Source organism: Planotetraspora thailandica, from assembly GCF_016863335.1.
GTDB lineage: Bacteria > Actinomycetota > Actinomycetes > Streptosporangiales > Streptosporangiaceae > Planotetraspora > Planotetraspora thailandica.
This window is the reverse complement of sequence record NZ_BOOR01000012.1, coordinates 169825-225757: the sequence shown is the minus strand read 5'-3', so window position 1 is coordinate 225757 and position 55933 is coordinate 169825. Positions and strand designations below refer to the sequence as shown.

The window sequence follows — 55933 nt, the reverse complement described above, 5'->3', positions numbered from 1 at the left end:
GCTCGGCCATGCGTTCTTCCTGGCCGTGGGCGCCTACGCCTACGTGTACCTGTCGTCCGACGTGGGGTTGCCCACTCCCCTGGCGGCCGTGCTGGCGGTGGCGGCGTCCGGGGTGGCGGGCGGCCTGTTCAGCCCGATCGCGGGCCGGCTCAAGGGCGCCTATCTCGGCATCGCGACCTTGGCGCTGATCTTCGGCGGCCAGCACGTGCTGTTCAACGCCGAGACGGTGACCGGAGGCTACAACGGCCGGGCGGTGCCGCCGATGGAGCTGTTCGGCTTCGTGTTCGCCGACTCCCCCGAGGTCGTGGTGTTCGACGTGCCGTTCGGCTCGCTTGAGCGGCTGTGGTTCCTCGGGCTCGTGGTGCTGGGCTGCGCGGCGCTGTTCGCGCGGGGCGTGCTGCGCGGCCGTCCCGGCCTGGCCATGAACGCCATCAGGGACCACGAGATCGCGGCGGGCGTCATGGGCGTGCCGGTGGCGCGCTACCGGGCGGGCGTGTTCGTGGTGTCGTCCATGTACGGCGGGCTGGCCGGGGTGCTGGTCGCCCTGGTCTTCCAGCGGGTGGTGCCGGACTACTTCGGCATCCTGCTGTCGCTCGACTATCTCGCGATGATCGTGATCGGGGGTCTGGGTTCGGTCGCGGGAGCGGTGATCGGGGCGGCGTTCGTGTCCCTGCTCCCCCAGCTGCTGACGCGGTACGGCGACGCCCTTCCGCTGGTGGCGGCGCCCGGCTCCGGCGGGGTGTCTCCCGCGGAGGCCGCGCGAATCCTGTACGGCGCCGCCGTCGTGACGGTGGTGCTGTTCCTGCCCGGGGGTCTGCTCGGGCTCGCCTCGCGGCTTCGCCGCGCAATCCCTCGAATCAAGGAGCTGAGATGGGCAAATTCGGCGCCCGAGCCGGCGTCGCGACGTTAGCCGTGCTGGCCTTGGCGGCGGCCGCCTGCGCCAGCGGCAAGGCCGTGGGCGGATCGCCGACGGCGGGGGGCGACGGGGTGAAGACGGGCCCCGGCGTCTCCGCGACGACGATCACCGTGGGTGTGCTGACCGACCTGACCGGGCCGTACGCCTCGCTCGGCAAGAGCCTGACCCAGGCGCAGCAGCTGTACTTCGAGCAGGCGAACGCCGCGGGCGGCGCGTGCGGCCGCAAATACGAGGTGGTGGTGCGCGACCACGGCTACGACACCCAGAAGGCCGTCGCCGCGTACACGGAGATCGGGCCGAAGTCGGCGGCGATCCCGCAGTTCATCGGCTCGCCGATGGTGACGGCGCTCAAGCAGCGCATCGACGGCGACAAGATGCTGACGATCCCGATGGCGTGGGCGACGTCGCTGCTGGGCAGCCGGGCCATCCAGGTGACCGGCACGACGTACGACGTCGACATGATCAACGGGGTCGACTTCCTGGTGAAGGAGAAGGGCATCAAGGCAGGCGACAAGGTCGGGCACCTCTACTTCGAGGGCGACTACGGCGAGAGCTCGCTCAACGGCTCCAAGTACGCCGCGGGCAAGCTCGGCCTGGAGATCGTCGAACAGAAGATCAAGGCCACAGACCAGGACATGAGTGCGCAGGTGGCGGCGTTCAAGGCGGCGGGCGTGAAGGCGGTGCTCGTCTCCGTCGGGCCGAGGCAGGCGGCCTCGCTCGTCGGCGTCGCGCTGGCGGGCGGCATGGACGTGCCGTTCGTCGGCAGCAACTCCGCCTACGCGCCGCAGCTGCTCGACACGCCCGCGGCGCCCGCGCTGCTGAAGGACTTCTACGTCATGACGGCCGGAGCCCCGGTCAGCGCGCCCATGCCGGCCATGCAGAAGCTGGTCGCCGACTACCAGGCGAAGTATCTCGGGCAGACGCTCGACAACGCCGTCCCCACCGGGTACAGCGCCGCCATGATCGTCGACGAGGCGATCAAGAAGGCCTGTACGGCCAAGGACCTCAGCCATGAGGGAATCCTGGCCGCGCACCGCTCGCAGGCCGCCTTCGAGGGCGGTTTCGGCACCCCGATGGACTTCACGTTCTTCGACAAGCCGTCGTCGCGGGCCTCCTACATCCTCAAGCCCGACAAGGCGGCGGTCGGCGGTTCGGTGATCTTCAAGGAGGCGGCGGTGTCCGACCTCGCCCGGGACTACCCCGTCCCTGTCGGCTGACCCGCAGGTTCCGTACGGCTCGCTCCGGGAGCGAGCCGTACGGAAGCAGGATCGCAATATCAAGCATTGCCTCGACGCCTGGCTGACCACCGCCATGCTCGTCGAGACCACCGAGCGGCTGAAGTTCCTGGTCGCGTTCCGGCCTGGCCTGGTCACCCCCACCCTGGCCGCGCAGATGGCCGCCACCTTCCAGCGGCACTCGCGCGGCCGCCTGCTGCTCAACGTGGTCACCGGCGGGGAAAGCTACGAACAGCGGGCGTACGGCGACTTCCTCGACAAGGACTCCCGGTACGCCAGGACGGACGAGTTCCTGCACATCGTCCGGGCCCTGTGGCGCGGCGAGACCGTCGACTTCGCGGGCGAGCACCTCCGGGTCGAGGGTGCCCACCTCAACCAGCTGCCCGATCCGGTGCCCGACATCTACTTCGGCGGCTCCTCCGCCGCGGCCGGCCCGGTCGCGGCGCGCCACGTCGACGCGTATCTCACCTGGGGAGAGCCGCCCGCGGCGGTAGCCCAGAAGATCGCCTGGGTGTCGGGACTGGCACAGGCCGAGGGCCGTACGCTGCGGCAGGGGATCCGGCTGCACGTGATCAGCCGCGACACCGGCGAGCAGGCGTGGGCCCAGGCGCAGCGTCTGCTCGACGGCATCGACCCCGCCGCCGTGGAGAAGATCCAGGCGGGGCTGCACCGCAGCGAGTCCGAGGGGCAAAAGCGCATGCTGGCCCTGCACGGCGGCCGCCGCGACGCGCTGGAGATCTACCCGAACCTGTGGGCCGGCGTCGGCCTCGTCCGCGGAGGCGCGGGGACGGCGCTGGTGGGCAGTCACACCGAGGTGGCCGACCGCATCGAGGAGTACCACCGCCTCGGCATCACCGAGTTCGTCCTGTCCGGCCATCCGCACGTCGAGGAGGCGTACTGGTTCGGCGAAGGCGTGCTGCCCATCCTGCGCGAGCGCGGGCTCTGGACCCACCCGGACGCCGCCCGGAACCCGGCCGGACCGGCGGCCGTCCCGTTCGCCTCGGCGTCGTCGAGCTGACCGGCCCGATGAGCACGCAGAAACAGGACGCTCCCGCGTCCGAGACGAGCACCGAGGAGCTGTACGGGCACGCCGCCCGGATCCTGCCCGAACTGGCCGAAGGCGCCGCCGACCGGGAGCGGCTGCGTCAGTTGCCGGAGGCGGAGATCCGGCGGATGCCCAGGCACGCCTGTTCACCTTCCGCGTCCCCCGCCAGTACGGCGGGGCCGGGTCGTCGGTACAGGAGGTGTTCCGCTTCATCGTCGACCTGGCCGCGGCTGACTCGAACATCGCGCAGGCGGTTCGCCCCGCCTTCGGACGGGTGGAGGGCCTGCTCGCGGGGCCGGATGACGAGCGGCGCACCTGGTTCCCCCGGTTCGTCGCGGGCGACGTCTTCGGCAACGCGGGCTAGGAGATCGGCGGCGCCAACGGAGCGGTCCAGGCGCGGATCACCGCGCACGGCGACCAATTCAAGGTCACCGGCAGCAAGTTCTACAGCACCGGCGCGCTGTACGCCGACTGGATCGGCACCGTCGCCCTCGACGACGACGGTGAGAAGGTGTTCTTCACCGTGCCGCGGGACCGGGAGGGCCTGCAGCTCGTCGACGACTTCGACGCCGTCGGCCAGCGGCTGACCGCCAGCGGCACCACGAGGCTCGACGACGTCACCGTTCATCCCGGCGAGATCAGCCGGCGCGGCCCGGGCGGCGGGCGTTCCCCGGTGACCCCGTTCCTGCAGCTGTACCTCGCCGCCGTCGAGGCGGGCATCGCCAGGAACGCCCTCGCCGACGCGGTCGCCTTCGCGCGCGAGCGGGCCCGGCCGATCGAGCACAGCGACGCGCGCCGGTCCGTGGACGACCCCTATGTCCGGCACGCGGTGGGTGAGATCGCCTCCCGGGCCTACGCCGCGGAGTCCGCTGTCCTGCGTGCGGCCGCCGCGATCGACCGGGCCTGGGAGGCCGGGTTGCCCGGCGACCTGCTGACCGCCGCCTCGGTGGAGGTCGCCCAGGCGCAGTTCTTCGCAACCGAGGCCGCCCTCAGGTCCGCAGAGCTGGTCTTCGACGTCGGCGGGGGCTCGGCGACGCTGCGGTCGCACAACCTCGACAGGCACTGGCGCAACGCCCGGACCGTCGCCAACCACAACCCGCGCTCCTGGAAGGCCGGTGTCGTCGGCGCCTACCACCTCGACGGCACACCGCCCCCGGTCAACGGCCTGTTCTGAGCTAGGCGACGCTGTCGATCCAGGCGCGGTGCAGCCGGGCGAAGCGGCCGGCGTCCGCGACCAGCCGGTCGGGCGGGCCGTCCTCGACGATCCTGCCGCTCTCGACGACGAGGACCCGGTCGGCGATCTCCACCGTCGACAGCCGATGGGCGATGATCAGAGCGGTCCGGTCGGCGAGGATCGTGCGCAGGGCCCGCTGCACCATGCGCTCGCTGGGCACGTCGAGGCTGGAGGTCGCCTCGTCCAGGATCAGCACGGCGGGGTCGGCGAGGAACGCCCGGGCGAAGGCGACGAGCTGGCGCTGCCCGGCCGACATGCGGCCGCCCCGCTTGCCGACCTGTGTGCGGTATCCGTCGGGCATCGCCGCGATGAAGTCGTGGGCGCCGATCGCCCGCGCGGCCTCCTCGACCGCCTCCTCCGGTGCGTCCGGCCGTCCGAACCTGATGTTGTCGGCGACCGTGCCGGAGAACAGGAAGTTCTCCTGGGTGACCATGACGACGTGGCGGCGCAGGGTGTCCTCGTCGAGGTCGCGCAGGTCGACGCCGTCGAGCAGTACCCGGCCGGCTATGGGGTCGTAGAACCGTGAGATCAGCTTGGCCAGCGTGGTCTTGCCCGCGCCGGTGGGGCCGACGACGGCCAGGGTCTGGCCCGCGGGGACGTCGAGGTTCGTCCGGGCCAGCACCGGCAGGCCCTCCTTGTAGGCGAACTCGACGGCGTCGAACCGCAGCGCCCCTCTGACGCGGTCCGGTTGCCGCGGGCGGGCAGGCTCGGGCACGCCGGGCGCCTCCTCCAGCACGCCCGACAGTTTCTCCAGGGCGGCCCCCGCCGACTGGAGCGTGTTGTAGAACTGGCTGATCTCCTGCATCGGTTCGTAGAACTGGCGCAGGTAGAGCAGGAACGCGGCCAGCACGCCGACCGTGACCGTGCCTTGCAGGGCGAGCCATCCGCCGTACAGCAGCACCAGGCCCACGGTGACGTTCCCGATGAGCTTGATGCCGGGCATGAAGACGGCCACGAGATGCGCGCCGCGGGTGTTGGCGTCGCGGTAGTCGGCGTTGAGCCTTTCGAAGATCTCCTGGTTGCGCGGCTCCCTGCGGAAGGCCTGCACCGCGCGCATCCCCGTCATCGACTCCACGAAGTGCACGATGACCAGCGCGACCGTCTCGCGGGTGCGGCGGTAGGCGGCGCTGGACTCGCGGCGGAACCAGCGGGTGAACAGCAACAGCACCGGGATCGGCACGAGGGCCACCAGGCCGAGGTGCACGTCGAGGACGAGCAGCATGCCCGCGGTGCCGACGAGGGTGAGCACGGCGGTGACGAGCCCGTCGAAGCCCGAGTCGAGCAGCTCGTCGATGGCCTCGACGTCGGAGGTGAGCCGTGCGATGACCCGGCCCGAGGTGTAGCCCTCGTGGAACGACAGCGACAACTTCTGGAAGTGCCGGAAGACGCGCCGGCGCAGCTCCAGCAGGATGTCCTGCCCGATCCTGCCGGACAGCTGGAGGAACGCCTGCCGGGTCAGGGCCTGGAGCAGGGCCGCGCCCACGATCGCCGCGACGATCGCCAGGAGGGTGCCCGGCCCCTGCCCGTCCGCCATGGGGACGATGCCGTCGTCGATGCCGGTCTTCACCAGGTACGGCAGGGCCAGCCCGGCGGAGCTCGACACGACGATGACGCCGGTCAGCAGGCCGATCGCCGCCCGGTGCGGGCGCAGCAGATCGCCGAGCAGGCGGCGCGAGCGGGTGCGCAGCAGGAGGCTGACCGCCTCGGGGATGTGGTCATTGTCCTCGGCGGCGACGCCGCGCCAGGTGCCGCTCGTGTCGCTCACAGCACCGCCTCCTCCGGGTCGAGGTCCGCGTCCTGGGCGAGCAGGGCGCGGTATTCGGGCACGGTGGCCAGCAGCTCGTGGTGCCGCCCGACGTGGGCGATGGTGCCCTCGCGCAGCAGCGCCACCCGGTCGGCGAGCAGCACGGTGGAGGCCCGGTGGGCGACGACGAGACCGGTCGCGTCGGCCAGGATGCGGCGCAGGGCCTCCTCGACCAGTGCCTCGGTCTCGACGTCGAGGGCCGAGAGGGTGTCGTCGAGCACGAGCACCCGGGGTCTGCCGAGGACGGCGCGGGCGAGCGCGAGGCGTTGCCGCTGGCCTCCGGACAACGACATCCCTTGCTCCCCGATCCGGGTGTCGAGCCCCCACGGCAGGTCGTAGGCGAACGCGGCCTGGGCGATCTCCAGCGCCTCGCGCACCTCGTCGTCGGTGGCGTCGTGGCGGCCCAGCGTCACGTTCTCGCGCACGCTCATCGAGAACAGCGTCGCCTCCTCGAACGCGGTCGCCACCACCGAGCGCAGGGCGGGCAGCGTCAGGTCGCGCACGTCGTGGCCGTCGATGGTGACGCGGCCTCCGGTGACGTCGAGCAGACGCGGCACGAGGGCGGTCAGTGTGGTCTTGCCCGACCCGGTCGCGCCGACGACGGCGACGGTCTCCCCCGGCCGTACGTCGAGCCAGACATCGCGCAGCACCGGGCGGTCGGCGCCGGGGTGGCGGAACTCGACGCCTTCGAACCGCAGGTGGCCACGCGGCGCACTGATGACGCGGGTGCCGCCGGTGATCTCGGGGACGGTGTCGAGAACCTCGGTGACCCGGTCGGCCGCCGTCATGGCCTCCTGGCCCATCGCGAGGATGTAGCCGAGGGAGGCCACCGGCCACACGAGCTGGAGCACCAGGGTGGTGAACGCCACCAGTGTGCCGAGCGTGAGCGATCCGCCGGCCACCGCGAGCGCGCCCACCAGCACGACCAGGGCGAGGGTGACGTTCGGCACCACCTCGAGGAAGGTGAAGAAGCGTGAGGCCAGCCGTACCTTGGCGAGCGAGGTGCGGTGGATGCGGCGGGCGGTCACGTCGAACCCGTCGTAGAGGTGCCCGCCGCGGCCGAACGCCTTGATCGTGCGGATGCCCACCGCCGCCTCCTCGACGAAGGTGGCGAGGTCTCCCTGCTGGTCCTGGACCTGCCGGGAGATGACGATGTAGCGCTTCTCGAACCGGATCGACACGATCACGATCGGCACCGCGGACACGGCGACGAGCAACCCGAGCGGCCAGTACATCCGCAGCAGCACGATGGTGACGGCGACGAGCTGGACGATGTTCATCACCAGGAACAGCGCGCCGAATCCGAGGAAGCGCCGGATCGTCGACAGGTCGGTCGTGGCCCGCGACAGCAGCTGGCCCGACTGCCACTCGCCGTGGAAGCTCATCGGCAGTCGTTGCAGGTGGCGGTAGAGGTCGTCGCGAATCGCGGTCTCCAGGCCGATGACCGGGCTCGCCTGCGACCACCTGCGGACGAAGATGAGGACCGCCTCGGCGACGCCGAGGCCGAGGGCGAGCAGGCCGAGCGGGAGCAGCGCCCCCCGGTCGCCGTGGGTGACCGGCCCGTCGATGATCTGCTTGCCCACCAGGGGTACGGCGGTGCCGGCGGCGATGCCGAGCGCGGCCGCCACCCACGAGACGGCGAGGACGCGCCGGTAGGGGCTGAGGTAGGACTTCAGCCGCCACAACGCGTGCCACGAGACCTGCCGCGCGTGTTCTGGATCGTCTTGTGAGAGCGCTGGATCGTCATCTGAAGGCATGGTCGGGCGCAGCACTCCTCACCGGCACGGGGAACAGGGGCGGACGAGTCGCACCTGCCATGCTCGGCCAGCGGATTGACGCGATCAACCGATTTACCACGGCCGCCGGGGGCTCCACGCGATACGGCCACCACCCGAGCGGGTGGTGGCCGTATCGCGGATCAGGCAGGATCAGCGGGTGTTGGAGACCGCGGAGCCGATCGTGTGGACGCGCAGCGCGTTCGTGGACCCGGGGCTTCCGGGCGGCGAGCCGGCGACGATGACGATCTTGTCGCCCTTCTCGCACCGGCCGAGGGACAGCAGCGACGCCTCGACCTGGCGGACCATGTCGTCGGTGTGGTGGACGAACGGCACCTCGAAGGTCTCGACGCCCCAGGTCAGGGCCAGCTGGCCGCGCACCTGCGGATTGGAGGTGAAGGCCAGCAGCGGGATCGGCGAGCGGTAGCGCGCCAGGCGGCGCGCGGTCTCGCCTGACATCGTGAAGGCGACCAGCGCCTTGGCGCCGACGATCGCGCCCACCTCGGCCGCGGCACGCGCGATGGCGCCGCCGGTGGTCTCCGGCAGACGGTCCAGGTGGTGGGTGGCGTGCAGCGTGGTGCCCTCGGCCGCCGTGGCGATGCGGGCCATCGTGGCGACCGCCTCGATCGGGTAGGTGCCGACCGAGGTCTCGCCGGAGAGCATGACCGCGTCGGCGCCGTCCATGACCGCGTAGGCGACGTCGGAGGTCTCGGCGCGCGTGGGTCGCGGTGCGCTCATCATCGAGTCGAGCATCTGGGTGGCCACGATGACCGGGTGGGCCTTCTCGCGGCACAGCTCGATGGTGCGGCGCTGGACGATCGGCACCTGCTCCAGCGGGAGCTCCACGCCCAGGTCGCCGCGGGCGACCATGATGCCGTCGAACGCGTCGACGATCTCTTCCAGCTTCTCGACGGCCTGCGGCTTCTCGATCTTGGCGAGGAGCGGGAGGTGCACGCCCTCCTCATCCATGATCTCGCGGACCACGGCGGCGTCCTCGGGGGCGCGCACGAACGACAGCGCGATCATGTCGAAGCCGGTGCGGAGCGCCCAGCGCAGGTCGGCCTCGTCCTTCTCGGTCAGCGTCGGTGCGCTGACGGCGACGCCCGGCAGGTTGAGCCCCTTGTTGTCGGAGATCATGCCGCCGATGACCACCCGCGTGACGACGCGGGGACCCTCGACCGCGGTCACCTCGAGGTGGAGGCGGCCGTCGTCCACGAGGATCGTGTCGCCCGGCTTGACGTCGCCGGGGAGGCCCGCGTAGGTGGTGGAGACGATGTCCCTGTCACCCGGGACATCCTCGGTGGTGACGGTGAACACGTCACCGAAGCCGAGCCGTACGGGGCCTGCGGCGAACCGGCCGACGCGGATCTTGGGACCCTGCAGGTCAGCGAGTACGCCCACGGCCTGGCCCAGCTCGTCGGCGGCGGCCCTGACCCGGTCGAACACCTCTTTGTGCAGCTCGTGGCTGCCGTGGGAGAGGTTGAAACGGGCCACGTTCATGCCGGCGGCGATGAGCTCGCGTAGCCGCTCAGGCGATGAGGTGGCGGGGCCAAGTGTACAGACGATCTTTGCTCGACGACTCACATACCCCACCCTAATTGGTACAGACCACTTGATAGCCACGACGCACAGAGCTGTCGCCAAATGTTCAGAGACTTCACGCGGCCACGATGTGTCCTGGCACAACAGGCAGAGTGCCATGTCAGCGCCGGTGCGCGCGGCCGATCGCGCAGTTCAGCCTACCGAATCCCCCTTCACCCCCCCGCTCTCCCCACCCCCCCTCCCAAATTTCCCGTGATCATGCAGAAGTTCGAGATCATGCCCGCCCACCTGCGGTCACGCATTTCGTGATCATGCAGAAGTTCGGAGAATGCGGCTGCCACCAGAGCGAACGCCTATCGTGATCATGCACAAGCCCATGCATGATCACGATGGAGGCGACCGCAGGCCGGCGCGCCGATTCACGAACTTCTGCATGATCACGACTCGCGTTTGGCCAGGCCACAACGCATGATCTCGAACTTCTGCATGATCACGGCCAGTGCCAGAGCAGGTCAGGGCGTGTTTCTCGGAGCTTCTGCATGATCACGGCGAGGGTCGGTGCAGGTCGGGGCGTGTTTCTCCGAACTTCTGCATGATCACGCCCAAACCTGCTGGTCCAAGCCCCAGAGCCCCTCCCGAACCCCTGTCGCCTGGGGGCTCAGGGGTCAGGAGGGCAGGGTGGCGGCTTGGGCGGCGTTGGCGATGCCGTGCCCGAAGAACCCGTTCTTGGCCTTGGTTCCGTCGCACACCTGCACGTCGTTCTTGCCGTACTTGAAGACGCGCGGCGACGGGCACGACGTCTGCACCGCAGACGCGTACAGGAGCTTCTCCACCCGGGCGGGATCCATCTGGAGACCGCCCCTGCCTGGCGTGCCGAACCTGCTGATGATGATCGCGGCGACCCCGGTGACGTGGGGCGCGGCCATCGAGGTGCCCTCGAGGTACTGGTAGTACGAACAGGTCCCGCCTGTGCAGTCGCGCACGACCGACCCGCTGACGGGGTTGCCGCTCGCGTCGATCAGGCCGCCGGCCTGCAGGACCTTCGCCGGCGCCGCGGCGAGGATCTCCCTGCTCTCTCCCTGAAGGGCGGTGCCGCTGTCGAAGACGTCGCCGCCGGGCGCCGCGATGTCGGTCTGCTCGGTCCCGTAGTCGGAGTAGACGGCCTTCCTCCCGCTGGGGCCCACAGCCGAGACGGAGATGACGTTGGGCAGTTCGGCGGGCACGTTGAGGCAGGTGTTGTCGACCGTGCGCTCCTTCTCCGCGCCGAGCGGGTAGTCGGGGCTGGCCGTGTCCTTGCCGGGCTTGCCAAGGTCGGTGCCGCTGTTGCCGATCGCGGTGATCATCGTGACGCCGCGCGCGTGCGCGTAGTCGACCGCCCGGCGCATGCCGACGAGGATGCCGCGCTGGGCGAGCTGGTCGGCCCGGGAGTCCTGCGGGTTGGCGGCGCAGTTGTACGTCCACGGGTCGACGTAGAAACTCATGTTGACCACGTCGACGCCCACGTCGGCGGCGTAGGCCAGGGCGTCCATCGTGGGCTTGAGAAAGAAGTAGCCGGAGTCGGTACCGGCGCGCAGGTTGACCAGCGACACGTCGGGCGCGACGCCCGCGACGCCGATGCCGTTCAGCGGCGACCCGATCGTGCTGGCCACGTGGGTGCCGTGCCCGTCGTCGTCCACGTCGGCGGGGTCCTTGCATCCCGCCGCCTCGCAGGGGCCGTCCAGCTTCTTGCCGTTGGGGTCGGTCGGCTGGTCGGTGACGAAGTTGCGGCTCAGCTCCCGGTTGAAGTTGGGCGCGATGTCGGGGTGGTTGCCGTCGACGCCGGTGTCGATGATGCCCACCAGCACCTGGTGGCTGCCGCGCGCCTTTGCGTACGACCCGGTGGGCGTGGCGCCCATCATCTTCATGTCCCACTGGCGGCCGGACAGCGGGTCTCCCGCCGCCTCCTTGGCGTGCCCGGCCTCGCGCGGCGGCGCGTTCACGGGCACGTCGGCGACGGAGCCGATCGGCAGGTCGGGGGTGACGCCCACGATGGCGGGGTCGGTGGCCAGCCGTTCCGGCGAGGCCGCATGCACCAGGAGATATCCCAGCCGGTCGTCCTGTGACCTCACCGTGCCCCCTGCGGCGGTGACGGCGGTGGTCGCGGCGGCTTTGGCGCCGTCGGCGTAGAAGACCAGATAGTCGCCGGATTTAACGTCCGGCATCGAGACGCCGGCCGTTGCGGCACCGGCGAAACCCACCAGTGCGATCGAAAGAAGTGCCCTCGCGACACGCCCCCGCTTGTTCAACGATCCTCCTCCATCGGGCTCCGCACCCCAGCAGGCGGCCGGAAACAACGCCATCCAGCCATATGCAGTGATACTTCCCGTTTTGTACGGCTATCGCCCCCGACCCGGCGTGTCCCCGCGGACTCCCCCGTCCGTCAAGTGACCACGCGCGGATTCGCCGCACCCGTCCCCGGCAGGCGAAACGCGATCATGCACGAGGGACACCATCAAACCAGACCCGCGGGCCCGGCTCCGCGGACACGCCGCCAAGCCGGACCCGGAAACTCACAACTCAGACCCACACCCTTTCAGACCAGAGGACGTGCGGTCGGCGGGATCGCGACGGGCAACGCGGTCACGCCGCTCAGATAGCGGTCGACCGCGGCGGCGGCCGAGCGCCCCTCCGCGATGGCCCACACGATCAGCGACTGCCCCCGGCCCATGTCGCCGGCGGCGAACACGCCGTCCACCGCCGTCTCGTACGACCTGCCCCTGGCGACGTTGCCGCGGGCGTCGAAGAACGAGGCGGGGTCGCCGGCGAGCTCGGCCAGGTCGCCCAGCAGCCCGCCCTTCTCCGGCCCGACGAAGCCCATGGCGAGCGTGACCAGCCCGGCGGGGATCTCCCGCTCGGTGCCGGGGATCGGAGTGAAGCCCGTCGCCGGCCCCTCGACGTCGACCACGCGCAGCGCGGTGATGTTGCCCTCGGCGTCGCCCACGAACTCCTGCGTGGAGACGGCGTAAACGCGGTCGCCTGCGCCGGCCTCCAGTTCCTCGTGGGCGCTTTCCATCTTGAACAACATCGGGTAGGTCGGCCACGGCTGGGTGCCCGGCCGGCTCTCCGGCGGCCTCGGCATGATCTCCAGCTGGGTGACCGACGCGGCGCCCTGGCGGATCGCCGTGCCGATGCAGTCGGCGCCGGTGTCGCCGCCGCCGATCACGACGACGTGCTTGCCCTCCGCCGAGTGCGGAGACTCCGCGATGTCGCCCTGCTGCACCCGGTTGGCATGCGGGAGATACTCCATCGCCTGGAGCACCCCGCCCAGGTCGCGGCCCGGCATCGGCAGGTCGCGCCACGCGGTGGCGCCCCCGGCGAGCACGATCGCGTCGAACTCCGCCCTGAGCTCGGCGACGGTGACGTCCACGCCCACGTTCACCGAGGTGCGGAACCGGGTGCCCTCGGCCTCCATCTGCTCGACGCGGCGGTCGATGTGCCGCTTTTCCATCTTGAACTCGGGGATGCCGTAGCGGAGCAGCCCGCCGATGCGGTCGGCGCGCTCGAACACGGTCACGTCGTGTCCCGCCCGGGTGAGCTGCTGGGCGGCGGCCAGGCCCGCGGGGCCTGAGCCGACGACGGCGACGCGGCGGCCCGTCCTCTCCGACGGCGGCTGGGGGGTGACCCAGCCCTCGGCGAACGCCCGATCGATGATCTCCACCTCGACGCGCTTGATCGCGACGGGGTCGGAGTTGATGCCGAGCACGCACGCCGCCTCACACGGGGCGGGGCACAACCGCCCGGTGAACTCCGGGAAGTTGTTGGTGGCGTGCAGGCGTTCGATCGCTTCGCGCCAGTCGTCCCTGAACACCAGGTCGTTCCATTCGGGGATGAGGTTCCCCAGCGGGCAGCCGTTGTGGCAGAACGGGATGCCGCAGTCCATGCAGCGGGCCGCCTGCTGCGCCACCGCCGGGCGGGGGAAGTCCTCGTAGACCTCCCGCCAGTCGCGGATGCGCACGTCGACGGGACGGCGCGCCGGCAGCTCACGCCCGTGCTTCAAGAAACCCTTCGGGTCGGCCATCTCGTGTGCCCCTTATCCGTGCGCGGCGGCCATGACGGCCTCGTCGATGTCCCGGCCCTCGGCCTCGGCGGCGGCCCGCGCGCGCAGGACCCGCTTGTAGTCCGACGGCATGACCTTGCCGAACCTGCCCAGAGCGGCCTCCCAGTCGGCCAGCAGGTTCTTGGCGACGGTGGAGCCCGTCTCGGCGAAGTGCTTTTCGACGATCTCCCTCAGGAATTCGGCGTCGGCGTCCGCCAGCGGCTCGACCTCGACCATCTCGCGGTTGATCCGCTCGGGCCTGATGTCGAGCAGGTAGGCGATGCCGCCCGACATGCCGGCCGCGAAGTTGCGCCCGGTAGGGCCGAGCACGACGGCCCGGCCGCCGGTCATGTACTCGCAGCCGTGGTCGCCGACGCCCTCGACCACCGCCGTGGCACCGGAGTTGCGCACGCAGAACCGCTCGCCGACGACGCCCCTGACGAACACCTCACCGGAGGTCGCGCCGTACAGGCCGACGTTGCCGGAGATGACCTGCGTCTCGGCCGCGAACGGGGAGTCGGAGTGAGGCCGGACGACCAGGCGGCCGCCGGACAGGCCCTTGCCCAGGTAGTCGTTGGCGTCGCCGGTCAGCCGCAGCGTGATGCCGCGGGGCACGAACGCGCCGAACGAGTTGCCCGCCGACCCGGTGAACGACACGTCGATCGTGTTGTCGGGCAGGCCCGCCCCGCCGTACCGCCTGGTCACCTCGTGGCCGAGCATGGTCCCGACCGTACGGTTGACGTTGCGGATGGGCAGGTCGAGCGTCACCCTGTCGCCGAGCTCCAGCGCGCCCTCGGCGAGCTGGATGAGGGTGTTGTCCAGGGCCTTGTCGAGGCCGTGGTCCTGCTCGACGACCCTGTGCAGCGGGGTGCCCGCGGGCAGGTCCGGCTGGTGGAGGATCGGCGACAGGTCGAGCCCGGCGGCCTTCCAGTGGTCGACGGCCCGGGTGGTGTCGAGCATCTCGGCGTGGCCGACGGCCTCCTCGATGGAGCGGAAGCCGAGCTCGGCGAGGTACTCGCGCACCTCCTGGGCGATGAACTCGAAGAAGTTGACCACGAACTCGGGCTTGCCGGTGAAGCGCTTGCGCAGCTCGGGGTTCTGCGTGGCAACGCCGACCGGGCAGGTGTCGAGGTGGCAGACGCGCATCATGACGCAGCCGGAGACGACCAGCGGCGCGGTGGCGAAGCCGAACTCCTCGGCGCCGAGGAGGGCGGCGATGACGACGTCCCTGCCAGTCTTCAGCTGGCCGTCGGCCTGGACGACGATGCGGTCGCGCAGCCCGTTGAGCAGCAGCGTCTGCTGGGTCTCGGCCAGGCCGAGCTCCCAGGGCGCGCCGGCGTGCTTGAGCGAGGTGAGCGGCGAGGCGCCGGTGCCGCCGTCGTGGCCGGAGATCAGCACGACGTCGGCGTGGGCCTTGCTGACGCCCGCGGCCACGGTCCCGACCCCGACCTCCGCGACCAGCTTCACGTGGACGCGGGCACGCGGGTTGGAGTTCTTCAGGTCGTGGATGAGCTGGGCCAGGTCCTCGATCGAGTAGATGTCGTGGTGCGGCGGCGGCGAGATGAGGCCGACGCCGGGCGTGGAGTGCCGGGTCTTGGCGATCCACGGGTAGACCTTGTGGCCGGGCAGCTGGCCGCCTTCACCGGGCTTGGCGCCCTGGGCCATCTTGATCTGCAGGTCGTCGGCGTTGACGAGGTACTCGCTGGTCACGCCGAAGCGGCCGGAGGCCACCTGCTTGATCGCCGACCGCCGTTCCGGGTCGTGCAGCCGCTCGGGGTCCTCGCCGCCTTCACCGGTGTTCGACTTGGCGCCGAGCCGGTTCATGGCGATGGCGAGGGTCTCGTGCGCCTCCATCGAGATGGAGCCGTACGACATCGCCCCGGTGGAGAACCGCTTGACGATCGACTCGACCGGCTCGACCTCCTCGATCGGGACGGGCGTGCCCGGGCGCAGCTTGAACAGGCCCCGCAGGGTCATGAGCTGCTCGGCCTGCCCGTCGACGAGCGAGGTGTACTCCTTGAAGATGCCGTACTGCCGGGTCCGGGTGGAGTGCTGCAGCTTGAAGACCGTCGTCGGGTTGAACAGGTGCGGCTCGCCCTCGCGCCGCCACTGGTACTCGCCGCCGACCTCCAGCCTGCGGTGGGCGTTCTCGGCGCGCGGGTAGGCGTGGGCGTGCCGCCCCAGGGCCTCGCGGGCGAGCACGTCGAAGCCGACGCCGCCGAGCCGCGAGGTCGTCCCGGTGAAGCACTGGTCGATGACCTCGGCGCCCAGCCCGAGCGCCTCGAAGATCTGCGCGCCGGTGTAGGAGGCGACCGTGGACACGCCCATCTTGGACATGACCTTCAGCACGCCCTTGCCGTACGCCTTGATGAGGTTGCGCACGGCCTTGCGCGGCTCGAGGTCGAGATAGCCGGTGGCTGCCTCTCCGGCGATCTCATGCCGACTTCTGAGACCGCTGCACAGGTCCTCGGCGGTCTCCAGCGCGAGGTAGGGGTTGATGGCGCTGGCGCCATAACCGATGAGCAGGGCCATGTGGTGGCACTCGCGGGCCTCGCCGGTCTCGAGCACGAGCCCGACCCGGGTGCGGGTCTTCTCCCGGATGAGGTGGTGGTGCACCGCGCCGGTGAGCAGCAGCGACGGGATCGGCGCCTTGTCACGGGAGGAGCCCCGGTCGGACAGCACGATGATCCTCGCGCCGTCCCTGATCGCCTGGGACACCTCCTGGCGGATCTCCTCCAGCCTGCGGGTGAGGGCCTCTCCGCCGCCGGCGACGTCGAACAAGCCGGACACGACGTGCGGCTGGAAGCCGGGCAGCGCGCCCTCGTCGTTGATGTGGACGATCTTGGCCAGCTCGTCGTTGTCGATCACCGGGTACGGCAGGACCAGCCGCCGGCACGAGGCCGGGCCGGGGTCGAGCAGGTTGCCCTCCGGGCCGATGGTCGACTGCAGCGAGGTGACGAGCTCCTCGCGGATGGCGTCGAGCGGCGGGTTGGTGACCTGGGCGAACAGCTGGCTGAAGTAGTCGAACAGCAGCCGCGGCCGGTCGCTGAGCACGGCCACGGGGGTGTCGGTGCCCATCGAGCCGATCGGCTCGGCGGCCGTCCTGGCCATGGGGGCCAGAATGATCCGCAGCTCCTCCTCGGTGTACCCGAAGGTCTGCTGCCGCCGCACCAGCGCCTCGTGCGTGGGGTGCTCGTGCTCGCGCTCGGGCAGCTCCTCGAAGCGCACCAGCCCCGCGTGCAGCCAGTCCCCGTACGGCTCGGCCGCGGCGAGCTCGGCCTTGATCTCGTCATCTTCGATGATCTTGCCGCGGGCGGTGTCGATGAGGAACATGCGGCCAGGCTGGAGGCGGCCCTTGCGGACGACCTTCTCCGGGGCGATGTCGGCGAGCACGCCGGCCTCGGAGGCGAGCACGACCAGCCCGTCGTCGGTGACCCAGAACCGCCCGGGGCGCAGGCCGTTGCGGTCGAGCACGGCCCCGACCAGGGTGCCGTCGGAGAACGTGATCGACGCGGGGCCGTCCCACGCCTCCATCAGGGTCGAGTGGAACTCGTAGAAGGCCCGCCGCGCCGGGTCCATCTCGGTGTGGTTCTCCCACGCCTCGGGGATCATCATCAGCACGGCGTGCGGCAGTGACCGGCCGCCCAGGTGGAGCAGCTCCAGCGTCTCGTCGAAGGACGCGGTGTCGGAGCCGTCCGGGTCGCAGATCGGGAACAGGCGCTCCAGATCGCCGGGGATCAGGCCGGTGGCCAGCATGGCCTCGCGGGCGCGCATCCAGTTCCTGTTGCCCTTGACCGTGTTGATCTCGCCGTTGTGGGCGATGTAGCGGTACGGGTGGGCCAGCGGCCAGGAGGGGAACGTGTTGGTGGAGAAACGCGAGTGCACCAGCGCGATCGCGGTGGCGTAGCGCTCATCGGACAGGTCGGCGAAGAACGGCTCGACCTGCAGCGAGGTCAGCATGCCCTTGTAGACGATGGTCCGGCTCGACAGCGAGGCGAAGTAGACGTCGGCCTCGTGCTCGGCGCGCTTGCGGAAGGCGAAGACCAGCCGGTCGAGGTCGATGCCTGTCTCCCCGCCGGGTGAGGAGACGAACAGCTGCCGGAAGGCCGGCATCACCGCACGCGCGCTCGCGCCGGGAAGACCCTTGTCGACGGGCACGTCGCGCCAGCCGAGCACGGTCATGCCCTCTTCTGCGGCGATCTCCTCGATGAGGCCGATCGCGATGTTCCTGGCCTCCTCGTCGAACGGGAGGAAGGCCATGCCCGCGGCGTAGGCGCCCTCCTGCGGAAGCGGGAAACCGACGACCGCCTTGAAGAACGCGTCGGGAATCTGAGTGAGGATGCCCGCTCCGTCACCGGTGTCGGGCTCGCTCCCGCTCGCCCCGCGGTGGTCGAGGTTGCGCAGCGCCGTGAGCGCCTTGGCGACGATGTCGTAGCTCCTGCGGCCGGCGACGTCGGCCACCATGGCGACGCCGCAGGCGTCGTGCTCGTTCGCGGGGTCATAAAGGCCCTGGGGCTCCGGAAAGCCTCTGGGCGAGCCAAGGCGGGCAGCAGGCATCTAGTCACTCCCGTCGTCATCATCTGCTCGAAACAGAGGGACGACGTTGGCCCTGCTGCAATTATGGTACGTAGAGATTACCGCACCCTGCCGGAATAGTGCCCCTCGGTCCGCTTCGCGAATCTTCACTGGTTAACACGATGGATACAGTTGCCGCATGGCGGCTCATGAGGCGATCGATCGGCTGTTGGCGGAGGCGGGCGTGGACAGCCGGCGCCTCCGGAGGGTGCTGGCACTTCTCGGTGACGGCGACTGGTGGACCCTCGCCGATCTCGTCCGCGCGACCGCGACGTCGCGGCGATCCGTCGAGGCGCTGCTGCGTGAGCTCGTCCTTGAGCGCGCCGGCGAGCGTTTCCGGATCCCGGTCGATCTGGCCGAACGCTATAACAACGCCTTAGGCTCCGATATTTCGGATCTAGCCGATCCGGTCGGCGCGCTCGTCGCCGGGCACGCCGAGACCCTCGCCCGGCTGGAGGAGCTGATCGCCAAGGCGCCCCGCGGACGCCACACGCTCGATCACGTCGCCGCGACGGCCGACACGGTCCTGCGCCGGGCCCTGCTGCTGGGCGCCCGCTTCTGGCTGCCCGGGGCCCGCCTGCTCTGCGTCGGCGACCACGACCTGACCTCCCTGGCCGTACGGATGCTCCACCCCGAGGTCGAGGTGACGGTCGTCGACCTCGACGAGCGGATCCTCGCCTACATCGACGAGCAGGACCTCGGCGTGCGCACCCGCTGGGCCGACCTGCGCCTGGGCCTGCCCGCGTCGGCGCGCGGCCAGGCCGACCTGGCGATCACCGACCCGCCGTACACGCCCGCGGGCGTCGGCCTCTTCCTGGCGAGGGCGGCGGAGGGCCTGCGCGACCGGGAGCGGGGCCGGATCCTACTGGCCTACGGCGCCTCCGAACGCACCCCCGCCCTCGCCCTCAAGGTGCAGGGCGCCGTCTTCGACCTCAATCTCCTCATCGAGGCGATGTTCCCCGACTTCAACCGGTACGACGGGGCCGAGGCGATCGGCAGCGCGGCCGACCTCTACGTGCTGCGGCCGACCACCAAGACGTGGCCCGCCGTCGCCTCCCGAGTCGACAGGCTCGCCACCGCGATCTACACACAGGGCCCCCAGGCGGTCGAGGCCGACGCGGGCCTGCCCGGGCCCCAGGCCGCCGAGGCCGCCACGGCGGGCCTGTCCCCCGCCCTGCTCGCCGGGGACTGGCCGCACGACCTGCTGCCCAAGGTGCCGCGGACCAGGCTGACCACGCTGCTGGCCAAGCCGTACGCGGCCGCTCCCGAGCGGGTGGCCGTCGCCGTGCCGGCAGGGCTGGAGGCCGCCCTCCCCCGGCTGCTGCTCGCCACCCGCGCCCGGCACGTGCGGGTGCTGCTCGCCGCCGAACCCGGCGACCTGCCCGCGCTGATCTCACCGCTTGCGGACGTCTACGAGATCTCCCGCGGGACCGGTGCGGCCGGCGTGGTCCTCGACGCCGTACGGCTTCCGCCTCCGGACGCCCCGGCGGCGCGGATCGTGCGGCGCATCCTCGACAGCGCCCACGGCAAGGTCGCCAACGCCTGGCGCGAGGGGCTCACCGAGACGGCCGGGCTGACCAAGAGGGAGGCCAGGACGGCCGTGGAGCGCGCCGCGCCGTGGGCGGGCGACCTCACCGCCCTGGAGCTACCCCTCCACCGCCTCGCCGCGTTGCCCTCGGCCGTCGCCCGCAGCCTGGACGCGGCCGCCGTACAGGACCGGTAGCCCGGCGCAGGACCGGGAGGGGGCCGCACGGCCGCCGTCCCTCCTGCCACGGGGCCCGATCAGCCCGTCGGGGCCTGCTCCGCACCGCCTCCTGACGCCCCGCCGGGCGCCTGTTCCAGCGGGGGTTGCCCGCCGGAACCGGGGTCTGCCGGAGGCGCCTCGCGCTGCGGGGCCGTGTCGTCGCCCTGATCATCGCCCGCAGGGGCGTTGGGCACTCCCGCGACCGCGACGACGCGGCGATACAACGCCTTCTCCGTGTCCCGTACGGCAAGGCCGAGCATGACGAAGTCGTCCTTGGGGCCGGGCTCGGCTCCGTCGGCGCGGCCGATCCACGACAGGCCCACGAAGTGGCCCATCGCCTGGCCGCTGGCCTCGGTGTATCCCTGGAATCCCGCCTTGGCGGGATCGAGCGGGCGCACCCACGCGTTCTGGCTCACGCCCTTCAGGTCGTCGACGAGGTTGTCGGCCGCCTTGACGTCGGAGAGGTTGAACAACGTGTACTGGGCGACGTAGGTGCCGTCGGCGGTCGTGTAGAGCCCCCGCACCGCCTCCTGGCAGTCCGCGGCGGCGAGCCGGCGGGCGAGGTCGCTCCCCCAGACGACGTCGGCGCACGACTTGTCGAGGCGGGTCCCGACCCGCTTGAGGGCGATCTTGCCTTCGCTGAGCGTCTTGGTGCCGAAGACCTCCTTGGCGGTCAGCGGCGCCTTGTCGGCCGAACGGTCGGCGATCGGGCCGAACTGCTTCGGCGACGACCAAGCCTCGTACGCCGCCGGCCTCGCCTGCCCGAAGGGGTCGGAGGAGGGCTCCTCCGGCACGGTCGAGCCCCCCGCTATCGAGTTGGCCAGCAGGACGAGCCCGACCGCCGTGGCGAGGCCTGCGGTGACCGAACCTGTCCACACCAGCACCCGCCGCTGGCTGTCCGACATCCTCGGCTCGGACAAGGGAGCCCACTCGTCGCGCTTCCCCCGGCCGCGGCGCGACCTGCCGCCTTCGCCGGATTCCCTGGCCTTCCGGGGTTCCGGGGCTCGCGGTGGCGCCTCCGCCTGCGGCGGTTCCTGCCAGGATTGGCCGGTCGGGTATCCCGGCGGCTGCCCGGTCGCGTCCTGCTGCCGCGCCGCCCTCCGGGAGCCGCGTCCCTCGCGGGGCCGGAACTCGCCTCCCGGCGCCCCGTCCACGGGGGGATGACTGTCGTCACGCGACTCCCAGTGGTCGCGGGGTTCCCAGCCGACCTGGAACCCCCTCCCGTCGGCGAGGTCCCGCTCGTCCGCAGCGGCGTACCCGCGCGCGTCCTCGGGGAGATCCGCGCGCATCCGAGGCTCCGCGCGGCGCTCGCCGCGAGGGTCGGAGGCGTCCCGTGGGCCGGGCGGGCGGCGCCTGCGCGTCGTCATAGTGCGCCCGATCCGATGAGCGTGCCGAGCCCCCAGGTCAGGCAGGCCGCCACGCCGCCGACGACAAGCTGGCGCAGCCCGCTGAACCACCAGGTCCGAGCCGTGACCCGTGACACCACCGCGCCGGCGGCGAACAACGCGGCCATCGACGCGGCGGCCGGGATCCACAGGGACTGCAGCCCGATCAGGTACGGAAAAAGCGGAATGAGGGCGCCCACTCCGAACGACAGGAACGACGAGACCGCCGCGAGCACCGGGGAGGGAAGATCCTGCGGGTCCACGCCCAGCTCGGCCCGCGTGTGCACGGCGAGCGCCTGCTCCGGGTTGCGGGAGATCTGCCGGGCGACCTCACGCGCGGTGTCGGCCTCGACGCCGCGCTGCACGTAAAGCTGTGTGAGCTCGTCCTCTTCCGACTGGGGGTTGCGTTCGAGCTCGCGCCGCTCGATGTCGATCTCAGCCTCGGCGAGCTCCCGCTGGCTGGCGACCGAGACGTACTCGCCGCCCGCCATGGAGAACGCCCCGGCGGCCAGCCCGGCCACACCCGCCAGCGATATGATCTTGGTGTTCGCCGTTCCTCCCGCGACACCCGCGATCAAGGCGAAATTCGACACCAGGCCGTCCATCGCACCGAACACCGTGGGCCGCAGCCACCCCCCGGTGACGTCCCGGTGCTGGTGATGGATCTCGGCCCGCGCCCCCGAGCCGCCTTCGGTCATCGTTGGCCGGCCTCCTGATCAGGCACGGCCTCCGTCCGGCCCCCATCGCCTTGGTCGCCGTCCGCGCCGTTCGCGACGGGAGCGGCGGCCGCAGGCGTGAGATCCGCCTCGTCGGCCTGGTCACGCTGATGCGCCGGGTCCGCCTCGTCCGTCTCCGGCGAGTCGTCCTGAGCCGCGCCCGCTAAGGCGGAGATCGATGCGTTCCCGCCCTGGGACTTGCCATCGCCTGAGCCGTCGTCCGCGACCGATCCCGTGCCGTCCGTACCGGCGCCCTCGGACCCGTCGAGGGCCTCACCGGTCTCACCGCCGGCCGGCTCGGGCAGCGCCCCCAGGGACTCCTCGCCGGTCTTCTTCCTGGCCAGGAAGAAATACGCCAGCGCGCAAACGAAGATGACGATCGCGGTCCACTGGTTGAGCCGCATACCGAGGATGTGGTGGGCCGGGTCGACGCGCAGCCCCTCGATCCAGAACCGGCCGAGGGTGTATCCCGCGACGTACAGCGCGAACAGCCGCCCGTACCGTAGGGCGAACCTCCGCCCGATCAGCACCAGCACGCCCGCCAGCGCGAGATCCCACAAGGACTCGTAAAGGAAGGTGGGGTGGTAGGTCGAGATCCCCTCCACCGTGCCCGGGCGGCCCGGCTCGATCTCCAGGCCCCACGGCAGCGTGGTGGGGCCGCCGAACAACTCCTGGTTGAAGTAGTTGCCCCAGCGGCCGATGGCCTGCGCCACCGCGACGGCGGGCGCCAGCGTGTCGGCCACGGCGGTGAAGGAGATCCCGTTGCGGCGGCACGCGATCCACACGCCGACACCGCCGAGGGCGATCGCGCCCCAGATGCCGAGCCCGCCCTTCCAGATGAAAAGCACGTCGATCGGCCGGTCGGGAAAGTACAGCTGCCAGTCGGTGATGACGTGGTAGAGACGGCCGCCGACCAGGCCGAACGGCACGGCCCACACGGCGAGGTCGGTGATGGTCCCGGCCGCGCCGCCGCGGGCGCGCCAGCGGCGCTCGCCGATCCACACGGCGACGATGACGCCGAGCACGATGCACAACGCGTAGGCCCGGATCGGGATCGGACCGAGATCCCAGACCCCTTGTGACGGGCTCGGAATTGAGGCGAGGGGTGGCATGTCACGTGACGTTACCGTAAGTCCGCCCGCGCTCGGTGCACAGTGTGGAGGACAGATGACGAAGCTCATCCGGCGGCATTGAGAACGGCCTCCCGCAGGGCGCTCGGCACGAAAGCGACGGTTCCCAGGCTCTGGCCGTTCAACATGACCGTCGGCGTCCCTGCCAGCTTGCGCGAGGCCATGACCTGGTTGGAGTACTGCTGATGGGTGGCGACGTTCCGCAGGCCGCGCACGCAGCCCTCGAAATCGGGAGATGTGACGCCGACCTCATGGCCCCACCGCACCAGCTCGTCGGCGGTGAAACCCACCGAGGTCTCGATCGGCTGCCGCTCGTACAGCTTGTCGTGATACGGCAGCCACTGCGCGCCGTCGGTCACGCAGCGGGCGGCGGAGCCCGCGCGCAGCGAATTCGACATCGTCGGGTCCGTCTTGAAGATCGTGAGCAGGTGGAAAACGACCTTGGCCTTCCCCTCGGCCGCGAGGTTCTTCAGCGTCGACCCGCTGGTCAGCTCCAGCTGCTTGCAGGCCGGGCACTGGTAGTCCTCGTACACGTCGACGACCGGAGCCGTGACGCCCGGCCGCGCCATGACGACGGAGCCGTCCGGCTGGATCGTGATCGGCGCCAGCGCCCCCGTGACCGTCTCCGACGCGCTCTGCCCCACCGACCACCAGGCGATGCCGCCTCCGACCACGGCGATCACCCCGATGGTGATCAGCATGGTCATGCGCCTGCGCTGTCGCTGCCTGCGAAGCGCCTCACGCTGCGCGCCGGCGCGCGCCCTGGCGGAAACAACCCTTGCCCTCTTGCTCATGCAAGCCCCCCGTGGCTGCTCTGCCGGCGCCCCCGCGCCGGTTTCAGCGAGGCCGCGGGGAGCCCCGCGGCCTCGTCAGTCTGTCTCGCCGTCCTCGTCTCCGACGAATGAGGCGTCGGCGTCCCGCGACCCGGTCAGTCCGAGCGCCGAGTCCATCGCCAACCTGCCGGGGGGCTTGTAGATGATCCACGCGGCGCACAGGAGATAACCGGCGTCGCGCAGCAACTCCCAGATGTATCCGGGGTCCTGATCCGCTCCGACCGTGCCGCCGCCGCCGAAACAACCGCAGTCGATCCGCAGGCCGCGCGCCCACGCGGAGGAGATCCCGATGATGAACGCCACCATCAGCAGCCCGCCCACGACGGCGGAGGGCCGTGCGAGCAGACCGAGGACCAGCAGCACCCCGACGATCATCTCCACGATCGGCAGGCCGTGACCCACGAACGTGGCCGCGGTGTCCGGAAGCAACTGATAGGCCTTGACCGCCTGCACCGACACGGCCGGCGCGCCGATCTTGATGGCGCCGGCGACGAACAGGGAGACACCGAGCACGAGCCGCGCGACGGTCGTCACCCATGACAGCGCCGTTCCCACGGACTCTAACCTGTCCGACACCGGCCTTCCGGATGCCAACTGAACCATCGTCTCCTCGCTCCCCGCTCGGGAACCCACGGTGAACAATATCGACACCAAGCACAGCATGTGGCGGATAAGAGCGCGGTAAGCAGGGGTTTTACCCGCCGCACGGGGAGATTGGCCGGTTATGACCGGGGTACGGACCTCAGCGCCGAACGCCTCGCGCGAGTTCGTAGGTGAGTTCGCGCACCGACGCGAGCCCGGACTTCTCGTCGGGCGCGTCGAGCAGCCGGCGGATGAAGGCGGAGCCCACGATGACGCCGTCGGCGTAGGCGGCCACCTCGGCGGCCTGGCTGCCGTTGCCGACTCCGAGGCCGACGCAGACGGGCAGGGAGGTGTGCGCGCGGGTCTTCTTGACCAAGCCCTCCGCCGCCGAGCCCACCGTTTCCCTCGCCCCCGTGACGCCCATCAGCGAGGCGGCGTAGACGAACCCGGTGCAGCAGGAGACGACCCGCTCGATCCGCTCGTCGGGCGAGCTGGGCGCGACCAGGAAGACGGTGTCGATGCCCGCCTCCCTGCTCGCGGTCAGCCACGGGTCCGACTCCTCCGGCGTGAGGTCGGGCGTGATGGTCCCGGCGCCGCCCGCCGAAGCCAGGTCGCGCGCGAAACGCTCCGCCCCATAGCGGTCCACCGGGTTCCAGTACGTCATGACGAGTGTGGCGGCGCCCGTGCGGGCGACTCCCTCGACGGTGCGCATCACGTCGGCGATGCGGGTGCCGTTGGTCAGCGACCGGTGGACCGCGTCCTGGATGGTGGGCCCGTCCATGAGCGGATCGGAGTACGGCAGGCCGATCTCGATCACATCGCAGCCGGCTTCGACCATGGCGGTGGCGGCGGCCACGGCACCGTCCTTGGTGGGGAACCCGGCCGGCAGATAGCCGACCAGTGCCGCCCTGTTCTCGGATCGCGCCTTCTCGAAGACCGTCTGGAGAGTCGTCATCGGTTGCCTTTAACGGGATGTCAGAGGTTGAAGTACTTCATCGCGGTGCCCATGTCCTTGTCACCGCGGCCGGACAGGTTCACCAGGATGGTGGCCTCCGGGCCGAGCTCCCTGCCGAGCTTGAGCGCGCCCGCCAGGGCGTGCGACGACTCCAGGGCCGGGATGATGCCCTCGGTGCGAGCGAGCAGGGCGAAGGCCTCCATCGCCTCTGCGTCGGTGATCCCGTGGTAGACCGCCCGGCCGGAGTCCTTGAGCCACGCGTGCTCGGGGCCGACTCCGGGATAGTCGAGGCCGGCCGAGATCGAGTGCGACTCGATGGTCTGGCCCTCCTCGTCCTGCAGCACGTATGTGCGCGATCCGTGGAGGACTCCGACGCTCCCCTTGGTCAGGGTCAGCGCGTGCTCGCCGCTCTCGGCGCCGCGCCCCCCGGCCTCGTACCCGTGGAGCTGGACGTTCTCGTCTCCGATGAAGGCGTGGAAGATGCCGATCGCGTTGGACCCGCCGCCCACGGCCGCCGCGACCGCGTCGGGCAGCCGGCCGGTGAGCTCCAGGACCTGGCGGCGCGCCTCCACGCCGATGATGCTGGCGAAGTCGCGCACGATCTCCGGGAAGGGGTGCGGGCCCGCGACCGTCCCGAACAGGTAGTGGGTGTGGTCGACGTTGGTGACCCAGTCGCGGAAGGCCTCGTTGATGGCGTCCTTGAGGGTCTGGCTGCCGTTGGTGACCGGCACGACGGTCGCCCCGAGAAGCTTCATCCTGGCCACGTTGAGCGCCTGGCGCTCGCAGTCGACGGCGCCCATGTAGATGACGCATTCCAGGCCCATGAGCGCCGCGGCGGTCGCGGTGGCCACGCCGTGCTGGCCCGCGCCCGTCTCGGCGATCACCCGGGTCTTGCCGAGCCGCTTGGTGAGCAGGGCCTGGCCGAGCACGTTGTTGATCTTGTGAGCGCCCGTGTGCGTGAGGTCCTCGCGCTTGAGCAGGATGCGCGCGCCCCCTGCCTGCTCCGCGAACCGCGCCACCTCGGTGATCGTCGTCGGCCGCCCGGCGTAGGTGCGCAGCAGGTGGTCGAACTCGCGGATGAAGCCGAGGTCCGTCCTGGCCTTGTCGTACTCCGCCGCGACCTCATCGAGTGCCGGGATCAGCGCCTCGGGCACGTAGCGGCCACCGAAGACGCCGAACTTGCCGTGCACGTCGGGTTCGCCGCCGCGCGTGCCCGCCAGGTCGGCCGGGGTGATCAGGGTGCCTTCCGCCTCGGAGGCGGGCTGCCCGCCTTGAGCGCTCTGTGTCACGACTACCTCTCGGATCCGGTGTCGAGTCGGGATGCCGGGTGGGCGCCCGCGGTCACCAGGTCGTTGACCGCCGCCCTGGGGTCCCTTCCGGTGACGAGGCTCTCCCCGACCAGCACGGCGTCGGCCCCCGCGCGGGCGTAGGCGAGCAGGTCGTGCGGACCGCGCACGCCGGACTCCGCGATCTTGATGATGCCGTCGGGCACCTTGGGCGAAAGCCTGGCGAACACTTCGCGGTCGACCTCGAGGGTCTTCAGGTTCCGGGCGTTCACCCCGATGATCTTAGCCCCGGCGTCGACGGCCCTGACGAGCTCTTCCTCGGTGTGCACCTCGACCAGCGGGGTCAGGCCGATCGACTCGGCCCGCTCGATCAGCGAGACCAGCGCGCTCTGGCCGAGCGCGGCCACGATCAGCAGCGCGAGGTCCGCGCCGTAGGCCCGGGCCTCCCAGAGCTGGTAGGAGGTGACGATGAAGTCCTTGCGCAGGATCGGGATGTCGACGGCGGCGCGCACGGCGGCCAGGTCGTCCAGCGTCCCGCCGAACCTGCGCCGCTCGGTGAGCACGCTTATGACGTGTGCCCCGCCCGCCTCGTAGTCGGCGGCCAGCGCCGCCGGATCGGCGATCGCGGCCAGCGCGCCCTTCGAGGGGCTCGATCGCTTCACCTCGGCGATCACCGAGACCTTGTCGCCCCCGAGCGCTGCGTACGCGTCCCGCGGTCCCGGCGCCCGCATGGCCCGCTGCTTGAGCTCCTCGATGGAAACGGTCTTCTGCCGCTCCTCGAGATCCTCCCGCACGCCGAGGATGATCTCCTCGAGAACACTCACGCGTCCTCCCCGCCCTCGGCTCGGAGCCCGCGCGAATTACCAGTCCGCTCGATCACGCGTCAGGGTCCCTCCGGTCGGCTGCTCTTGTCTGTCTTGCCCTGCGATGCTATCGGCCCAACTTGCGCCGCCTCGCCACTGGGTCTCGTCAGGGGGCGAGGAAATGTCCGAAAGGCAGGTTTCGCGCCACCCCGAACACGACGGCGATGACAAGAAGTCCGTAAAGGACGCCGGGGCGCACCTTACCCATGGGCGTGGGCCGTCCCTGCCAGGCGCGTAAGACCCACCGGCCCCACCAGAACACCGCGAAGGGGATCGCGACCAGGACGAGCGGGTTCATGCCGGCCGCGCCGTACAGGTCTCCGTGGGCGAGGTCGTGCACGGCGCGCAGGCCGCCGCATCCCGGGCAGTACAGCCCCGTCAGCAGATAGAGCGGGCAGACCGGGTAGTGGCCCGGCTGATTGGGGTCGACCAGGGCGACCAGGACGGCTCCCGCGGCGAGCGGCGCGGCCACGCCGAGCGGCGCGAGCATCGACCGCGCACGACCCCGCGCGCGTAGCCCCGTCATTTCCACGCCGCCGCTCCCACGCCGATCACTGTAACCCGGCTCCGGCGTGGGCCGGCGGACCGGCGATCTTGACGGTGACCGCGCGCCGCCGAACGTCACACGCCGGCCGGCGGGGGGCCGAAGGACGAGAGGGCCTGGAGCACGAACACGGTGATGATCCAGATGAACAGGGCGAAGTAGGAGAGGGTCAGCCCGGTGAGGGCCATCCCCCGGCCGCCGGCGTCGGTCCGCCTGATGTGACGCAGGGCCAGGTGCCCGGTGATCGCGCCGAACAAGGCGGGAAGGCCGCACATGATCAGCCCGGCGACGCCCAGGACCAGCGTCGCGACGGCCAGTCCGCTCCTGGGCGGCCGGCCGTACGGGTCGGGCGCGGAGGGCGGGAAGCCCTCGCCGGCGTGTCCCTCGCCGGGCGGCGTGCCGTGGCCCCCCAGGCCGCCCGTGGCGCCCGGCTCTGTTCCGTAGGTCATCGACGCTCCCGCGAGATGGGTGCGGACGTCTCCCTCTCCCGGACGCCGCCGGGCGCGGATGGTCCGCTCGATGGTCGGTCAGTGATCGTAGTCGCCGCCCCTGCCGAACGGCTGTTCCCGCCGCCGCCCACCGGCGGCACACGGTTCAGTCGCGGGTGCCGCCGCCGGACGGCTCGTCCACCGTCGGATCCCGTCCCTCGTCGAGGGCCTCCCACAGGGCGCGCTCGCCGGTCGCACGGCGGGGACGGCCCTGCGATCCCGTACGGCTCCCGCCGTCGGGCCGGTCGTAGCGGCTGGACATGCCGGGCCATCTCCCGCCCCGGACGGCGGCCACCAGGCCCGCGGCCACCAGGACGACCCCACCGGCCATCGCCAGGGCGGGCCACGCCCAGGCAGGCGAGTGGGCGGGGGCTCCGTGGCTGGCCATCATGACCGTCGTGGCGTGCTCACGCGCCACCGCCACGATCGTCGCCGTCTCCATGGCGGTCCAGCTGCCCGCCACCACCGCCACGCCGCAGAGGCTGATCACCAGTGCGATCGCGCGCCTGGCAAGGCCCCGCGCCGCCAGCACGGCGACCGTGGCCGCCAACGCCGCCAGCGCGGCGGGAGTCAGGTAAGCCACGAGCTCGCCGCCCGTGACGGGCACGTCGCCGGAGCCCGGCACGCCCCCCGCGGGAACGGCGAAGACCACGGTCGCCCACGTGCGGCCGGAGGCCAGCAGCGCCAGTCCGGCTCCCGCGGCGGAGGCGACCAGCCAGATCATCAGTGAGCGCCGTGCCGTACGGCCGGGCGCGGGCGCGCGCGTCCCGTCGGTGGTGGTCATGCGGTTTCGCTTACCTCTTCGCCCGCCGGATCGGCTTTCAGGAGCACATCCGCATCGAAGCAGGTGCGGTCACCGGTGTGGCAGGCGGCCCCCACCTGGTGCACCCGGAGCAGGATCGTGTCGGCGTCGCAGTCGAGGGCGACCTGCTTGACCCACTGCACGTGGCCGGAGGTGTCGCCCTTCACCCAGTACTCCCCGCGGCTGCGGGACCAGTAGGTGGCCCGGCCCGTGGTCAGCGTCCGGTGCAGCGCCTCGTCGTCCATCCAGGCGAGCATCAGCACCTCGCCGGTGTCGTGCTGCTGCACGACGGCGGGCACGAGCCCGTCGGGGCCGCGCTTCAGCCGTTCGGCGATCTTCGGGTCGAGTCCCATGCGGCCAATTCTGCCGTACGCGGCAGGCCGCGCCTCAGCCGAAGGGGGTCGGCAGGGACGCGCCCGACGCCGCCTGCCAGGACATCACCAGGCGCGGCACGCCGTCCTCGAAGTAGTCGCCGGCCTGCTCGTTCGTCACGAACCCCAGGCTCTCGGAAAGCGCGCGGCCGGCGGTGTTGCCCGGTTCCATGGTCATCATGACCGTCTCGTAGCCGTGGCCGACGGCCCTGCGCAGGACCTCCGAGGACAGCAGGCGGCCGGTCCCGCTCCGGCGCATGTCGCTCCGGACCGCCAAAGCCACGAACCACGCCTCGCGCACGCCGTCCGACACGGAGGGCAGGACGATCGCGTGGCCGATCAGCTCGTCGTCCTTCACTGCGACGATCAAGAGGGTGGGCGCGATGTCGAACATCTGCCGCAGAGCCGTGGGAGGGAAGGCGTGCTCGCCATAGGCGTCACGTTCCAGCCGGGCGAGGTCGGCCAACTCCGCCACGGTCGCCTGTCTGATCTCGGGCATTTCGGCCACGCAATCTTCTCACTTAAGCCATGCGAAATATCCGGGGCAGCACCTGCGATTACGGTTCACGACCCGATATAGACGTTACGTGTGCAGGGATCACCGCGTCTACACGGCCGAGAACGCCGCGTGAAGAAATACCCGCCAAGGCTCTTCGACCTCGGCGAACGTTCAAGTCCCGTCGGAATCGGCGGGCCCTTCGCCGCGACGCCGCGCGTCAAGAAAGGACATGAAATGTAACCGACGCCCGGCGATACACGCCTTAAGACTTTCTGATGGCATTATCGCCGATTTACTTATTTTTCGGTGACGAGTGAGAGCGGCAGGTCGCGCACGGGCCGTACAGCGAAACTCCCGGCGTCCCGGCAGAGGTCTCCCGCGACCCAGCGTGCGGTGTTGGAGGCCACCACCCGGCCGCCGGAGTTGACCAGGAAGGCCGGCGCGGGGATCTCCCGCAGCGCCGGGAGCACCGCGCCCTCGAAACGGCGGACGAGCACGTCGGCGGCGGCCACACCCGCGAAGACCCCGCCGGTGACGACCGGCACCGACATCGTGAGGCTGTATTCGTCGGTGCACAGATAGTCGACGTACGGCCCGCAGATCGTGCGCTCCGCCCCGGACAGCGGGCCGGAGTACCACTCCCAGTGCGTGTAGTCGTAGAAGGCGCTGCTCGACGGGTCGAGGTCGCGCAGCAACTGCACGGGATCGCCGCCGGGGTTCTCCTGCCACCACTCGAGGTACCAGGGCGCGTCGGCCAGCAGACCCGGGGCCGCGATGAACCCGATGCCCGCGATGAGCGCCGCGACGCCGCCGCCGGTCAGCCGGCCCCAGAGCAGCGGCCGCAGGACCGCCAGGTCAGCCGTCACGGTCCGGCGGCCCCGCGGCGCGACGCACCGCGCCGTCGCGTCCCGCACCTCGCGAAGGGAGGCGAACACGCCGCCGACCATGTCGCCGACGAGGGTGAGCACTCCCGCCGTGTGCGGAAGGTCCTCGTACCCCGCTTGTGCGGTCATCGCCTACTCCTGGAGGCCCAGCCTCAGCTCGATGAGGTGTTCTATCGCGTCGAGCACGTGCCGTTCGGCGAGGGCCCTGGCCTGGTCGCCGTCGCCGTCCTCGATCGCGCGGGCGATGGCATGGTGCTGTGCGGCCGTCTCATCGTGCCCGCAGCGCGCCTCGTGAGAAAGCCAAAGCAGCGGTCCGATGTCGGCCTGTAATCGGATCTCCTCCTGAGTGAGTCGCGCCGACTGCGACGCGGCCGCCACCTCGATGTGGAACCGGCCGTCCAGCCTCCGGAGCCGGCCGGTCGTCTCCGGGGAGGCGCCGCCGTGCGGGCGCATGACGGCCGCCGTCTCCCTGATCGACCGCCACAGCGGGGCGACGTCGGAGGGCAGGGAACGCTGCGCGGCCAGGCGGGCCGCCGCACCCGCGATGGCGCCGTAGTGGTCGCCGAGATCCCGCAGCTCGTCGACGGCGTAGGTGCGCAGCCGCACAGCGGGGTCGATCTCGGCGGGCACGCGGACGAAGCTTCCGCCGCCCCTGCCCCGGCGCGTCTCGACCATCCCCTGCTGCCGCAGCGCCATCAGCGCCTCCCGAAGCGTCACCGTGGACACGCCGAGACGTGCGGCGAGATCGGCCTCGCTCGGCAGTTGCTCGCCGTCGGCGAGTAGGCCGACGGCGATCGCGTCGGCGAGACGGCGCACGACGGCCGCCACCCGGGCGGTGCTGTCCACCGGGGAGAAGACGGCGAGCCCCACGGCGTTCACGACCATGCCCGTATCACCGCCCCACCGCATCTCTCACCTGCCTGACCTGCCGATTCACTCGCCGTGCCGCGTACCCGGGCGTACGCCTGGCCGGGGCCGGGCCGCACGTGGTGCCGCGGGCGTACCGGAGGAACGGGATGTTTTGTCCCGGTCCACACGCGAGTGGACCACGCCGTCGCGAGCTGCGCCAGTCACGGTCGTGATCTCACCTGTCGGACATCGCCGCGCTGAAACTCTGACAGGACTTTACGGGAAACATATAACCCCATATGTTTTCGGCCATGCCAGACCAAGCAGTCAGCCTCCGGGGCCTGCGCAAGACCTTCGGGAGCGTCGAGGCGGTCGCGGGCGTCGATCTCGACGTCGCCGACGGGGAGTTCTTCGCGATGCTCGGGCCGTCCGGTTCGGGCAAGACGACCGTTTTGCGGATGATCGCCGGATTCGAGTCCCCCACCGAGGGCGTCGTCGAACTGGCGGGCCGCGACGTCACCCGGCTCGCCCCCTTCGAGCGTGACGTGAACACCGTTTTCCAGGACTACGCGCTCTTCCCCCACATGACGGTCCTGCAGAACGTCGAATACGGGCTGCGGGTGAAGAGGGTGGCCAAGGCGGAGCGGCGTGAACGGGCGCACGACGCGTTGCGGTCGGTCCGCCTGGACGGCTTCGACGCACGCCGCCCCGCCCAGCTTTCCGGCGGCCAGCGCCAGCGCGTCGCGCTCGCCCGGGCTCTCGTGAACCGGCCGCGCGTGCTCCTGCTCGACGAGCCGCTCGGCGCGCTCGACCTGAAACTCCGTGAGGAGATGCAGGTCGAGCTCAAGGCGATCCAGCGCGAGGTCGGCATCACGTTCCTGTTCGTGACCCACGACCAGGAGGAGGCGCTCACCATGAGCGACAGGGTCGCGGTGTTCAACCACGGCAGGATCGAGCAGGTCGGCACGCCGGCCGAGATCTACGAGAGACCCGCCACGTCGTTCGTGGCCGGATTCGTCGGCACGTCCAACCTGATCTCCGGCTACGCGGCGCCTGCCGTACTCGGCAAAGAGGGCACCTTCAGCGTCAGGCCGGAGAAGCTCCGCGTCGTCCTGGGCGACGGCGAGGGCGCCGGGCCGGACGAGCACGAGGCCGCCGGCACCGTGTCCGAGGTGGTCTACGCCGGACCGGCGACCCGGTTCGTCGTCGACCTCGACGCCGGCGGGCGGCTCATCGCCCTCCAGCAGAACCTGCAGGTCTCGTCCATGGACGTCCTGGGCCTGCGCGGCAGCAGGGTCAGGCTCGTCTGGCACCGCCGCCACGAGTTCGCCATCGCCGACGCCCCCGCGCCCGGCATACCTCGGGAAGCGGCGCACAGCTGAGCCCGGGCCACCCCCCACGAACCAAGGAGAACCCCATGCGAACCCCCCGCTTCGGCCGGACCGGTCTCATCGCCACCGCGGCGCTCGCGCTCGTCGCCGTGGCCGGGTGCGGCGGCGACACGTCGTCCACAGGCGCGGCGCCGGGCACCACCGGTTTCACCCCGCCCAAGCTCGAGGCGCTCAAGTCGCTCGGCGCCGGGGAAGGCCAGGTCAATCTGGTGGCCTGGGCCGGATACGCCGAAGATGGCTCCAACGACCCGAAGGTCGACTGGGTGCACCCCTTCGAGCAAGCCACCGGCTGCAAGGTCAACACCAAGACCGCCGGCACGTCCGACGAGATGGTCAACCTGATGAAGACGGGCGAGTACGACGCCGTCTCCGCCTCAGGCGACGCCTCGCTGCGGCTGATCGCCTCGGGCACGGTCGCCCCCGTGAACACCGACCTCATCCCCAATTACACGGACGTGTTCCCGAGCCTGAAGCTCCAGCCGTGGAACTCCGTCAACGGCGTGCCGTACGGGGTGCCGCACGGGCGCGGCGCCAACCTCCTGATGTGGCGCACGGACAAGGTCTCCCCGGCACCCGACTCGTGGGGTGTCGTGTTCGACCCGGCCTCGCCGTACAAGGGGCATGTGACGGCGTACGACTCGCCGATCTACATCGCCGACGCGGCGCTCTACCTCATGTCGGCCAAGCCGGAGCTCGGCATCAAGAATCCGTACGCGCTGGACGACAAGCAGCTGCAGGCGGCCGTGGACCTGCTGAAGCAGCAGAAGGCGAACGTCGGCGAGTACTGGTCCGACTACACCAAGGCGGTCCAGTCGTTCAAGAGCGGCGACACCGTGGTGGGCACGACCTGGCAGGTCATCGCCAACTTGACCGAGGCGGAGAAGGCCCCGGTCGACGTGGTGCTGCCCAAGGAGGGCGCGACCGGCTGGTCGGACACGTGGATGGTCGCGGCCAAGGCCCAGCACCCGAACTGCGCGTACAAGTGGATGGACTGGATCATCTCGCCGAAGGCGAACGCCCAGGTCGCAGAGTGGTTCGGCGAGGCGCCCTCCAACGCCAAGGCGTGCGCCGAGACCTCGGACAAGTCGTTCTGCGACACCTTCCACGCCGGCGACGAGAGCTATTTCTCCAAGGTCCACTACTGGACCACTCCGATCGCCCAGTGCCTCGACGGCCGTACCGGCGTCAAGTGCACGGACTACTCCGAGTGGACCCGAGCCTGGACCGAAATCAAGGGCTGATCACACCCCCTGAGTGTGATGACCCCCCCAAGAGGGTGATGACGCCTCTCGGTGGTGATCACACCCTCTGGTGGTGACCACACCCCTTTGGTCGTGATCATGCAGAAGTTCGGGGGCGGCCGTTTGACCAGCCGAAACCTCAACCGTGATCATGCAGAAGTTCGGCGAATCCGGGGTCTACCTGGGCAGACACATTTCGTGATCATGCACTAGCGCACCGAGTGCATGATCACGAAATGTGTCGCCGCAGGTGGGCGTGGGCGCGTCCGAACTTCTGCATGATCACGATGAGAATCACCGCAGGTGGGAGCAGGAGCGCTCGAACTTCTGCATGATCACGAGCAGTGTCGCCGCAGGGCGGCGGCATGAACGCGAACTTCTGCATGATCACACCCAAGGGTCCTGGTGATCATGTTAATTGGAGAAGGGCAAGATGAAGGACATGACGGCATGACGGCGGGGGTCGGCGCGGCGAAGGGGCCGACTTTACGACGCGAAATCTCCGCCTTCTTCCACCGGCACTCCCGGGTACGGCTGTCGCTGTTGCTGTCGGCCCCGCTCGCCTGGCTGGGGCTGGCCTATCTGGGTTCGCTGGCCGCCCTGATCGCATCGGCGTTCTGGTCGACCGACACCTTCACCGGCGACCTGGTCAAGACGTTCACCTGGGCCAACTTCCACGACCTGCTGACGATCGACGTCTACCGGACGATCGCCCTGCGCTCGGTCTGGGTGGCGGCCGCAGTGACGCTCATCGACCTGGCGATCGCGTTTCCCATGGCCTTCGCGATGGCCAAGCTCGCCTCTCCCCGGGCACAGCGGTGGCTGGTGATCCTGGTGCTCACCCCGCTCTGGGCCTCTTACCTGGTCAAGGCGTACGCCTGGCGGGTCATGTTGTCCTCCGGCGGCATCCTCGGCTGGGGGTACGGCCTGACCGCCACGATCGCCACCCTCGCCTACCTGTGGCTGCCGTACATGATCCTGCCCATCTACGCGGGACTCGAGCGCATGCCGAACGCGCTCCTGGACGCGGCCGGCGATCTGGGCGCCCGCGGCTGGCGCACGTTCCGCACGGTGGTGTGGCCGTTGACGTTCCCCGCGGTCGTCGCGGGCTCGATCTTCACGTTCTCGCTGTCGCTCGGCGACTACATCACCGTAAAGATCGTCGGCGGAAAGTCGCAGCTCATCGGCAACGTCGTCTACGACAACATCGGCGCGGCCAACAACCTCCCATTCGCCGCGGCCGTCGCGACCGTGCCCGTCGTGATCATGTTGGTCTACCTCGCGGCCGTCCGCCGCACCGGTGCCCTGGAGAATCTGTGAATCTTTCCCGTCCGGCCCGTGTGCTGCTCGGAGTCGCACTGGTACTCGGTCTCGGCGTCATCTACGTGCCGCTGGCCGTGGTGGTGCTCAACTCCTTCAACGCCGACAAGACCTTCGGGTGGCCGCCCTCCGGCCTGACGTTCCAGTGGTGGCGGTCGGCGTGGGACTCCAGCGGCCTGCGCGACGCCCTGTGGACCTCGGTCCAGGCGGGCCTGGGGGCGACCGTCGTCGCCCTGGTCCTGGGGACGATGGCGGCCTTCGCCGTACAGCGGTACCGCTTCTTCGGCAAGAACACCGTCTCGCTGCTCATCGTGCTGCCGATCGCGTTGCCGGGCATCGTGACGGGCATCGCGCTGAGCAACACCTTCCACACCGTCCTCGGCGTGCCGCTCGGGCTCCTCACGGTGATCGTCGGACATGCCACCTTCTGCGTGGTGACCGTCTACAACAACGTGCTGGCCCGGTTGCGCCGCATGGGCCTGGGGCTGGAGGAGGCCTCGGCCGACCTCGGGGCCGACACGTTCACCACGTTCCGCCTGGTCACCTTCCCGATGATGCGCTCGGCGCTGCTCGCGGGAGGCCTGCTGGCCTTTGCGCTGTCGTTCGACGAGATCATCGTGACCACGTTCACCTCGGGGGCGGGCGTCAAGACGCTGCCCATCTGGATCTTCGAGAACCTCTTCCGGCCCAACCAGGCCCCCGTGGTCAACGTGGTCGCCGCCGCGCTCATCGTCGTCTCGGTCGTCCCGATCTACCTCGCTCAGCGCCTGTCAGGCGAGGCCTCCACCCACTGACCCGCCCGCCGCCGAGGTGGAGTGCACGCCGGAGGTCCACGACGCGTACAGGTCGGCGTAGACGCCCGGCTCCGCCACGAGTACGGCATGCGGGCCGCGCTGCACGATCCGCCCGTGCTCGAAGACGATGACCTCGTCGGCGGCCTCCGCCGTGGACAGCCGGTGGGCGATGGACACGGCGGTGCGGCCGCGGATCACGCCGTCGAGGGCGCGCGCGAGGCGCACCTCGGTGGCCGGGTCGACGGCCGAGGTGGCCTCGTCGAGCAGCAGCAGGTCGGGGTCGGCGAGGTAGGCCCGGGCGAGCGCGACGAGCTGGCGCTCCCCCGCCGACAGCGACTCGCCGCGCTGGCCCACCGGCGTCTCCAGCCCGGCGGGCAGGCCGTCGGCCCACTCGTCAAGGCCCAGCTCGGTCAGGGCCCGCCGCACGTCGGAGTCCGTGGCGGAGGGACGCCCGAACCGGATGTTGTCGGCAAGGGTCGAGTCGAACAGGAAGCCGTCCTGCGGGACCATCACGATGCGCTCCCGCAGCGAGGAGAACCGCACGTCGCGCAGGTCGACGCCGTCGAGGAGGATCCGGCCCGACGTGGGGTCCATGAGCCGGGTCAGCAGCTTGGCGAACGTCGTCTTGCCCGAGCCGGTCTCGCCCACGACCGCGACCCTGGTGCGGGGGGCGATCTCCACGGAGACGTCGTGGAGCACCCGCGCGCCGCCCGGGTAGGCGAATCCGACGTCCTCGAAGGCCACCGAGATCGGCCCGCGCTGCAGCGTCACGCCGCCCGCGGGGTCGGCGACGTCGGCGGGCGTGTCGAGCACCCCGAGGATGCGCCGCCACCCGGCGATCGCGTTCTGCGCCTCGTTCAGCACCTCGGTCGCGGTCTGAAGGGGGCTGATGAACAGCGTGATGAGGAACAGGAACGCGATGAGCCTGCCGGGCGTGATCGACCCGGCCGCGCCGAGCCCCACCCCGGCGAGGACCACTCCGGCCACCGCTACCGCGGCCACGAGCTCGGTGATCGGGAAGGTGAATCCGATGATCTGCTGCGCCCGGGTCTGGGCCCGGCGCTGCGCCTCCACCGCCGCGTCGATCCGCGCCGCCGTACGGTCCTCGGATCCGTAGGCGCGGATGACGGCGCTGCCGACGACGGACTCGCTCACGGCCGACAGCACGTCGCCGGTGCGCTCGCGGATGCGGTTGTAGGCCCGGGCCACCAGCCGCTGGAAGCGCGGCAGGGCGAACACCAGCGGCAGGAAGCAGGCCCACACCAGCAGCGTCAGCTGCCAGGAGTAGACCGCCATCAGGACGGTGGCGACCAGCAACTGGCCGAAGGACACGATGACGAGCAGGCCGCCCCACTGCATGAACGTGCTGATCTGGTCGACGTCGCTGGTCACCCGCGAGACGAGCGCGCCGCGCCGCTCGGTGTTCTGCGTGAGCACCGACAGGTCGTGCACGTGGCGGAAGCCCTTGCCGCGCAGCGTGGCCAGGCCCGCCTCGGTCGACTTGTAGAGCCTGACGTTCATCAGGTAGCCGCACAGCGCGGTCAGCAGCACGGCGACCGCGCACAACGCCGTCGCGTCGCGGATGAACGCCACGTCAGGTTCGGCTCCGCCGAGGCCGCGGTCGATCACCTGCTGCACCGCGATGGGCACGATGACCTTGCCGAGGGTGGCGAGCACGGCCAGGGCCAGCGTGCCTCCCAGGCCCCGGCGGAACTCGGGCGACAGGCGCAGGCCGTGCCTGATCGTCTGGGTCGCCGAGCGCTCGGCCGCCCGCAGGCTGCCGGGTTCCCCCGTGTCGCTCTTCTCGGCGCCCGTCTCCTCCTGCGTCACGGCGGTCACGCCACGACCTCCTCATCCGTGTCGAAGCCGGGTTCCCCGTCGAGATCTGTATCGAGATCCGCGTCGAGATCCGTGTCGAGATCCGTGTCGTCGTCCGCGCCGAGCACGGCGCGCTCGGCCTCCTCACGCTCGTAGGCCGTGACGAGCGACCGGTAGCCCTCACATCTGGCCAGCAGCGCCTCATGGGTGCCCTGGTCGGTGACCATGCCGTGTTCCAGGTAGACGACCTCGTCGGCCAGGGCGATCGTCGCCATGCGGTAGGCGACGACGATCACCGTCGAGTCGGCGGAGCCGTCGCGCAGCCCGTGCAGGATGCGCTTTTCCACCTGGGGGTCGACGCTGGAGGTGGCGTCGTCGAGGATGAGCAGCCGCGGACTGCGCACGATCGCGCGGGCCAGCGCCACACGCTGCCGCTGGCCGCCCGACAGGGTCGCGCCGCGCTCCCCGACGCGGGTGTCGAGCCCGGACGGCAACCCGCTCACGAAACCGTCGGCCTGGGCCAGCCGCAGCGCCGCCCACACGGTCTCGTCCGGCACGTCCAGGCCGAGCGTGATGTTGCCGCGGATGGTGTCGTCGAACAGGAACGTCTGCTGGGGCACGAGCGCCACTGAGCCGCTCACCGCTCCGCGCTCGGCCTCGCGCAGGTCGGTCCCGTCGATGAGCACGGCGCCCTTCCCCGGGTCGACCAGGCGGGCCAGCAGCAGGGTGAGCGTCGATTTGCCCGAGCCTGTGGGTCCCACCACGGCGATCGTCCGCCCCGGCTCCACCTCGAAGCTCACGTCGTCGAGCACGGGGGCGTCGGGGACGTAGCCGAAGGTGACGTCGTCGAACCGCACCCGGGCGGGGCCGCCCGCGCCGAGCGCGGCCGTGCCGTACTCCATGGATCCGGTCGCTTCGATGACGTCCTGGACGCGGGTCCAGCCGACGACGCTGCGCGGAAGCTCGGCGAGCACCCAGCCGAGCGCCCGGACGGGGAAGGCGAGCAGCGTGAAGAGGTAGGCGACCTGGATGAGGTCTCCGGCGACGAGGTCGCCCGCCTCGATCCGCAGCGAGCCCACCAGCAGGACGGCCAGCACACCGAGGGTGGGCAGCGCCTCCAGCAGCGGGTCGAACAGGCCGCGCACCCGGCCGACGGCGACGTTGGCGTCACGCAGCTCGTCGGCCCTGGCCTGGAAGCGGCGGGCCTCGGCGTCCTCCCTGCCGAGCGTCTTGACGACGAGCGCGCCGTCGAAGCTCTCGTGGGCGACCTCGCTCACCTCGGCCCGCAACTGCTGGGCGCGCATCACCAGCGGGGAGAGCCGGCGCTGGTAGACGAGGTTGAGCAGCGCGATGGCCGGAAAGATGAGGAAGCCGACGATCGCGAGGACGGGGTCGACGACCAGGATGGCGACGGCGGCCGTCACGAGCATCACGACGACTCCCACGGCCATGGGCAGGGGCGCGATCGGCGCCCAGGCGGCCTCGGTGTCGGAGTTGGCGTTGGACAGCAACTGGCCCGTCGGGTGCCGGTGGTGCCACGACAGCGGAAGCCGGAGGTACTGCCGGGTGACCGCGCGGCGCGAGCGGGCCTGCATGCGGTACTGCATGACGCCGGCGAGGATGCGCCGGCCCATCACCCCGAGCGCCTTGAGCACCGCCACACCGAGGATGAAGACGGCCGCGACCACCAGCGTGCCGGTGGCGACGCCGCCCTTCTGGAAGGCGGGCAGCACGGCGTTGTCGGTGGCCCAGCCGAGCGCCGACGACGAGGCGACGGTCATGAGGCCGTACACGGCGCTCGACAGTACGGCGACGGTGAAAACGCGGGGTTCGCTGCGGATCGCCACGCCGATGACCCGCAGGCCCTGGAGCATGACGGATCCGCCCGGCCGTGCGGGAGGCTGCTTCGTCGGCAAGCCGATTCCTCTCCATCGAGGGCTTGGCCGGCCTCCTCAGCAGGCGACCGGCGAATCGGACGTTACCTACCCCCGGCATCCGTCCGGATCGGCCACTCGACCGACGTCACACCAAGCCTTTAGTCCTAGATATTCCTTATCATCACGATCAACAGGTTTATTCCAGCGGGCCCCGGGCCCCACGTGATCGTGTCGCCCCATACCGGGATTAGGCTTGCCCGCGTGAGCTTTGTGCGCGACGAACGCGCGGCGATCTGTGACCTGCTGGACCGGCTCGGCCCCGACGCGCCCACCTTGTGCGAGGGCTGGACGACCGCCGACCTCGCCTCGCACCTCGCGCTTCGCGAGCAGCGCCCCGACGCGGCGGGCGGCATCGCGCTCAGGTTCCTGTCCGGCTACACCGCCACGGTTCAGGACCGCATCAAGAACGGCAAGCCCTACTCCACGGTCGTCGATCTCGTACGGCAGGGCCCGCCGGTGTGGTCGCCGTACCGCATCCCCGCCATCAACGCCGCGGTGAACACCGCCGAGTTGTTCATCCACCACGAGGACGTGCGGCGTGCCCAGCCGGGCTGGGAGCCCCGCACGCTGCCGCCCGAGCACGAGGAACTGCTGTGGAAGCAGCTCAAGAGCGGCTCCCGGCTGTTCCTGCGCAAGGCCCCGGTCGGCATCGTGCTCCGCCGTACGGCTGAAGACAGGGCCGAAGCCGGGGCCGGTGAGGTGACGGCCAAGAAGGCCGTTCCCACGGTCGTGGTCGCAGGCGCCGCACCCGAACTCCTGCTGTTCGCCTTCGGCCGGCAGGAGCACGCCCGTGTGACCTACGAGGGTGACCCCGAGGCGGTGGAACGACTGCGCGGCGCACGTCTGGGCATGTGACCGGAGCCGCTGTATTCCCGCGAAATTCGCACCAGTCCCCGGTGCGATGCGGCAGCATGAGGGCAGCGCCTCATGGTTGGAGCCCCGATGAACGTCAAGAAGGTGGCCACGTACGTGGCCGTCGCTTTCGTGATCTTCTATCTGCTGACGCAGCCCACGGCCGCGGCGGCCGCAGTGCGGGGCATGTTCGACGGCATCACCACGGGCGCGGAACGGCTGGCGACCTTCTTCACCTCGCTCACTACCTAGTTAGAGGCGGTAGGGCCTCATGACCTCCCGGCTAGTTATGATCATTCTTGTCGCCGGGTACAAACAGCCGGGAAACTGACTGCAGGAGGCCCCCCAATGCAGGTCAAGAAGGTTCTTACGTACGCGGCCATCGCGTTCGTGGTCTTCTACCTCTACAACCAGCCACGAGCCGCAGCCGGCGCGGTCAACGGCGTCTTCGACACGATCAACACAGGCGCCACCCGGTTGGCGACCTTCTTCACGACGGTCCTGCAGTGATGTGACCCGGCCGGCCTGACGGCGATCCGCACCGCCCGGGCCGGCCTCCCCAGTTCCGCCCACCGCGCCGAAAGGTCGGCGCGGTGGCGTGGCGACCCTTTCCCCGACGGCTCTCACGTGTTACGCAGACAGAATGAGAGATCGCCACAGTTCAGCCGTCGCTCAGCAACTCGATCCGGTCGCACGCAGAATCCTCGAACGGGTCGAGGTCGACGGCATCGAACTGGTCCGCTTCATCTACGCCGACCACGGCGGAGTGATCCGCGGCAAGGCCGCCGGCCGGACCCGCCTGGCCGAACGGATCAGCACCGGGATCGGTCACACGGTGGCGATGATGGCGATGTCCATGCTCGACCGGCTCCAGCCGGTGGACGGCATGGGCCCGGTGGGTGAGATCCGCATCGTGCCCGACCCCGGCACATTCGTCCCCCTCCCCTACGCTCCCGGCGCGGCCGCGATGATCGCCGACCTGCGCGACCTCGACGGCGGCCCGTGGGCGGCCTGCCCCCGCACGTTCCTCAAAGACGCCATCGCTCTTTTCGCCTCGGAGGGCTACACCCTCGTCGCGGCCTTCGAGCCGGAGTTCACGCTCGGCCGTCGGCTGCCCGACCCGATGGGCGGCCCGGACCGGCTCGTCCCGCTCGACGACAGCCTGTGTTACGCGACCGCGGGGTTCGACCAGGCGCACGACTACACGATGCAGTTCGTCCGCGCCCTGGAGGCGCAGGGCCTGCCGATCGAGCACTACTACCCCGAGCTCGGTGCGGGCCAGCAGGAGCTGTCCATCAGGCCGTCGACCGCGCTCAAGGCGGCCGACAACCAGGTGATCTACCGGGAGACCGTGCGCGGGGTGGCGTTCCGCATGTCCATGTGGGCGACTCTCGCGCCCAAGCCGATCGTCAACCAGGCCGGCAACGGCGCCCACCTGCACGTCTCCCTGTGGGATCCCGACCTGGAGCACAACCTGTTCGCGGACGGCAGGGGCGGCCTGTCGGCGCTGGGCCGCCACTTCATCGGGGGGGTGCTGGACCACCTTCCCGCGCTGGTCGCGCTGACCTGCCCGAGCGTCAACAGCTACCGGCGTCTCCAGCCGAGTTCCTGGGCCGGCGCCTACACCTGCTACGGCATGGACAACCGGGAGGCGGCGGTGCGGATCTGCTCGCCGATGGCCGGGAACGTCGAGGAGTCGACCAATCTGGAGATCAAGCCGTCGGACTCCTCGGCCAATCCGTACCTGTCGCTCGGCGCCGTCATGCACGCCGGCCTGGACGGGATCAGGCGCGAGCTCGACCCGGGCAGGGCGGTCGAGGTCGACCCCGCGACGCTGAGCGACAAGCAGCGGGCCCGCCTCGGCTGCGCACGGCTGCCCGCCTCCCTCGACGAGGCCCTCGACGCCCTGGAGGCCGACGAGCTGCTCATGAACGCCCTCGGGCCGCTGCGCAGCACCGCATATCTGGCGGTCAAGCGCTCCGAGGCCGCGGACTTCGCCGCCCACGACGTCGCCTACGAGACCTTCCAGCACCTGCGGGCCTTCTGACGAAACGTCGTCGACGACAGCGTAAACGGCCAGGCCGGAATCGCAAGGCGCGCGCCCCGGGAAGAAAACAGACCGTCAGCCGGAGGAATGGAATACCGTTCGGCTCACTCTAATTCCGGTTGATTCGCCTAGACGCGCTCCAGAACACCGGCCGACGATGGAAGTGCCCATCCCCGATCGCCGCTCAGCGGCCCCGATCGGATAGGAGAAAGCATGAACGGAAAGCGTCTCCCAGTGATTCTGGGCCTGGCCCTGCTTCCCGCCGTCGCCCTCGGGCCGGCGCAGACGGCCCAGGCCGCGACCGACGACCCGGCCATCACCTCGGTGACCGGCGCGCGGCTCGACCCGATGTCCGCCGAGTCGTGGCGGTCCGATCGAGGGGCCCGCGAGAACATCCAGCAGGCGCCCATGCAGCGCGAATCCATGCGCCCGGAGGAGCCCGGCGAGGAGCAGTCCGAGCAGTCCGAGCTGTACGGCGAGCAGCAGGCCGAACAGGCCGAGCAGGCTCGACAGGCCCGGGAGGCACAGCAGTCCGAGCAGGCCCAGCAGGAGCAGTCCGGGCAGGAGCAGTCCGAGCAGTCCGGGGAGTCCTGGCAGGAGCAGTACGGGCGCCCCATGAGCAACATCGTGGAGGAGCAGCGGTGGTCGGGCCACACCAGCCAGCACTCGCGCGGATACAACATGGGCTCGTGATTCCCGACCGGCATGAGCCGGAAAGGGCAGCGTAAGCCCAAAGGCCGCCGAAAAGACGGCCATTTAAAAAGGGCGCGGCCTCCGGTCTTCTGGAGGCCGCGTTTCCCATGAAAATTGCGCGAAATCAGTCCCGGAGCAATTACTCCCACCCGATGGACGCGTCTTTTGCCGAGAGGGTGTTTAAATTGCTCCGAGCGCGACCCGTCAGCGACGCCGGCGGGCGTTGAGCCGGGCGGCCTGGCGCGTCAGGTGGTCGCGCTCGGCGAGGTTGGGGGCCTTTTGGGCCGCCTCGGCGTACAGCCGTGCCGCCGTCGCCAGGTCGCCGTCGCGCTCGTGGAGGTACGCCGCCACCGCCGCGTGGCGGGGCAGTGAGTCGTCCACCGCCGCGAGCGCCGCCAGCCCGGCGCGCGGTCCGTCGGCCTCGCCGACAGCCACCGCGCGGTTGAGCCGGACGACCGGGCTGTCGGTCAGGCGCGCGAGTTCGTCGTACCACTCGACGATCTGCACCCAGTCGGTCTCCTCGGCGGTGAGCGCGTCAGCGTGGAGTGCCGCGATGGCGGCCTGGGCCTGGAACTCGCCCAGCCGGTCGCGGGCGAGGGCCGCCTGCAGGATCTCGACGCCCTCGGCGATCGACTTGATGTCCCATCGGCCGCGGTCCTGCTCGGCGAGCGGCACCAGGCTGCCGTCGGGCGCGGTCCGGGTGGCGCGCCGGGCATGGTGGAGCAGCATGAGGGCGAGCAACCCCGCCACCTCGGGGTGGTCGATCGCGGCCGCGAGCTGCCGGGTGAGCCGGATGGCCTCGGCGGCGAGGTCGACGTCGCCGGAGTAGCCCTCGTTGAAGACCAAGTAGAGGACGCGCAGCACGGTGGCGACGTCGCCGGGCTGATCGAACCGCACGCCGGAGACGGTGCGCTTGGCCCGGCTGATGCGCTGCGCCATGGTCGCCTCAGGCACCAGGTATGCCTGGGCGATCTGGCGGGTGGTCAGCCCACCGACGGCGCGCAGCGTGAGCGCGACCGCGGACGACGGCGTCAGCGACGGGTGGGCGCACAGGAAGTAGAGCTGGAGCGTGTCGTCCAAAGCACGCGCGGGCCCGGGCGCCGGCTCGTCGTCGACGAGGTCCTCACGCCGGCGGCGGGCGGCATCGGCCCGTGTCGCGTCGAGAAACCGGTTCCAGGCCACAGTGATCAGCCAGCCCTTCGGGTCCCGCGGCGGGTCGGCCGGCCAGACGCGGACCGCCTCGACCAGCGCGTCCTGCACGGCGTCCTCGGCCGCCGCGAAATCGGCTCCGCGACGGACGAGGATCGCGAGCACGCTCGGCGTGAGACTCCGGAGCAGGGCCTCGTTCACTTGAAGAGGCAGTCCGTGATGGTGGGCGGCTCGGCCAGTAACGTGCGCACCTCGAGCCACTCGTGGATCGGCTTTCCGCCCGCCCCAGGGGCGGCCGACAGTTCCCCGGCCAGCTCGATCGCGCGCTCGTAGCTGTCGACGTCGATCACCATCCAGCCGGCGATGACGTCCTTGGTCTCGGCGAACGGTCCGTCGGTGACCGGTGGGCGCCCCTCGCCGTCGTATCGGACGAACGTCCCCTCAGGGGCGAGCGCCTGACTGTCGACGAACTCGCCGGTCTCCTCGAGCCGGGCCGCGAAGTCGTGCATGTACTGCACGTGTGCCGAGATCTCCTCCGGCGTCCACTGGTCCATGGGCACGTCGTTGACCGAAGCCGGAGCGCCGCGGTAGTGCTTGAGCAGCAAGTACTTGGCCATCGTGTTTCTCCTCGGTGCTTGTGCACCCATTTTGGTCACGTTCACCGCGGGGACGGAGCCGGTCACGGGTTCTCGACATCGCCGCCCGAAATTTCGGCTCTCGCAGATCACTGTTCCCGCCAGGTGAAGGTGTCCATGAGTCATCGCGCGTCGTGGACTAGCCGCAGCGCAGCCAGCCCGGTCTCGTGCCGCACCAGTACACCGGCGGGGACCCACGCCTCCTGCCCGCACAACACGATTCTCAACAAGATCCGAGTCCGGTGACCGCTCGAGCCAGTACCACGTGCGGTCGTGCAGCAGCGAGACGATGCTGAACTCGTCGTGCACCGAAACGATCATCACATCGTCACCACCGCTGCCATAGGTGAACACCGGTTCGTGGTCCGGGACGTACAGACGAGACAACTCATCGATCGTGACAACCCGGGATGCCGCGTACGGCTGATACGTCTCCATCTCGTATGGCACGGGCCGAGCGTAGAGCCGCCCTTACCAACACGCCCACACGAGGCGCACCCGCCTGCCGACAGCCGCGTTACGCCTTCGACCGAACTCGGTCACCCATCTCGAACATGCTCTTGGCCCGCACTCTTGTGACCCTGAAGTGCCGTTCGCGACTGGGTGAGCCGGTAGTGCGCGGGCGAAACCCCGTATCGCTCGACGAAGGCCTGCCGCAGAGTCTCGGCCGTGCCGAACCCGCAGCGACGGGCCACGGTCGCCATGGGCAGGGAGGTGGAGGCCAGCAGGTGGGCCGCCGCCTCCACCCGCGCCTGCCGTACGAACCTGCCCGGGGCCTGCCCGAGGTGGCGGACGAACAGCCGCGTCAGGTGCCGCTCGCTCACACCCGCGGCGGCGGCCAGGACGGCTACCGTGAGGTCCGCGTCCAGATGGCCGGTGATGTGATCGACCACGCGCTTGACCAGGCCGTCGGAGGGCGGCGGGGCGGCGGTGAACATGCTCATCTGCGCCTGGTTACCCGGCCGCTGCAGGTAGGTCACCAGTTGGCGGGCCACGGTGCGTGCGAGGTCGGCGCCGTTGTCCTCCTCGATGAGGGCGAGCGTCAGGTCCAGCGCGCTGGTGACGCCGGCCGAGGTGTAGACGTTCCCGTCACGGATGAAGATGGGATCGGGATCGACGTCCACCTTCGGGTGGTGCGCGGCGAGCTGGTCCGCCGAGTCCCAGTGCGTGGTGGCGCGCCGGCCGTCGAGGAGCCCGGCGGCGGCCAGGATCCACGTTCCGGTGCACACGGACGCCACCCGGCGGCTCTCCCTGGCCAGCCGGCGGACGTGCGCGACGACCAGCCGGTCGGCCGCCGCGTCCTGGCTGCCGATCCCTCCCGACACGAGCAGCGTGTCGATCGGGCCGGTGACGCGTTCGAGCTTCTCCCGGGCGTGCAGTGTCACGGTGGGGCCGCAGTCGATGGGCCGCGCTCCGGGCGTGGCCAGGCGGACCTTGTAGTAGGGAGCCGCGCCGTGCCAGTTCGCGCGCTCCAGGCTCGCCACCACGCAGGCGATGTCGAGCAACTCCGCGGCGTCGTACCCGACGATCACGAAAGGCCGCTCCCTCATGGGCTCGACTGTAGGCGGGAAAGACCGGATGCCCAAGATTCCGGACCTGCCTGATCGCGTTGCTTGGGCACGGCCCGCCCGGCTCGCATCGTCGAACCATGACACAGACAGCGACGAAGGCGCGCCGCGGATGGCGCCGGTTCACCCTCCACTACATCGAAATGATCCTCGCGATGTTCGCCGGGATGTTCGCCCTGGGGTTCCTCCGGTCCGCCGTCGGCCTGCACGTATCCCACACGCAGTACCCCGAGCTCGGCTATCTGGTGATGGCCTTCGACATGTCCGTCGGCATGGCCGCCTGGATGCGTGTCCGCGGTCACGCCTGGCGGCACACCCTCGAGATGTGCGCCGCCATGTTCGCCCCCGCCGTTCCGCTGTTCCCTCTGCTCTGGCTGGGGGTCGTCGACGGCGACGCGCTGATGGTGCTCGCGCACCTCGCCATGTTCCCCCTCATGCTCGGCGTGATGCTCCTGCGCCCCTCCGAGCACACGTGAGGATCCCCGCGGCTTCAGCGGACCGGGTGGCCGGCGGCACGCAGCGTGTCTTTCACCTCGTGGATCTTGAGCTGGCCGAAGTGGAAGACCGACGCGGCGAGCACGGCGTCGGCGCCGGCGTCGACGGCCGCGGGGAAGTCCTCCAGCCTGCCGGCCCCGCCGGAGGCGATGACGGGCACCGTGACCGCGGCGCGCACGGCCCTGAGCATCTCCAGGTCGTATCCCGACTCGGTGCCGTCGCCGTCCATGGAGTTGAGCAGGATCTCGCCCACGCCGAGCTCCTGGCCGCGCGCGGCCCACTCGACGGCGTCGATGCCCGTGCCGCGGCGCCCGCCGTGCGTGGTCACCTCGAAGCCGGACGGCGTCGGCGGCCCGTCGACCACCCGGCGGGCGTCGACGGACAACACGATGCACTGCGAGCCGAACCGCCGCGAGGCTTCGGTGAGCAGCTCGGGCCGGGCGATCGCGGCGGTGTTGATCCCCACCTTGTCGGCGCCGGCGCGCAGCAGCCGGTCGACGTCGTCGGCCGCGCGCACTCCCCCGCCCACGGTGAGCGGGATGAACACCTGCTCGGCCGTACGGCGGACCACGTCGAGCATGGTCTCGCGCTCGCCCGACGACGCGGTGATGTCGAGGAAGGTCAGCTCGTCGGCGCCTTCCGCGTCGTAGCGGCGGGCGAGCTCGACGGGGTCGCCCGCGTCGCGCAGGTTCTCGAAGTTCACGCCCTTGACCACCCGCCCGGCATCGACGTCCAGGCACGGGATGACGCGCACCGCGACCGTCATGACGCCCGCTCCTGCCGGTAGGCCTCGACCTCGACCTCGACCAGCATGCGCGGGTCGACGAGCCCCGCGATCTGGACGCTGGTGCAGGCGGGCCGCACGTCGCCGAACACCTCGCCGTGGGCGCGGCCGGCCGCCTCGAAGTCGTCGGCGTTGACGATGTAGATCCGGGTGCGGACGACGTCGGACTTGGACGTGCCGGCCTTCTCCACCGCGTCGAGGGCGACGGAGAACGCGGTCAGCGTCTGGTTGTAGGCGTCGCCCACGTGCTGGACCTCCCCGCCGACCGTGGCGGTGCAGCCGGACACCAGGACGTGGGGGCCCGCGACCACCGCACGGGCGTAGCCGTACCGGTCCTCCCAGGGACCGCCGGACGAGATCCGGGTGAACGACTCGCTCATCGGGAGCTCACCGCCGCCAGGGCCTCTTCGAGCGTGAACGCCTGAGCGTAGAGGGCCTTGCCCACGATGGCCCCCTCGACGCCCTGGGGGACGAGGGTGGCCAGCGCGCGCAGGTCGTCGAGCGAGGAGACGCCGCCGCTGGCGACGACCGGCTTGTCGGTCCGCGCGCAGACCTCGCGCAGCAGGTCGAGGTTGGGGCCGCGCAGCGTGCCGTCCTTGGTTACGTCGGTCACGACGTAACGCGGGCAGCCGTCGGACTCCAGCCGGTCGAGGACCTCCCAGAGGTCGCCGCCCTCCCTGGTCCAGCCGCGCGCCGCCAGAGTGGTACCGCGCACGTCGAGGCCCACCGCGACCTTGTCGCCGTGCTCAGCGATGATCTTGGCGCACCAGGCCGGGTCCTCCAAGGCGGCGGTACCGATGTTCACGCGGCGGCAGCCGGTGGACAGCGCGGCGTCGAGCGAGGCGTCGTCGCGGATGCCTCCCGACAACTCCACCTGCACGTCCAGCGCGCCGATCACGGAGGCGAGCAGCTCACGGTTGTCGCCACGGCCGAAGGCCGCGTCGAGGTCGACCAGGTGGATCCACTCGGCTCCGGCCTCCTGCCAGGCCAGCGCCGCGGCGAGCGGGTCCCCGTACGAGGTCTCCGTCCCGGCCTCACCCTGAACCAGGCGGACGGCCTGGCCGTCCGCGACGTCCACTGCGGGCAGCAATACGAGCGACATAGATCACGACCTCCGGTCGAAGACGATGGTGACGAGCACAGGGATCAAGAGGAGGGATCCGAGCAAAACGCCGAGCCGGGCCATCCAGCCGTCCAGCAGAAGCCAGGCGACGACCTGGACGAGGATGAAGGCCCCGAGGGCGAGCCGGTTGCCCGTGCGGCGCCGCTGGGCCAGGCGGCCCGTCTGCCGTGCCGTCCTGACCGTACGCGGCAGCACCGCGGTGATCCGGCCGCGCAGCTCGCGCCGCCGTGACTCCCGGGCCTCACGCTCGGCGCGGGCCGCCGCGAGGCGCTCGCGCTCGGCCTCGCGCTCCGCCCTCCGCCTGGCCCGCTCCTTGCTCACCCGTCCTCCTGTCCCGTCCGCCGGCCCTGCCGGCTCACAGCTCTCATGGTGGTGTCGTTTCGGGTCACAGTGTGCGCAGCCAGTTGGCCAGCAGCGCAGCCCCCGCGTCGCCGGATTTCTCCGGATGGAACTGGGTGGCCGTCAACGGCCCGTTCTCCACGGCGGCGACGAACGGCACGCCGTGCTCCGCCCAGGTGACCAGGGGCTGGGTGAAGCCGTCTCCGGCCTCCAGTTTCCAGTCCAGCACGCCGTAGGAGTGCACGAAGTAGAAGCGGGTGTCGGGGGCGAGCCCGTCGAACAGCACGGAGCCCTCGGGAGCCTTGACCGTGTTCCAGCCCATGTGCGGGATCACCGGCGCGTCCAGGCGCTCGACGGTGCCGGGCCATTCTCCGCAGCCCTTGGTGTGAACGCCGTGCTCGACGCCCTTGTCGAAGAGGATCTGCATTCCGACGCAGATGCCGAGCACGGGAAGGCCGCCCGCGAGGCGACGGCCCACGATCTGGTCTCCGCGCACGCTCACCAGGCCCTTCATGCAGGCGGCGAACGCGCCGACGCCCGGCACGACCAGGCCGTCGGCCGCGAGGGCCGCGTCCCAGTCGGCGGTGACGGTCACGTCGGCGCCCACCCGGGCGAGGGCGCGCTCGGCCGAGCGGAGGTTGCCCGAGCCGTAGTCGAGCACCACGACGCGCTTGCCTACTGCCACCACATCACTCCAGCCGTAATCGCCAACGCGGCTCCCACTCCGGCCAGCACGGCGAGCATCTTGATGCCCTGCCGTATCGCCGAGTAGACCCCTCCGAGGAGGAAGAGGCCAATGAAGATCATGCCACCTGAGGCGAGGGTCATCAGAGCACGCCCTTCGTGCTGGGGACGCCGGTGGCGCGGGGGTCGCGCTCGGACGCCTCGCGCAGGGCCCGTGCCAGGGCCTTGAACTGGGCCTCGACGATGTGGTGGGCGTTGCGCCCGTACGGCACGTGCACGTGCAGGCAGATCGCCGCCTGGGCGACGAACGACTCCAGGATGTGCCGCGTCAGGGTCGTGTCGTAGTCCGGGCCGATCATGGGCGCCATGCCCTCCGGCTCGGTGTGGATGAGGTACGGCCGGCCGGACAGGTCGACGGTGACCTGGGCCAGGGCCTCGTCGAGCGGGCACGACGCACTACCGAACCGGCGGATGCCCGACTTGTCACCCAGGGCCTCGCGGAAGGCCGCGCCCAGGGCGATGGCGGTGTCCTCGATCGTGTGATGGGAGTCGATGTGCAGGTCGCCCTCGGTCTTCACAGTCAGGTCAAAAAGGCCGTGCTTGCCGAGCTGGGCCAGCATGTGGTCGTAGAACCCGACGCCGGTCGCGACGTCGACCACCCCGGTGCCGTCGAGGTCGACCTCGACCAGCACCGACGTCTCCTTGGTGCTGCGCTCGACACGCCCGCGGCGCTCGCTCATCCGAGAACCCCTTCCAGGGCGGCCCGGAAGGCCGCCATCTCTTCACTCGTTCCGATCGACACGCGCAGCCAGCCCGCGGGACCGGTCTCCCTGATCAAAACACCCTGCTCAAGCAGCCCTTCCCACACCGCGCGCCGGTTCGGAAACCTACCGAATAGCACGAAGTTGGCATCGGAGTCAGCGGCCTCCAGGCCACGATGCCGTATCCACTCGACCGTCGCGTCCCGCTCGGCCCGCAGCCGGTCCACGGTGCCGAGCAACTCCTCGCGGTGCGCGACCGCCACGCGCGCCGCCGCCTGCGTCAGGGTGGACAGATGGTACGGCAGGCGCACCAGGAGCATGGCGTCGACGACGGCGGGGTCGGCGGCCAGGTAGCCGAGCCGGGTGCCCGCCATGGCGAACGCCTTCGACATGGTCCGGGTGACGATCAGGCGGGGGTTGCCCGGCAGCAGGCTCAGCGCCGAGGGCGTGCCCGTCCTGGCGAACTCGGCGTAGGCCTCGTCGACCACGACCATGCCCGGGGCCGCCGCCAGGATGCTCTCGATCACCACGAGCGGCAGGGCCGTACCGGTCGGGTTGTTCGGCGAGGTCAGGAAGACGACGCCGGGGCGGTGCTCCTCGATGGCCGCGACGGCGCGGCCCACGTCGATCGAGAAGTCCTCCTCGCGGGCGCCCTCGATCCAGCGGGTGCTGGTGCCGCTCGCGATGATCGGGTGCATCGAGTAGGACGGCTCGAAGCCTATTGCCGCACGGCCCGGTCCGCCGAACGCCTGGAGGATCTGCTGGATGATCTCGTTGGACCCGTTGGCCGCCCACACCTGCCGCGCGGTCAGGCCGTGGCCGAGGTAGTCGGCGAGGTCCTTGCGCAGGTCCACCGCGTCCCTGTCGGGGTAGCGGTTCAGTGTGGAGGCGCCGTGCCGTACGGCCCTGGCGAGGTCGTCGATCAGCGCGGCCGACGGAGGGTAGGGGTTCTCGTTCGTGTTGAGCTGCACCGGCACGTCGAGCTGCGGTGCGCCGTAGGGGTGCTTGCCGCGCAGGTCGTCGCGGATCGGCAGGTCGTCGAGCGTCATGAGGGCACTTCCCAGTCGAACCGGGCACGGACGGCGGCGCCGTGGGCGGGCAGGTCTTCGGCGTCGGCCAGCGCGCAGACGTACGGCGCGGCCTCGGCGAGGGCCTCACGCGTGTAGTCGACGACGTGGATGCCGCGCAGGAACGTCTGGACGGACAGGCCGGAGGAGTGGCAGGCGCACCCGCCCGTCGGCAGGACGTGGTTGGAGCCGGCCATGTAGTCGCCGAGCGAGACCGGCGCGTACGGCCCGATGAAGATCGCCCCGGCGTTGCGCACCCGGGCCGCCACGGCGTGGGCGTCGGCGGTCTGGATCTCCAGGTGCTCGGCCGCGTAGGCGTCGACGACGGCCAGGCCGTCCGCGATGTCCGACACGAGCACGATGCCCGACTGCCGGCCGGCCAGGGCCTCGGTGATCCGCTCGGAGTGGCGGGTGGCGGCCACCTGCCCGGGCAGCTCCTTCTCGACCGCGTCGGCCAGCTCGGCGCTCGTGGTGACCAGGACGGCGGCGGCGATGACGTCGTGCTCGGCCTGACTGATCAGGTCGGCCGCGACGTGGGCGGGGTCGGCCGTGTCGTCGGCCAGGATCGCGATCTCGGTGGGGCCGGCCTCGGAGTCGATGCCGATGCGGCCTTTGAGCAGCCGCTTGGCCGCGGCCACCCAGATGTTGCCCGGCCCGGTGACCATGTCGGCGCGGGCGCACTCCTCGGTGCCGTAGGCGAACATCGCCACGGCCTGGGCGCCGCCCACGGCGTACACCTCCTCGACGCCGAGCAGGGCGCAGGCGGCGAGGATCGTCGGGTGCGGCAGCCCGCCGAACTCCTTCTGCGCGGGCGAGGTGACGGCCAGCGAGACCACCCCTGCCTCCTGGGCGGGCACGACGTTCATGACCACGCTGGAGGGGTAGACGGCCCGGCCGCCGGGCACGTAGAGGCCCACCCTGCCGACGGGGACCCACCGCTCGGTCACCGAGCCACCGGGCACGACCCGGGTCGTGGTGTCGGTGCGCCGCTGGTCGCGGTGGACGAGGCGGGCCCGGCGGATCGACTCCTCCAGGGCGGCGCGCACGGCCGGGTCGAGCTCGTCGAGGGCCCGGGAGATCGCCTCGGCGGGCACCCGGGTGGAGGCCAGATCGACCCCGTCGAACCTCGCCGTCAGCTCCCGAACCGCCTGCGAGCCACGATGGCGGACGTCCTCGCAGATGGGCCGCACCTTCTCCAGGGCGGCCTCGACGTCGAGCTCGGCGCGGGGCAGCACATCGCGCAGGTCGCCGGGCAGCGACCCACGCAGATCGATTCGGGAAATCACCGTCCCAGTCTACGGATGACCAGCGACAGATCCCGATCTGCCCACTATGCGGGACGCTGTGTTTCGCAAAGAGAGATATCTCCCCGTTTTACGATCTATGACGGTTTGACGATTCTCCCGGGGCCGGGAGCGGCCTGTCACCCCCGGCCCCGGGACGGGGGCTACGCCTTCTGGGACAACTGGAAGGACTGCGCCGCCGTTCCGTTGCACGTGTACTGCTGGAGCTGGACGGAGTCGGCGGCCGCGGCGCCGGGCACGTCCAGGCACTTGCCGCTGAGGCGGTTCACGAAGTGGTAGTAGCCGCCGCCCTCCGACACCGCCTGCCACTGCTGGTTGTTACCCCCGCCGTACGCCCAGAGCTGGAGCTTGGCGCCGTCCGCCGTCGACCGGTCGGTCACGTCGATCACCTGGGCGCTGTTGTTGCGGTTGCCCAGCCGCGCGAACCCGCCGCTGGTCGGCTGCACCTGGAACTGCTGGGCGTAGGACCCGTTGCACGTGTACTGCTGGACGGCGGTGCCGTTCGACGAGGCGGCCGCCCGGGCGTCGACGCACTTGCCGTTGCCCTTGCCGACGAGGCTGTACCACGCGGTCGGCGAGATCGTGTCCGACGGCGGCGGAGTGGTGGTGCTCCCCCCACCCAGCCAGCGCAGGCCGTCGATCACGAACCGGTTCTGGACCTCACTGGCGAACGTGGACGACAGGCGGGTGTTGGTCGAGTAGTTCATGTCGTTGTGGCCGAAGTTGGCGTAGAGCATCTTGTAGTTCTTGTTCGTCCACATGATGGGGTATTGACGCGCTCCCCAGCCTGAAGGTTGGGGATTCAGCCCGTGCCGCGTGCTCACGCGGCGCCTCCGCGGCTTCCTGCTTCACTGGGCTGTGCCACCGCGAGCGGTGGTCTTACCGGCCCTCCACAGGCGTTTAACCTCTCCGCCCGTCCGGCGGCGAGGATGTTCTTGGCAGCGTTCACATCCCGGTCATGGATCGCCCCACATGGGCAAATCCACTCCCGGACATTGAGCGGCATGGACGCGGCGATCGTCCCGCATGCAGAGCACAGCTTGGAAGAGGGGAACCACCGGTCGATCCGGTGGAAGATCCGCCCGTACAGGGCGGCCTTGTACTCCAGCATGGCGACGAATGCCGACCAGCCCGCATCCTGAACGCTCTTGGCCAGCCGGGTGCGCGCGAGCCCGTTCACGGCCAGGTCTTCCACGATCACCGTTTGGTTGTCACGGATGATCCTGGTGGATTCCTGGTGGTGGAACTCGCGGCGCGCGTCGGCGACCTTCGCATGGTGGCGGGCCACAGCGAGGCGGGCTTTGACCCGGTTGTTCGACGCTTTCTCCTTGCGGAACAGCGCCCGCTGGAGGCGCTTGAGTTTCCTCTCCGCTCGGCGCAGGAAACGCGGGGAGTCGATCTTCCGGCCGTTGGACAGCACCGCGAAGTGCCCCAAGCCAAGGTCGATGCCGGCCTCGGTCTCGACCGGCGGCAACTGCCGCTGATTGACCTCGACCACGAACGAGGCGAAGTACCGCCCGGCGGCGTCTTTGACCACCGTCACACTGGACGGCTCAGACGGAAGGCGCCGCGACCAGCGAACCGGCACGTCCCCGATCTTCGGCAGGCGCAGCTTGCCACCAGGCGTAATGGCAAACCGGGCGTTTTTGGTGAATCGGATCGCCTGCCGGTGGTCCTTCTTCGACCGGTACCGGGGCGGGGCGACCTTCGGCCCCTTCCGCTTCCCGGTCAGGGAGGTGAAGAAGTTGCGGTAGGCGGCGTTCAGGTCGGCGAGCGCCTGCTGTAACACCACAGCCGAG

At 70.6% G+C, this 55933-nt stretch carries 53 protein-coding genes and 1 pseudogene (2 of these 54 running past the window's edge); 16 read left to right on the top strand and 38 right to left on the bottom strand.

The annotated features are described in order from the left end of the window. From Pth03_RS11935 to Pth03_RS11915, 5 genes and pseudogenes are all read left to right on the top strand, one after another. Positions 1-910, top strand: partial view of a branched-chain amino acid ABC transporter permease gene (locus Pth03_RS11935; protein ID WP_373318529.1) — the 3' portion only. Its footprint begins 179 nt before the window's first position; 910 of the gene's 1089 nt are visible here — the last part of the coding sequence; its start codon lies off the left edge, out of view; it ends in the stop codon at positions 908-910. Continuing rightward, positions 871-2133, top strand: coding sequence for an ABC transporter substrate-binding protein (locus Pth03_RS11930; protein WP_203944241.1), 1263 nt, complete (start codon positions 871-873; stop codon positions 2131-2133). The genes Pth03_RS11935 and Pth03_RS11930 overlap by 40 nt, the downstream gene beginning before the upstream one ends. A gap of 67 nt (positions 2134-2200) precedes the next feature. Continuing rightward, a pseudogene (locus Pth03_RS11925) lies at positions 2201-3169 on the top strand (LLM class flavin-dependent oxidoreductase); the annotation flags it as partial. A gap of 226 nt (positions 3170-3395) precedes the next feature. After that, entirely contained in the window at positions 3396-3560 is a 165-nt protein-coding gene (locus Pth03_RS11920) for a hypothetical protein (protein ID WP_203944239.1), read from the top strand. Positions 3561-3707: 147 nt separating this feature from the next. Beyond that, positions 3708-4370, top strand: a complete 663-nt coding sequence (locus Pth03_RS11915; RefSeq protein WP_203944238.1) for an acyl-CoA dehydrogenase family protein — start codon at positions 3708-3710, stop codon at positions 4368-4370. Between the two features lies 1 nt (position 4371). Here Pth03_RS11915 and Pth03_RS11910 read toward each other — a convergent pair whose 3' ends face one another. The 6 genes from Pth03_RS11910 to gltB all read right to left on the bottom strand — a co-directional run bounded on the left by Pth03_RS11910 (position 4372) and on the right by gltB (position 18183). Further along, the gene (locus Pth03_RS11910; protein ID WP_203944237.1) at positions 4372-6195 is read right to left on the bottom strand and encodes an ABC transporter ATP-binding protein; all 1824 of its coding nucleotides are present in this window, start codon (positions 6193-6195) and stop codon (positions 4372-4374) included. Beyond that, complete coding sequence (locus tag Pth03_RS11905; RefSeq protein WP_203944236.1) at positions 6192-7991, bottom strand: ABC transporter ATP-binding protein; 1800 nt, start codon at positions 7989-7991, stop codon at positions 6192-6194. The genes Pth03_RS11910 and Pth03_RS11905 overlap by 4 nt, the downstream gene beginning before the upstream one ends. 171 nt (positions 7992-8162) lie before the next feature. Next, entirely contained in the window at positions 8163-9593 is a 1431-nt protein-coding gene (gene pyk / locus Pth03_RS11900) for a pyruvate kinase (protein WP_203944235.1), read from the bottom strand. Positions 9594-10216: 623 nt separating this feature from the next. Continuing rightward, a complete protein-coding gene (locus Pth03_RS11895) occupies positions 10217-11752 on the bottom strand; it encodes a S8 family peptidase (RefSeq protein ID WP_203944234.1) in 1536 nt (511 codons plus the stop codon). A gap of 371 nt (positions 11753-12123) precedes the next feature. After that, entirely contained in the window at positions 12124-13608 is a 1485-nt protein-coding gene (locus Pth03_RS11890; protein WP_203944233.1) for a glutamate synthase subunit beta, read from the bottom strand. Positions 13609-13620: 12 nt separating this feature from the next. Beyond that, the gene (gltB, locus tag Pth03_RS11885; RefSeq protein ID WP_203944232.1) at positions 13621-18183 is read right to left on the bottom strand and encodes a glutamate synthase large subunit; all 4563 of its coding nucleotides are present in this window, start codon (positions 18181-18183) and stop codon (positions 13621-13623) included. Between the two features lie 157 nt (positions 18184-18340). On the opposite strand from gltB, the gene Pth03_RS11880 reads away from it, so the two are divergent. After that, entirely contained in the window at positions 18341-19924 is a 1584-nt protein-coding gene (locus Pth03_RS11880) for a bis-aminopropyl spermidine synthase family protein (protein ID WP_203944231.1), read from the top strand. Between the two features lie 59 nt (positions 19925-19983). On the opposite strand, the gene Pth03_RS11875 is transcribed toward Pth03_RS11880, so the two are convergent. From Pth03_RS11875 to Pth03_RS11805, 15 genes are all read right to left on the bottom strand, one after another. Further along, on the bottom strand, positions 19984-21234 hold the full coding sequence (locus tag Pth03_RS11875) for a hypothetical protein (RefSeq protein WP_203944230.1): 1251 nt from the start codon (positions 21232-21234) through the stop codon (positions 19984-19986). Between the two features lie 74 nt (positions 21235-21308). Beyond that, the gene (locus tag Pth03_RS11870) at positions 21309-22028 is read right to left on the bottom strand and encodes a VIT1/CCC1 transporter family protein (RefSeq protein ID WP_203944229.1); all 720 of its coding nucleotides are present in this window, start codon (positions 22026-22028) and stop codon (positions 21309-21311) included. Continuing rightward, a complete protein-coding gene (lgt, locus tag Pth03_RS11865; RefSeq protein ID WP_203944228.1) occupies positions 22025-23158 on the bottom strand; it encodes a prolipoprotein diacylglyceryl transferase in 1134 nt (377 codons plus the stop codon). The genes Pth03_RS11870 and lgt overlap by 4 nt, the downstream gene beginning before the upstream one ends. Positions 23159-23223: 65 nt before the next feature. Continuing rightward, on the bottom strand, positions 23224-23970 hold the full coding sequence (locus Pth03_RS11860; protein WP_203944227.1) for a DsbA family protein: 747 nt from the start codon (positions 23968-23970) through the stop codon (positions 23224-23226). A gap of 75 nt (positions 23971-24045) precedes the next feature. Further along, positions 24046-24564, bottom strand: coding sequence for a MauE/DoxX family redox-associated membrane protein (locus Pth03_RS11855; RefSeq protein WP_239118947.1), 519 nt, complete (start codon positions 24562-24564; stop codon positions 24046-24048). A 187-nt stretch (positions 24565-24751) separates the two neighbouring features. Further along, entirely contained in the window at positions 24752-25546 is a 795-nt protein-coding gene (gene trpA, locus Pth03_RS11850) for a tryptophan synthase subunit alpha (protein WP_203944226.1), read from the bottom strand. A 20-nt stretch (positions 25547-25566) separates the two neighbouring features. Further along, complete coding sequence (gene trpB, locus Pth03_RS11845; protein WP_373318531.1) at positions 25567-26784, bottom strand: tryptophan synthase subunit beta; 1218 nt, start codon at positions 26782-26784, stop codon at positions 25567-25569. Between the two features lie 53 nt (positions 26785-26837). Next, entirely contained in the window at positions 26838-27656 is an 819-nt protein-coding gene (gene trpC, locus Pth03_RS11840) for an indole-3-glycerol phosphate synthase TrpC (RefSeq protein ID WP_203944225.1), read from the bottom strand. Positions 27657-27801: 145 nt separating this feature from the next. After that, positions 27802-28221, bottom strand: coding sequence for a DUF2752 domain-containing protein (locus Pth03_RS11835; RefSeq protein ID WP_239118968.1), 420 nt, complete (start codon positions 28219-28221; stop codon positions 27802-27804). Positions 28222-28316: 95 nt separating this feature from the next. Then, a complete protein-coding gene (locus tag Pth03_RS11830) occupies positions 28317-28688 on the bottom strand; it encodes a DUF4190 domain-containing protein (RefSeq protein ID WP_203944224.1) in 372 nt (123 codons plus the stop codon). A gap of 145 nt (positions 28689-28833) precedes the next feature. After that, entirely contained in the window at positions 28834-29511 is a 678-nt protein-coding gene (locus Pth03_RS11825; protein WP_203944223.1) for a TIGR02234 family membrane protein, read from the bottom strand. Further along, the gene (hisI, locus tag Pth03_RS11820; protein WP_203944222.1) at positions 29508-29882 is read right to left on the bottom strand and encodes a phosphoribosyl-AMP cyclohydrolase; all 375 of its coding nucleotides are present in this window, start codon (positions 29880-29882) and stop codon (positions 29508-29510) included. Before hisI ends, Pth03_RS11825 begins: the two co-directional genes overlap by 4 nt. A 34-nt stretch (positions 29883-29916) precedes the next feature. Continuing rightward, entirely contained in the window at positions 29917-30399 is a 483-nt protein-coding gene (locus Pth03_RS11815; protein WP_239118967.1) for a GNAT family N-acetyltransferase, read from the bottom strand. Between the two features lie 296 nt (positions 30400-30695). Beyond that, a complete protein-coding gene (locus tag Pth03_RS11810) occupies positions 30696-31412 on the bottom strand; it encodes a cache domain-containing protein (protein WP_203944220.1) in 717 nt (238 codons plus the stop codon). 3 nt (positions 31413-31415) lie between these two features. Next, positions 31416-32168, bottom strand: a complete 753-nt coding sequence (locus tag Pth03_RS11805; protein WP_203944219.1) for a FadR/GntR family transcriptional regulator — start codon at positions 32166-32168, stop codon at positions 31416-31418. A 275-nt stretch (positions 32169-32443) separates the two neighbouring features. Here Pth03_RS11805 and Pth03_RS11800 point away from each other — a divergent pair, with 275 nt between their 5' ends. After that, a complete protein-coding gene (locus tag Pth03_RS11800) occupies positions 32444-33514 on the top strand; it encodes an ABC transporter ATP-binding protein (RefSeq protein WP_239118946.1) in 1071 nt (356 codons plus the stop codon). A gap of 35 nt (positions 33515-33549) precedes the next feature. After that, complete coding sequence (locus Pth03_RS11795; RefSeq protein ID WP_203944217.1) at positions 33550-34764, top strand: ABC transporter substrate-binding protein; 1215 nt, start codon at positions 33550-33552, stop codon at positions 34762-34764. A gap of 229 nt (positions 34765-34993) precedes the next feature. Here the strand turns inward: Pth03_RS11795 and Pth03_RS11790 are convergent, their stop codons facing one another. Next, positions 34994-35149, bottom strand: a complete 156-nt coding sequence (locus Pth03_RS11790; RefSeq protein ID WP_203944216.1) for a hypothetical protein — start codon at positions 35147-35149, stop codon at positions 34994-34996. 65 nt (positions 35150-35214) lie between these two features. Between Pth03_RS11790 and Pth03_RS11785 the strand changes: the two genes are divergently transcribed. Then, positions 35215-36084, top strand: coding sequence for an ABC transporter permease (locus Pth03_RS11785; protein ID WP_203944215.1), 870 nt, complete (start codon positions 35215-35217; stop codon positions 36082-36084). Then, positions 36081-36878, top strand: coding sequence for an ABC transporter permease (locus tag Pth03_RS11780; protein WP_203944214.1), 798 nt, complete (start codon positions 36081-36083; stop codon positions 36876-36878). The genes Pth03_RS11785 and Pth03_RS11780 overlap by 4 nt, the downstream gene beginning before the upstream one ends. Here Pth03_RS11780 and Pth03_RS11775 read toward each other — a convergent pair. Both Pth03_RS11775 and Pth03_RS11770 read right to left on the bottom strand, forming a co-directional pair. After that, on the bottom strand, positions 36855-38717 hold the full coding sequence (locus Pth03_RS11775; RefSeq protein ID WP_203944213.1) for an ABC transporter ATP-binding protein: 1863 nt from the start codon (positions 38715-38717) through the stop codon (positions 36855-36857). The genes Pth03_RS11780 and Pth03_RS11775 overlap by 24 nt on opposite strands. Next, the gene (locus Pth03_RS11770) at positions 38714-40570 is read right to left on the bottom strand and encodes an ABC transporter ATP-binding protein (RefSeq protein WP_203944327.1); all 1857 of its coding nucleotides are present in this window, start codon (positions 40568-40570) and stop codon (positions 38714-38716) included. Before Pth03_RS11770 ends, Pth03_RS11775 begins: the two co-directional genes overlap by 4 nt. Before the next feature lie 264 nt (positions 40571-40834). Between Pth03_RS11770 and Pth03_RS11765 the strand changes: the two genes are divergently transcribed. From Pth03_RS11765 to Pth03_RS11745, 5 genes are all read left to right on the top strand, one after another. Further along, a complete protein-coding gene (locus Pth03_RS11765) occupies positions 40835-41488 on the top strand; it encodes a TIGR03085 family metal-binding protein (protein WP_203944212.1) in 654 nt (217 codons plus the stop codon). Between the two features lie 87 nt (positions 41489-41575). Beyond that, a complete protein-coding gene (locus tag Pth03_RS11760; protein WP_203944211.1) occupies positions 41576-41737 on the top strand; it encodes a hypothetical protein in 162 nt (53 codons plus the stop codon). Between the two features lie 96 nt (positions 41738-41833). Then, entirely contained in the window at positions 41834-41995 is a 162-nt protein-coding gene (locus tag Pth03_RS11755; protein WP_203944210.1) for a hypothetical protein, read from the top strand. A 133-nt stretch (positions 41996-42128) separates the two neighbouring features. Beyond that, the gene (locus tag Pth03_RS11750) at positions 42129-43532 is read left to right on the top strand and encodes a glutamine synthetase family protein (RefSeq protein WP_203944209.1); all 1404 of its coding nucleotides are present in this window, start codon (positions 42129-42131) and stop codon (positions 43530-43532) included. Positions 43533-43745: 213 nt separating this feature from the next. Further along, on the top strand, positions 43746-44225 hold the full coding sequence (locus tag Pth03_RS11745) for a hypothetical protein (RefSeq protein WP_203944208.1): 480 nt from the start codon (positions 43746-43748) through the stop codon (positions 44223-44225). A 204-nt stretch (positions 44226-44429) separates the two neighbouring features. Here Pth03_RS11745 and Pth03_RS11740 read toward each other — a convergent pair whose 3' ends face one another. From Pth03_RS11740 to Pth03_RS11730, 3 genes are all read right to left on the bottom strand, one after another. Further along, entirely contained in the window at positions 44430-45575 is a 1146-nt protein-coding gene (locus Pth03_RS11740) for an RNA polymerase sigma factor (protein WP_203944207.1), read from the bottom strand. After that, complete coding sequence (locus Pth03_RS11735) at positions 45572-45991, bottom strand: YciI family protein (protein WP_203944206.1); 420 nt, start codon at positions 45989-45991, stop codon at positions 45572-45574. The genes Pth03_RS11740 and Pth03_RS11735 overlap by 4 nt, the downstream gene beginning before the upstream one ends. A gap of 557 nt (positions 45992-46548) precedes the next feature. Beyond that, positions 46549-47559, bottom strand: coding sequence for a GlxA family transcriptional regulator (locus Pth03_RS11730; RefSeq protein WP_203944205.1), 1011 nt, complete (start codon positions 47557-47559; stop codon positions 46549-46551). A gap of 98 nt (positions 47560-47657) precedes the next feature. On the opposite strand from Pth03_RS11730, the gene Pth03_RS11725 reads away from it, so the two are divergent. Then, positions 47658-48053, top strand: coding sequence for a hypothetical protein (locus Pth03_RS11725; RefSeq protein ID WP_203944204.1), 396 nt, complete (start codon positions 47658-47660; stop codon positions 48051-48053). 14 nt (positions 48054-48067) lie between these two features. Here Pth03_RS11725 and hisF read toward each other — a convergent pair whose 3' ends face one another. The 11 genes from hisF to Pth03_RS11675 all read right to left on the bottom strand — a co-directional run. Then, a complete protein-coding gene (gene hisF / locus Pth03_RS11720; RefSeq protein WP_203944203.1) occupies positions 48068-48838 on the bottom strand; it encodes an imidazole glycerol phosphate synthase subunit HisF in 771 nt (256 codons plus the stop codon). After that, positions 48835-49236 carry a RidA family protein gene (locus Pth03_RS11715; RefSeq protein ID WP_203944202.1) on the bottom strand — a complete coding sequence of 134 codons (402 nt, stop codon included), beginning with the start codon at positions 49234-49236 and terminating at the stop codon, positions 48835-48837. The genes hisF and Pth03_RS11715 overlap by 4 nt, the downstream gene beginning before the upstream one ends. Continuing rightward, the gene (gene priA, locus Pth03_RS11710) at positions 49233-49958 is read right to left on the bottom strand and encodes a bifunctional 1-(5-phosphoribosyl)-5-((5-phosphoribosylamino)methylideneamino)imidazole-4-carboxamide isomerase/phosphoribosylanthranilate isomerase PriA (RefSeq protein WP_203944201.1); all 726 of its coding nucleotides are present in this window, start codon (positions 49956-49958) and stop codon (positions 49233-49235) included. Before priA ends, Pth03_RS11715 begins: the two co-directional genes overlap by 4 nt. 3 nt (positions 49959-49961) lie before the next feature. Next, positions 49962-50300, bottom strand: a complete 339-nt coding sequence (locus tag Pth03_RS11705; protein ID WP_203944200.1) for a hypothetical protein — start codon at positions 50298-50300, stop codon at positions 49962-49964. Between the two features lie 64 nt (positions 50301-50364). Next, entirely contained in the window at positions 50365-51003 is a 639-nt protein-coding gene (gene hisH, locus Pth03_RS11700; RefSeq protein ID WP_203944199.1) for an imidazole glycerol phosphate synthase subunit HisH, read from the bottom strand. Beyond that, positions 50994-51125, bottom strand: a complete 132-nt coding sequence (locus Pth03_RS42040) for a CG2302 family histidine operon protein (protein WP_275413079.1) — start codon at positions 51123-51125, stop codon at positions 50994-50996. Before Pth03_RS42040 ends, hisH begins: the two co-directional genes overlap by 10 nt. A 20-nt stretch (positions 51126-51145) precedes the next feature. Further along, on the bottom strand, positions 51146-51742 hold the full coding sequence (gene hisB / locus Pth03_RS11695) for an imidazoleglycerol-phosphate dehydratase HisB (protein ID WP_203944198.1): 597 nt from the start codon (positions 51740-51742) through the stop codon (positions 51146-51148). Next, positions 51739-52812: a histidinol-phosphate transaminase gene (locus Pth03_RS11690; protein WP_203944197.1), complete on the bottom strand. Its 1074-nt coding sequence runs from the start codon at positions 52810-52812 to the stop codon at positions 51739-51741. The genes hisB and Pth03_RS11690 overlap by 4 nt, the downstream gene beginning before the upstream one ends. Beyond that, complete coding sequence (gene hisD / locus Pth03_RS11685) at positions 52809-54116, bottom strand: histidinol dehydrogenase (RefSeq protein WP_203944196.1); 1308 nt, start codon at positions 54114-54116, stop codon at positions 52809-52811. Before hisD ends, Pth03_RS11690 begins: the two co-directional genes overlap by 4 nt. A gap of 161 nt (positions 54117-54277) precedes the next feature. Continuing rightward, complete coding sequence (locus Pth03_RS11680; RefSeq protein WP_203944195.1) at positions 54278-54895, bottom strand: RICIN domain-containing protein; 618 nt, start codon at positions 54893-54895, stop codon at positions 54278-54280. Between the two features lie 59 nt (positions 54896-54954). Further along, a protein-coding gene (locus Pth03_RS11675) for an RNA-guided endonuclease InsQ/TnpB family protein (protein WP_203944326.1) crosses the window boundary here: on the bottom strand, positions 54955-55933 show its 3' portion. Its footprint extends 218 nt past the window's final position; the window shows 979 of its 1197 coding nt (coding positions 219-1197); the start codon falls outside the window, past its right edge; its stop codon occupies positions 54955-54957.

What these genes read in the sequence shown, in the direction of transcription:
- Pth03_RS11690 (WP_203944197.1), bottom strand. Translation starts at nt 52,812, where the DNA reads ATGACGCTCGACGACCTGCCGATCCGCGACGACCTGCGCGGCAAGCAC.
- Pth03_RS11750 (WP_203944209.1), top strand. Translation starts at nt 42,129, where the DNA reads ATGAGAGATCGCCACAGTTCAGCCGTCGCTCAGCAACTCGATCCGGTC.
- Pth03_RS11860 (WP_203944227.1), bottom strand. Translation starts at nt 23,970, where the DNA reads ATGAGCAAGAGGGCAAGGGTTGTTTCCGCCAGGGCGCGCGCCGGCGCG.
- trpA (WP_203944226.1), bottom strand. Translation starts at nt 25,546, where the DNA reads ATGACGACTCTCCAGACGGTCTTCGAGAAGGCGCGATCCGAGAACAGG.
- Pth03_RS11760 (WP_203944211.1), top strand. Translation starts at nt 41,576, where the DNA reads ATGAACGTCAAGAAGGTGGCCACGTACGTGGCCGTCGCTTTCGTGATC.
- Pth03_RS11825 (WP_203944223.1), bottom strand. Translation starts at nt 29,511, where the DNA reads ATGACCACCACCGACGGGACGCGCGCGCCCGCGCCCGGCCGTACGGCA.
- Pth03_RS11795 (WP_203944217.1), top strand. Translation starts at nt 33,550, where the DNA reads ATGCGAACCCCCCGCTTCGGCCGGACCGGTCTCATCGCCACCGCGGCG.
- Pth03_RS11800 (WP_239118946.1), top strand. Translation starts at nt 32,444, where the DNA reads ATGCCAGACCAAGCAGTCAGCCTCCGGGGCCTGCGCAAGACCTTCGGG.
- Pth03_RS11805 (WP_203944219.1), bottom strand. Translation starts at nt 32,168, where the DNA reads ATGGTCGTGAACGCCGTGGGGCTCGCCGTCTTCTCCCCGGTGGACAGC.
- Pth03_RS11680 (WP_203944195.1), bottom strand. Translation starts at nt 54,895, where the DNA reads ATGTGGACGAACAAGAACTACAAGATGCTCTACGCCAACTTCGGCCAC.
- Pth03_RS11770 (WP_203944327.1), bottom strand. Translation starts at nt 40,570, where the DNA reads ATGCTCCAGGGCCTGCGGGTCATCGGCGTGGCGATCCGCAGCGAACCC.
- Pth03_RS11745 (WP_203944208.1), top strand. Translation starts at nt 43,746, where the DNA reads ATGAACGGAAAGCGTCTCCCAGTGATTCTGGGCCTGGCCCTGCTTCCC.
- Pth03_RS11755 (WP_203944210.1), top strand. Translation starts at nt 41,834, where the DNA reads ATGCAGGTCAAGAAGGTTCTTACGTACGCGGCCATCGCGTTCGTGGTC.
- Pth03_RS11730 (WP_203944205.1), bottom strand. Translation starts at nt 47,559, where the DNA reads ATGAGGGAGCGGCCTTTCGTGATCGTCGGGTACGACGCCGCGGAGTTG.
- Pth03_RS11830 (WP_203944224.1), bottom strand. Translation starts at nt 28,688, where the DNA reads ATGACCTACGGAACAGAGCCGGGCGCCACGGGCGGCCTGGGGGGCCAC.
- Pth03_RS11785 (WP_203944215.1), top strand. Translation starts at nt 35,215, where the DNA reads ATGACGGCGGGGGTCGGCGCGGCGAAGGGGCCGACTTTACGACGCGAA.
- hisI (WP_203944222.1), bottom strand. Translation starts at nt 29,882, where the DNA reads ATGGGACTCGACCCGAAGATCGCCGAACGGCTGAAGCGCGGCCCCGAC.
- Pth03_RS11905 (WP_203944236.1), bottom strand. Translation starts at nt 7,991, where the DNA reads ATGCCTTCAGATGACGATCCAGCGCTCTCACAAGACGATCCAGAACAC.
- Pth03_RS11725 (WP_203944204.1), top strand. Translation starts at nt 47,658, where the DNA reads ATGACACAGACAGCGACGAAGGCGCGCCGCGGATGGCGCCGGTTCACC.
- Pth03_RS11895 (WP_203944234.1), bottom strand. Translation starts at nt 11,752, where the DNA reads ATGCCGGACGTTAAATCCGGCGACTATCTGGTCTTCTACGCCGACGGC.
- hisB (WP_203944198.1), bottom strand. Translation starts at nt 51,742, where the DNA reads ATGAGCGAGCGCCGCGGGCGTGTCGAGCGCAGCACCAAGGAGACGTCG.
- Pth03_RS11930 (WP_203944241.1), top strand. Translation starts at nt 871, where the DNA reads ATGGGCAAATTCGGCGCCCGAGCCGGCGTCGCGACGTTAGCCGTGCTG.
- lgt (WP_203944228.1), bottom strand. Translation starts at nt 23,158, where the DNA reads ATGCCACCCCTCGCCTCAATTCCGAGCCCGTCACAAGGGGTCTGGGAT.
- Pth03_RS11880 (WP_203944231.1), top strand. Translation starts at nt 18,341, where the DNA reads ATGGCGGCTCATGAGGCGATCGATCGGCTGTTGGCGGAGGCGGGCGTG.
- Pth03_RS11735 (WP_203944206.1), bottom strand. Translation starts at nt 45,991, where the DNA reads ATGGCCAAGTACTTGCTGCTCAAGCACTACCGCGGCGCTCCGGCTTCG.
- Pth03_RS11815 (WP_239118967.1), bottom strand. Translation starts at nt 30,399, where the DNA reads ATGCCCGAGATCAGACAGGCGACCGTGGCGGAGTTGGCCGACCTCGCC.
- hisF (WP_203944203.1), bottom strand. Translation starts at nt 48,838, where the DNA reads ATGACGGTCGCGGTGCGCGTCATCCCGTGCCTGGACGTCGATGCCGGG.
- Pth03_RS11810 (WP_203944220.1), bottom strand. Translation starts at nt 31,412, where the DNA reads ATGACCGCACAAGCGGGGTACGAGGACCTTCCGCACACGGCGGGAGTG.
- Pth03_RS11890 (WP_203944233.1), bottom strand. Translation starts at nt 13,608, where the DNA reads ATGGCCGACCCGAAGGGTTTCTTGAAGCACGGGCGTGAGCTGCCGGCG.
- priA (WP_203944201.1), bottom strand. Translation starts at nt 49,958, where the DNA reads ATGTCGCTCGTATTGCTGCCCGCAGTGGACGTCGCGGACGGCCAGGCC.
- Pth03_RS11835 (WP_239118968.1), bottom strand. Translation starts at nt 28,221, where the DNA reads ATGACGGGGCTACGCGCGCGGGGTCGTGCGCGGTCGATGCTCGCGCCG.
- Pth03_RS11790 (WP_203944216.1), bottom strand. Translation starts at nt 35,149, where the DNA reads ATGCAGAAGTTCGCGTTCATGCCGCCGCCCTGCGGCGACACTGCTCGT.
- Pth03_RS42040 (WP_275413079.1), bottom strand. Translation starts at nt 51,125, where the DNA reads ATGATCTTCATTGGCCTCTTCCTCCTCGGAGGGGTCTACTCGGCGATA.
- Pth03_RS11715 (WP_203944202.1), bottom strand. Translation starts at nt 49,236, where the DNA reads ATGAGCGAGTCGTTCACCCGGATCTCGTCCGGCGGTCCCTGGGAGGAC.
- Pth03_RS11870 (WP_203944229.1), bottom strand. Translation starts at nt 22,028, where the DNA reads ATGACCGAAGGCGGCTCGGGGGCGCGGGCCGAGATCCATCACCAGCAC.
- gltB (WP_203944232.1), bottom strand. Translation starts at nt 18,183, where the DNA reads ATGCCTGCTGCCCGCCTTGGCTCGCCCAGAGGCTTTCCGGAGCCCCAG.
- Pth03_RS11875 (WP_203944230.1), bottom strand. Translation starts at nt 21,234, where the DNA reads ATGCGCGCGGATCTCCCCGAGGACGCGCGCGGGTACGCCGCTGCGGAC.